The sequence below is a fragment of the Mongoliitalea sp. genome (assembly GCF_054166905.1).
Map to the genome: position 1 here is coordinate 1 of NZ_JBSZCK010000026.1, position 57671 is coordinate 57671.

The 57671-nt window shown below is 42.0% G+C and carries 50 protein-coding genes (1 of these 50 running past the window's edge); 23 read left to right on the forward strand and 27 right to left on the reverse strand.

The genetic code is table 11. From position 1 onward, the window contains the following. Positions 1–395: 395 nt before the first annotated feature. Together ACXIUD_RS08920 and ACXIUD_RS08925 are read right to left on the reverse strand one after the other, a co-directional pair. Positions 396–782: a GxxExxY protein gene (locus ACXIUD_RS08920; protein WP_458052280.1), complete on the reverse strand. Its 387-nt coding sequence runs from the start codon at positions 780–782 to the stop codon at positions 396–398. A 14-nt stretch (positions 783–796) separates the two neighbouring features. Next, positions 797–1810, reverse strand: a complete 1014-nt coding sequence (locus ACXIUD_RS08925; protein WP_458052281.1) for a dipeptide epimerase — start codon at positions 1808–1810, stop codon at positions 797–799. Positions 1811–1853: 43 nt separating this feature from the next. Between ACXIUD_RS08925 and ACXIUD_RS08930 the strand changes: the two genes are divergently transcribed. Then, a complete protein-coding gene (locus ACXIUD_RS08930; RefSeq protein WP_458052282.1) occupies positions 1854–3362 on the forward strand; it encodes a M14 family metallopeptidase in 1509 nt (502 codons plus the stop codon). Positions 3363–3411: 49 nt separating this feature from the next. Here the strand turns inward: ACXIUD_RS08930 and ACXIUD_RS08935 are convergent, their stop codons facing one another. Together ACXIUD_RS08935 and ACXIUD_RS08940 are read right to left on the reverse strand one after the other, a co-directional pair. Continuing rightward, entirely contained in the window at positions 3412–5586 is a 2175-nt protein-coding gene (locus ACXIUD_RS08935) for a TonB-dependent receptor (RefSeq protein ID WP_458052283.1), read from the reverse strand. A 482-nt stretch (positions 5587–6068) separates the two neighbouring features. Further along, positions 6069–7205, reverse strand: a complete 1137-nt coding sequence (locus ACXIUD_RS08940) for an amidohydrolase (RefSeq protein WP_458052284.1) — start codon at positions 7203–7205, stop codon at positions 6069–6071. Between the two features lie 102 nt (positions 7206–7307). On the opposite strand from ACXIUD_RS08940, the gene ACXIUD_RS08945 reads away from it, so the two are divergent. The 5 genes from ACXIUD_RS08945 (at position 7308) to ACXIUD_RS08965 (ending at position 11683) form a co-directional block, all read left to right on the forward strand. Further along, positions 7308–7484, forward strand: a complete 177-nt coding sequence (locus tag ACXIUD_RS08945; RefSeq protein WP_458052285.1) for a hypothetical protein — start codon at positions 7308–7310, stop codon at positions 7482–7484. A gap of 163 nt (positions 7485–7647) precedes the next feature. Continuing rightward, positions 7648–7953 carry a nucleotidyltransferase family protein gene (locus tag ACXIUD_RS08950; protein ID WP_458052286.1) on the forward strand — a complete coding sequence of 102 codons (306 nt, stop codon included), beginning with the start codon at positions 7648–7650 and terminating at the stop codon, positions 7951–7953. Next, the gene (locus ACXIUD_RS08955; protein WP_458052287.1) at positions 7931–8281 is read left to right on the forward strand and encodes a HepT-like ribonuclease domain-containing protein; all 351 of its coding nucleotides are present in this window, start codon (positions 7931–7933) and stop codon (positions 8279–8281) included. Before ACXIUD_RS08950 ends, ACXIUD_RS08955 begins: the two co-directional genes overlap by 23 nt. A gap of 112 nt (positions 8282–8393) precedes the next feature. Further along, positions 8394–10580, forward strand: coding sequence for a TonB-dependent receptor (locus tag ACXIUD_RS08960; RefSeq protein ID WP_458052288.1), 2187 nt, complete (start codon positions 8394–8396; stop codon positions 10578–10580). A gap of 29 nt (positions 10581–10609) precedes the next feature. Then, entirely contained in the window at positions 10610–11683 is a 1074-nt protein-coding gene (locus tag ACXIUD_RS08965) for a carboxypeptidase-like regulatory domain-containing protein (protein ID WP_458052289.1), read from the forward strand. 46 nt (positions 11684–11729) lie between these two features. Here ACXIUD_RS08965 and ACXIUD_RS08970 read toward each other — a convergent pair whose 3' ends face one another. Then, on the reverse strand, positions 11730–14063 hold the full coding sequence (locus ACXIUD_RS08970; RefSeq protein WP_458052290.1) for a M1 family metallopeptidase: 2334 nt from the start codon (positions 14061–14063) through the stop codon (positions 11730–11732). A gap of 93 nt (positions 14064–14156) precedes the next feature. After that, complete coding sequence (locus ACXIUD_RS08975) at positions 14157–14738, reverse strand: HupE/UreJ family protein (protein ID WP_458052291.1); 582 nt, start codon at positions 14736–14738, stop codon at positions 14157–14159. 78 nt (positions 14739–14816) lie between these two features. On the opposite strand from ACXIUD_RS08975, the gene ACXIUD_RS08980 reads away from it, so the two are divergent. After that, positions 14817–15305: a DUF6702 family protein gene (locus tag ACXIUD_RS08980; RefSeq protein WP_458052292.1), complete on the forward strand. Its 489-nt coding sequence runs from the start codon at positions 14817–14819 to the stop codon at positions 15303–15305. Positions 15306–15332: 27 nt separating this feature from the next. On the opposite strand, the gene ACXIUD_RS08985 is transcribed toward ACXIUD_RS08980, so the two are convergent. The 3 genes from ACXIUD_RS08985 to ACXIUD_RS08995 form a co-directional block, all read right to left on the reverse strand. Then, positions 15333–15524: a hypothetical protein gene (locus ACXIUD_RS08985; protein ID WP_458052293.1), complete on the reverse strand. Its 192-nt coding sequence runs from the start codon at positions 15522–15524 to the stop codon at positions 15333–15335. Between the two features lies 1 nt (position 15525). Then, entirely contained in the window at positions 15526–16089 is a 564-nt protein-coding gene (locus ACXIUD_RS08990) for a zeta toxin family protein (RefSeq protein WP_458052294.1), read from the reverse strand. Positions 16090–16434: 345 nt separating this feature from the next. Further along, positions 16435–16950, reverse strand: a complete 516-nt coding sequence (locus ACXIUD_RS08995; protein WP_458052295.1) for a 3-hydroxyanthranilate 3,4-dioxygenase — start codon at positions 16948–16950, stop codon at positions 16435–16437. Between the two features lie 107 nt (positions 16951–17057). Between ACXIUD_RS08995 and ACXIUD_RS09000 the strand changes: the two genes are divergently transcribed. Both ACXIUD_RS09000 and ACXIUD_RS09005 read left to right on the forward strand, forming a co-directional pair. Further along, a complete protein-coding gene (locus ACXIUD_RS09000) occupies positions 17058–18047 on the forward strand; it encodes a dipeptidase (protein WP_458052296.1) in 990 nt (329 codons plus the stop codon). 10 nt (positions 18048–18057) lie between these two features. Next, the gene (locus tag ACXIUD_RS09005) at positions 18058–18669 is read left to right on the forward strand and encodes a thiamine pyrophosphokinase (RefSeq protein WP_458052297.1); all 612 of its coding nucleotides are present in this window, start codon (positions 18058–18060) and stop codon (positions 18667–18669) included. Between the two features lie 76 nt (positions 18670–18745). On the opposite strand, the gene prmC is transcribed toward ACXIUD_RS09005, so the two are convergent. From prmC to ACXIUD_RS09020, 3 genes are read right to left on the reverse strand one after another with little or no spacing between them, the layout of a single operon-like run. After that, positions 18746–19591, reverse strand: coding sequence for a peptide chain release factor N(5)-glutamine methyltransferase (prmC, locus tag ACXIUD_RS09010; protein WP_458052298.1), 846 nt, complete (start codon positions 19589–19591; stop codon positions 18746–18748). Continuing rightward, a complete protein-coding gene (locus tag ACXIUD_RS09015) occupies positions 19588–19950 on the reverse strand; it encodes a magnesium citrate secondary transporter (RefSeq protein ID WP_458052299.1) in 363 nt (120 codons plus the stop codon). Before ACXIUD_RS09015 ends, prmC begins: the two co-directional genes overlap by 4 nt. After that, on the reverse strand, positions 19950–20234 hold the full coding sequence (locus ACXIUD_RS09020) for a hypothetical protein (protein WP_458052300.1): 285 nt from the start codon (positions 20232–20234) through the stop codon (positions 19950–19952). Before ACXIUD_RS09020 ends, ACXIUD_RS09015 begins: the two co-directional genes overlap by 1 nt. Positions 20235–20309: 75 nt before the next feature. Between ACXIUD_RS09020 and ACXIUD_RS09025 the strand changes: the two genes are divergently transcribed. After that, positions 20310–21503 carry an RsmB/NOP family class I SAM-dependent RNA methyltransferase gene (locus ACXIUD_RS09025; protein WP_458052301.1) on the forward strand — a complete coding sequence of 398 codons (1194 nt, stop codon included), beginning with the start codon at positions 20310–20312 and terminating at the stop codon, positions 21501–21503. On the opposite strand, the gene ACXIUD_RS09030 is transcribed toward ACXIUD_RS09025, so the two are convergent. Further along, positions 21495–23270: a sodium:solute symporter family protein gene (locus ACXIUD_RS09030; protein ID WP_458052302.1), complete on the reverse strand. Its 1776-nt coding sequence runs from the start codon at positions 23268–23270 to the stop codon at positions 21495–21497. The two genes, ACXIUD_RS09025 and ACXIUD_RS09030, sit on opposite strands and share 9 nt — an antisense overlap. A gap of 198 nt (positions 23271–23468) precedes the next feature. Here ACXIUD_RS09030 and ACXIUD_RS09035 point away from each other — a divergent pair, with 198 nt between their 5' ends. Then, on the forward strand, positions 23469–24500 hold the full coding sequence (locus ACXIUD_RS09035) for a phosphotransferase enzyme family protein (protein ID WP_458052303.1): 1032 nt from the start codon (positions 23469–23471) through the stop codon (positions 24498–24500). On the opposite strand, the gene ACXIUD_RS09040 is transcribed toward ACXIUD_RS09035, so the two are convergent. Further along, on the reverse strand, positions 24484–24867 hold the full coding sequence (locus tag ACXIUD_RS09040) for a nuclear transport factor 2 family protein (protein WP_458052304.1): 384 nt from the start codon (positions 24865–24867) through the stop codon (positions 24484–24486). The genes ACXIUD_RS09035 and ACXIUD_RS09040 overlap by 17 nt on opposite strands. 575 nt (positions 24868–25442) lie before the next feature. On the opposite strand from ACXIUD_RS09040, the gene hflK reads away from it, so the two are divergent. Continuing rightward, the gene (hflK, locus tag ACXIUD_RS09045) at positions 25443–26423 is read left to right on the forward strand and encodes an FtsH protease activity modulator HflK (RefSeq protein ID WP_458052305.1); all 981 of its coding nucleotides are present in this window, start codon (positions 25443–25445) and stop codon (positions 26421–26423) included. Next, the gene (hflC, locus tag ACXIUD_RS09050; RefSeq protein WP_458052306.1) at positions 26420–27358 is read left to right on the forward strand and encodes a protease modulator HflC; all 939 of its coding nucleotides are present in this window, start codon (positions 26420–26422) and stop codon (positions 27356–27358) included. Before hflK ends, hflC begins: the two co-directional genes overlap by 4 nt. 55 nt (positions 27359–27413) lie before the next feature. Here hflC and guaB read toward each other — a convergent pair whose 3' ends face one another. The 3 genes from guaB to gldD all read right to left on the reverse strand — a co-directional run bounded on the left by guaB (position 27414) and on the right by gldD (position 30191). Beyond that, positions 27414–28892 carry an IMP dehydrogenase gene (gene guaB, locus ACXIUD_RS09055; protein WP_458052307.1) on the reverse strand — a complete coding sequence of 493 codons (1479 nt, stop codon included), beginning with the start codon at positions 28890–28892 and terminating at the stop codon, positions 27414–27416. 141 nt (positions 28893–29033) lie between these two features. Next, positions 29034–29477 carry an ABA4-like family protein gene (locus ACXIUD_RS09060; RefSeq protein WP_458052308.1) on the reverse strand — a complete coding sequence of 148 codons (444 nt, stop codon included), beginning with the start codon at positions 29475–29477 and terminating at the stop codon, positions 29034–29036. Between the two features lie 132 nt (positions 29478–29609). Then, positions 29610–30191 (reverse strand): gliding motility lipoprotein GldD, encoded by a 582-nt coding sequence (gene gldD / locus ACXIUD_RS09065; RefSeq protein WP_458052309.1) that lies wholly within the window; start codon positions 30189–30191, stop codon positions 29610–29612. Positions 30192–30253: 62 nt separating this feature from the next. Here gldD and ACXIUD_RS09070 point away from each other — a divergent pair, with 62 nt between their 5' ends. Continuing rightward, the gene (locus ACXIUD_RS09070) at positions 30254–30781 is read left to right on the forward strand and encodes a DinB family protein (protein WP_458052310.1); all 528 of its coding nucleotides are present in this window, start codon (positions 30254–30256) and stop codon (positions 30779–30781) included. Between the two features lie 492 nt (positions 30782–31273). Here the strand turns inward: ACXIUD_RS09070 and ACXIUD_RS09075 are convergent, their stop codons facing one another. Beyond that, positions 31274–31879, reverse strand: coding sequence for a nitroreductase family protein (locus ACXIUD_RS09075; protein WP_458052311.1), 606 nt, complete (start codon positions 31877–31879; stop codon positions 31274–31276). Positions 31880–32031: 152 nt separating this feature from the next. Then, positions 32032–33822, reverse strand: a complete 1791-nt coding sequence (locus ACXIUD_RS09080; RefSeq protein WP_458052312.1) for an ABC transporter ATP-binding protein — start codon at positions 33820–33822, stop codon at positions 32032–32034. Positions 33823–33928: 106 nt separating this feature from the next. Between ACXIUD_RS09080 and ACXIUD_RS09085 the strand changes: the two genes are divergently transcribed. Together ACXIUD_RS09085 and ACXIUD_RS09090 are read left to right on the forward strand one after the other, a co-directional pair. Continuing rightward, positions 33929–36055 (forward strand): prolyl oligopeptidase family serine peptidase, encoded by a 2127-nt coding sequence (locus tag ACXIUD_RS09085; RefSeq protein WP_458052313.1) that lies wholly within the window; start codon positions 33929–33931, stop codon positions 36053–36055. Positions 36056–36918: 863 nt separating this feature from the next. After that, on the forward strand, positions 36919–37347 hold the full coding sequence (locus ACXIUD_RS09090) for a nuclear transport factor 2 family protein (RefSeq protein ID WP_458052314.1): 429 nt from the start codon (positions 36919–36921) through the stop codon (positions 37345–37347). 88 nt (positions 37348–37435) lie between these two features. Here the strand turns inward: ACXIUD_RS09090 and ACXIUD_RS09095 are convergent, their stop codons facing one another. From ACXIUD_RS09095 to ACXIUD_RS09125, 7 genes are all read right to left on the reverse strand, one after another. Beyond that, positions 37436–38911: a glycine-rich domain-containing protein gene (locus tag ACXIUD_RS09095; RefSeq protein ID WP_458052315.1), complete on the reverse strand. Its 1476-nt coding sequence runs from the start codon at positions 38909–38911 to the stop codon at positions 37436–37438. A gap of 168 nt (positions 38912–39079) precedes the next feature. Then, positions 39080–41473: a glycine-rich domain-containing protein gene (locus ACXIUD_RS09100; RefSeq protein WP_458052316.1), complete on the reverse strand. Its 2394-nt coding sequence runs from the start codon at positions 41471–41473 to the stop codon at positions 39080–39082. Between the two features lie 508 nt (positions 41474–41981). After that, positions 41982–44867 (reverse strand): T9SS type A sorting domain-containing protein, encoded by a 2886-nt coding sequence (locus ACXIUD_RS09105; protein WP_458052317.1) that lies wholly within the window; start codon positions 44865–44867, stop codon positions 41982–41984. A gap of 161 nt (positions 44868–45028) precedes the next feature. Further along, positions 45029–46822 carry a transcription termination factor Rho gene (gene rho / locus ACXIUD_RS09110; protein WP_458052318.1) on the reverse strand — a complete coding sequence of 598 codons (1794 nt, stop codon included), beginning with the start codon at positions 46820–46822 and terminating at the stop codon, positions 45029–45031. A gap of 205 nt (positions 46823–47027) precedes the next feature. Next, on the reverse strand, positions 47028–47720 hold the full coding sequence (gene recO / locus ACXIUD_RS09115; protein ID WP_458052319.1) for a DNA repair protein RecO: 693 nt from the start codon (positions 47718–47720) through the stop codon (positions 47028–47030). Further along, positions 47720–48304 carry a thymidine kinase gene (locus tag ACXIUD_RS09120; RefSeq protein WP_458052320.1) on the reverse strand — a complete coding sequence of 195 codons (585 nt, stop codon included), beginning with the start codon at positions 48302–48304 and terminating at the stop codon, positions 47720–47722. Before ACXIUD_RS09120 ends, recO begins: the two co-directional genes overlap by 1 nt. A gap of 3 nt (positions 48305–48307) precedes the next feature. Then, complete coding sequence (locus ACXIUD_RS09125; protein WP_458052321.1) at positions 48308–48634, reverse strand: 2Fe-2S iron-sulfur cluster-binding protein; 327 nt, start codon at positions 48632–48634, stop codon at positions 48308–48310. 29 nt (positions 48635–48663) lie between these two features. Between ACXIUD_RS09125 and ACXIUD_RS09130 the strand changes: the two genes are divergently transcribed. Both ACXIUD_RS09130 and ACXIUD_RS09135 read left to right on the forward strand, forming a co-directional pair. Continuing rightward, positions 48664–49818, forward strand: a complete 1155-nt coding sequence (locus ACXIUD_RS09130) for a hypothetical protein (RefSeq protein WP_458052322.1) — start codon at positions 48664–48666, stop codon at positions 49816–49818. Between the two features lie 100 nt (positions 49819–49918). After that, positions 49919–52645, forward strand: coding sequence for a M14 family zinc carboxypeptidase (locus ACXIUD_RS09135; RefSeq protein ID WP_458052323.1), 2727 nt, complete (start codon positions 49919–49921; stop codon positions 52643–52645). A gap of 155 nt (positions 52646–52800) precedes the next feature. On the opposite strand, the gene ACXIUD_RS09140 is transcribed toward ACXIUD_RS09135, so the two are convergent. Continuing rightward, entirely contained in the window at positions 52801–53505 is a 705-nt protein-coding gene (locus ACXIUD_RS09140; RefSeq protein WP_458052324.1) for an RDD family protein, read from the reverse strand. A 33-nt stretch (positions 53506–53538) separates the two neighbouring features. Here ACXIUD_RS09140 and ACXIUD_RS09145 point away from each other — a divergent pair, with 33 nt between their 5' ends. The 5 genes in view from ACXIUD_RS09145 to ACXIUD_RS09165 are tightly spaced (at most 31 nt apart) and all read left to right on the forward strand, a layout consistent with a single transcriptional unit that may run on beyond the window. Continuing rightward, positions 53539–54519, forward strand: coding sequence for a stage II sporulation protein M (locus ACXIUD_RS09145; RefSeq protein ID WP_458052325.1), 981 nt, complete (start codon positions 53539–53541; stop codon positions 54517–54519). After that, on the forward strand, positions 54494–55333 hold the full coding sequence (locus ACXIUD_RS09150; RefSeq protein WP_458052326.1) for a hypothetical protein: 840 nt from the start codon (positions 54494–54496) through the stop codon (positions 55331–55333). The genes ACXIUD_RS09145 and ACXIUD_RS09150 overlap by 26 nt, the downstream gene beginning before the upstream one ends. A 31-nt stretch (positions 55334–55364) precedes the next feature. Continuing rightward, entirely contained in the window at positions 55365–56054 is a 690-nt protein-coding gene (locus ACXIUD_RS09155) for a DUF4129 domain-containing protein (RefSeq protein ID WP_458052327.1), read from the forward strand. Next, positions 56051–57265, forward strand: a complete 1215-nt coding sequence (locus ACXIUD_RS09160; RefSeq protein ID WP_458052328.1) for a DUF4350 domain-containing protein — start codon at positions 56051–56053, stop codon at positions 57263–57265. The genes ACXIUD_RS09155 and ACXIUD_RS09160 overlap by 4 nt, the downstream gene beginning before the upstream one ends. Next, positions 57252–57671, forward strand: the 5' portion of a protein-coding gene (locus tag ACXIUD_RS09165; protein WP_458052329.1) for an AAA family ATPase. 582 nt of this gene lie beyond the right edge of the window; 420 of the gene's 1002 nt are visible here — the first part of the coding sequence; its start codon is at positions 57252–57254; its stop codon lies off the right edge, out of view. Before ACXIUD_RS09160 ends, ACXIUD_RS09165 begins: the two co-directional genes overlap by 14 nt.

The following is a 57671-nucleotide window of genomic DNA, read 5'->3' on the forward strand; positions in this document are numbered from 1 at the left end:
AGATAAACCTCAGAGTACGCTAAGTTTTTTCGGAGAGTTCGCAGAGGTGGAATTGTGTCTTTCTTAGAGTTCTTTGCGCAACCTTTGCATCTTTGCGGTGAAGATTAACCGCAGAGGTCGCTAAGTTTTTTCGCAGAGTTCGCAAAGGGGAATTATTGTCTTTCTTTGAGTTCTTTTGGTAACCCTTTGCATTTTTGCAGTGAAGATTAACATCAGAGTTCACTAAGTTTTTTCGCAGAGCTCGCAAAGGCTAAATTATGTCTTTTTTAGAGTTCTTTCGGTAACCTTTGGATCTTGGCTGTGAAGGTTAACTGCAGCGTTCGTAGAGGTGGAATTGTGTTTTTCTTTGAGTTCTTTGCGCAACCTTTGCATCTTTGCGGTTAAATAGGATGAGGCTATTTTTCATCAAGCCCATTTACAACTCTTCGGATCCCATTTTTCAAAAGAGTTACATTGAAATTTATCAATAAACCAAGTTTAAAGTCTCCCAATTTCATATAGGTAAGTGTTTGAGCTAAGTGAACATCTGTTAGTGCTTCTACACTTTTTAACTCAATTACTAATTTGTTCTCCACTAACAAATCTATTCTGTAACCACAATCAAGTTTTACCTCTTCAAAAATAAGAGGCATTGCTTTTTCTTTTTCTACTTTAAATCCAGATTTGGCTATTTTGTAATAAAGACATTGTTGATAAGCACTTTCCAATAATCCCGGCCCTAAAGCTGAATGAACTTCAATTGCTATTCCAATAATCTTTTTTGCAAGTTCGTTTTCATTCATATTTACTCAAACATTTAAGTTAATAACTCCGCCCCGATTCCAGGTCCATCAGGGAAGGTGATGGAGGTAGGGGTGATCTGAACTCCTTTGGCAATATCCTTTGCCAGCAACATCGCTCCATCCATATCCACATAATCTAGTAAAGGTGCTATGTGCGCGATAGCTGTGATGCCCACAGAAGACTCGGTCATGCATCCTACCATCGTTTTCATTCCCAAACTTTTTGCCTCATGAATCATTCGCAGTCCGGGCGTGATACCGCCTGCCTTCACTAATTTTACATTGATCCCGTGAAAAAGGCCGTGGCATTTTTTTACATCCGACTCTACAATGCAGCTTTCATCGGCAATCACCGGCAACTTGGAATACTTGTACACCTCTTTCATTCCCTCCAAGTCATCCTTACCCAAGGGTTGCTCCATAAATTCCACACCCAAAGCAGCCAATTCCTCCGAATAGCGAATAGCTTGTTCTGCCGTCCATGCACAATTGGCATCGATTCGGAAAGTTGATGCGGTATGCTTGCGGAGTTCGCGGATGATTTCCAAATCTTGATCAGTCCCTAGCTTAATTTTATACAATGGCCAATCCACTTCCTTCATCTTGGAAACCATTTTTTCGATGGTATCGATGCCAATCGTGAAGTTGGTCAAGGGGATGTGCTGAGGGTGCAAACCTAAATATTCATAGAGCTTCTTTCCCTGCTTTTTGGTGAAGATATCCCATGCCGCCAAATCCAAGGCGCATTGCGCAAAAGGGTTATCCACAAAAATCTTCTGACCCAATTCCCATAAATGTTCCGGACTTGTCCACACAGCACTTTCCACAAGTCCGCGTGCTGCCTCCAATCGCTCGCAGATATTTTCAGCAGTCATCCCATAAAAAGGATTGGTAGTGGTCTCTCCTAATCCATAAAACTCACCATCTGAAATTCTGACAATGATGGTGTCCTGCACATCTCTACTCTGATGGGCAATGGTAAAGGTGTGTTTTAAAGGAAGGTCGCGTACAAAGAATTCGAGTTTCATGGAGAATTTTTTGGGTTTTAGACAAAAGTAAATTTATTTTTTTATGAAAGTTTCTACCTTGGTGGAAAATCTTATGGCTGCTATGAAAATTTACTATCAATCGAACCTTCTACTCTTGTTCGTTTCCTTGGCTATTTTTGCCTGTGAACCTAAGCTGAGCTCCCCTTCCATTGATGCTGCTGTTTATGAGCAAGCGTATGAACAGTATCAAGAGCCCTCTGTGGATTATCGTCGATTCAAATATGCGGATGTTATTCATTTGGTAACAGGAAGAAGCGGTGCATTTGAAGTGGAAGAAGTTGGAAAGTCCATTCTTGGAAAGTCCATTTATCAAATGAGTATGGGTACTGGCCCTACTAAGGTTCTTTTGTGGTCTCAGATGCACGGCAATGAAGCGACAGCAACCATGGCTTTGTTTGATTTATTCAATTTTTTGGAAGGTTCCAATGATGATTTCGAAGAACTTCGGGCAAAATTAAAATCGAAGCTCACCCTCCGATTTATCCCCATGCTCAACCCAGATGGGATGGATTTGTGGATTCGGAGAAATGCCTTTGACATAGACTTAAACAGAGATGCATTGGCTCTGACATCGCCCGAGGCCGCGATTTTGAAAAATGCACGTGACAGCTTCGAACCGATGTTTGGGTTTAATCTTCATGATCAGCAAACCTACTACACGGTAGGGGAAACAGGTAAGCCTGCAACCATATCTGTCCTAGCACCTGCTTATAATTATGCTACGGAAGTCAATGACGTGCGAAAAAGAGCCATGCAGGTAATCGTGGGAATGAATGCCTTGATGGAACAAATTGAACCAGGACATGTGGGTAAATACGATGATGCCTTTGAGCCACGCGCATTTGGGGATAATATTCAAAAATGGGGAACGAGTACGATTTTGATCGAATCTGGTGGCTATCCTAACGATCCCGAAAAGCAGGTGATCCGAAAATATAATTTTATGCTCATGCTCCACGCATTGGAACAAATTGCGGACAACTCCTATGAGGCTTATAGCTTGGATGAGTATTATGCGATTCCTGACAATACCTTGCGCTTGATGGACTTGGTCATTCGAAATCTTTCATTAGAACTTGATGAACAAACCTATACCGTAGATCTGGGTATTCGAAGAAGAGAGGCTGATGCCCACGGAGATTACTTCGTCAATGCCGTGGTGGATGATTTAGGAGATTTGTCCATTTTCTATGGATACGATGAATTGGATGCGACTGGCTTGAAAGTAGTGGAAGGCAAAACCTATGAGACCCCGTTCAAGGATCTCTCTGAAATTACAACAGAAAAAGCCTTCGAACTCTTAAAAGAAGGGTACTTAGCCGTAAGGGTTCAAAATGCACTAGACAAAGAATTGCATCAATTACCCATTCAGGTTTTGAAAAATGGAAGTATCAGCAATGCTTTTAAAACAGGTGCGAATTCCAATTTCTTTCTTAAGGAGTCTGGAAAACTCCGTTATGCCATTGTCAATGGCTATCTCATAGACTTGGAAAATCCCGCAAATGCCTTGTATAAAATGAGGGTATTGTAAAAAAGAGACTTGCAGATGTTTGGGATGAGCATCTGCAAGTCTTTTTTGGTTAAAGCCTGATTTTTACCCCTCCGTTGATGACGAATCCGTCCAAAGGAGCATAAATTTCTCGGAAAACGGGATTGTTGATAGTGCCAGTGAAGATGCTATCAAACCTGGTTTGTCTTGCGTCTAGGAAGTTTTCAAAGTTGATGTACACAGAAAAGCGTTCCCACATTTTTTCTGCCATGAAACCCATAATCCAATAGGATTGCCCGACAGTTCCGTCGGACAATTGCTGAGGGCTGAAGTAATAAGACTCCCATCCTATCCTGATTTCATCATGAACTTCATAAAACAGAACCGAGTTAATTCTGTGCTTTGGGGTTAATGGATACGTGTTGCTGGTACCTTGACGGATGATTCGAGCATCGGTGTAGGAATAGCCCATCATCCATTTGAAATCTCTCCATTCCCATTTGACATTGGTTTCCATGCCTCGGGTATCTACATGCCCATCAATATTTAGCAGTTGAAAGGAATTGATGCTGCTTCCAACCGGCTCCAAAAACAAAGGCCTGTCTAGGTAGGTGTAGAAAAACAAGTGGTTGATACTTAAAAATAAAGCATCATCGAATAGACCGGTTTTGTAATTCACATCCCAATTGAGTCCATAGGAGCGCTCCAAGACGTTTGTATTGGGTTCGACCGGAAGCACGTTTTGGTATTGCAAGCGCTCTGTTTCCTCGGTAAAGATCGTAGGTGCTTTGTATCCCAAGCCTCCCCCAAACCGGCTGCTAAAGTTTGCATTGGCCTTCCAAAGCATGGCAACTCTTGGTAGTACAGCCCAACCATATTCTGGTACGTAATCTGTTCGTAAGCCACTTTCCAATATCCACTGTGGCTGAATAGTCCAGGTGTTTTGCGCAAAGACCCCATAGGTTTGGATATGATAGCTTCTGTCGAGTACCTGATCCATATCGATGAATTGCTCCGTGTACACATTGGCACCGATCACCCAATCACTCTGTTTGTTATTCACTTGGTAGTTGACCTCGCTGAAACTGGACCATTGCTGTCCCTGAAAAAGGTAATTGTTGGTGGTCAAACTTCGATCAAAGAAATTCACGGCATTTTTTACTTGCAAACGCCTGTTTTCGCTGAGCTCATGATTCAATTGAAACTGAGAGTTGATCCGAAAGCTCCTATTCTCCTCAAAGAATGCATTCGCAGGAGCATCCTGATTACGTAACAGCGCCATATTTCCACCCTTTCGGTCTTCTTGGTTCATGTTGATCCCAAATTCAACGCTCGTTTGTTTGCTTGGGTAGTAAAATAGGCGGGGGTTGAAGGTGTAGCGTTGAAACTTTGGGATAGCTGAAAGCCCAATATCCGCTGGGTCAAAAGGACTATTGGCATTATAAGCAGCGAAGATGGTGCTGCCCCATTTTCCATTTCGCTTTCCATGAAATCCCGAAATATCCAATCCTCCTGCATTGGTGCCATTGAGGAGAAAGGAAGTTTCCCCTTCCTCCGTAGGACGTTTGGAAATTAAATTGACCAAACCAGCGATGGCTCCGCCTCCATAGAGGGTAGAAGCAGACCCTTTTAATACTTCCACTTGCTGTAAATCCAATGGAGGAATTTGAAGTAGGGAAAGACCGGATGCAGCTCCTGAATACAGCGGAAATCCATCTTTGAGCAATTGGGTGTAGCGGCCATCCAAGCCTTGGATTCGAATGGAGGCGTTGGCAGATGTGGGTGAGGTGACCTGAACCATAATGCCAGTACTTTCACTGAGCAAGAGGCGGATATCTCCGGGTTTCATATTGGCCTTTTCCTCCAATTCTTCCCCCGCTATCAGTTCAATTCTCGTTGGAATGTCGGCAATTGTTCGAGAAGAGCGGGTAGATTGCACCACTACCTCATCCATATCTCCATGTTCTTCATGTAAATGGATGACGGTGATAGCCGTTTCAGTAGGCAGTGTTACCGACATCCGTTTTCGTTCATAACCGATCAAGGAAATCTGAAGTTGGTAGGTGCCTGCTGCCAAGTTTTGGAAGGAAACCATTCCCTCACTATCGGTTACACCCCCGATGTTGGTGCCTGTAATTTTAACAAGTACCCCAGGAATGGGAGTATCCGTATGTTCATCAATAATTTGAAGCTGTAAGTTTGCCGTTTGCGCCCATGTAAGTGAGCAAAGCATTACTAACAACAAGCTTAAGAATAAATTTTTCATGCTTGGAAAAAGGATTATGCTGGAAAATTGTTGAGTTTATCCAACGACATGCATTCCCATCCATCGACCGTTAGATCAGTAGCGGAAGAGGCAGGCGTGTAGTTGGAAGGGGGCTAAAAAATCAAGCAAACTTGGGCGGATGCCAAAAGTTGTGAATTCTTTCTTTTAAGGTAATCGATGGGATGGTAGGATGATTTTCTATCGTAAAAGTGCTGCTGACAATCGCCCAATTTGGGGAGATGGTAAGCGGTGCAAATAGGGAACAATGCTTGCAGAGCGAAAAAGGAGGACAGCAATTTCCTTCTGGATGCTCATGGGTATCGTGTTGATGTGTGTTTATTTCAGTGTGCGTTTCTTCATGCTCACAATGGTCCATGGCATGTGGAGGAAAGACCATCATGAGGAGTATATAAAGCAAAAAAAATTGGCTGAATAGTTTCACAGGTGAAATGTAAGAAAATATTTACAAACAAACTCAGGTATTATTCATGAATCAACTCGATGATTTTTTTGAATATGCCTACACCCGTGGGGATGATTTCATCTGGAAAATCAAAATTAGGTTCATGCAATTGAGGTTGACTGGTCCCGGACCCTAGACCGAATAGCAGGGTTTTGGTATGGGTAGAAAAAAGGCCAAAATCCTCTGACCATCGGAAGGGTTGGCTGGCATGAAGGATAGAAAGGTTGAGCGCTTCTGCTGCCTGAACCCCTAAAGCGGTTGCCTCCGCATCGTTGTGTGTTGCAGCGAAACTTTCAGTGAATTCCATCTCACAACTCAATCCATGGGTAGATGCTAATGCCTGGGCAAGATCGGAAGCTTTTGCTACCAAGGCATCCCGAACCTCGTTTTCAAAACCCCTCAAGGTAGCCATGACCACGGCCTCTCCTGGAGTCGTACCAAAGGCTACTTCTCCCAACTTTGCGTGGATGACAGTCACGAGGCTGAATTTTTCAAATTCCTCGGGTAGTTTTTCCAGTCCAAGAATCAATTCTGAAAGTGCTTTAGCAGGAGATTTTCCCGCTTCTGGATGAGCTGAGTGGGAATTCCAACCGGTAAATTTGACAATCATTCCAACAGAAGCGGCAGCAAAAGCTCCCTCTTTGATGACCATCTGATGCAAATCATAGCCAGGTAAATTATGAAGTGCAAAGGCATAATCTGGGTGAATTTCTTTGAACCGAGGGTCTTCCAACACAGCTTGAGCACCTTCTCCTATTTCTTCTGCTGGCTGAAATAGCAAGACAACCCGTCCCTTGGTAGGCCTATTATCCTGGAGATAAGCCCCTAAACCTGTAAGGATAGCCATGTGTCCATCGTGTCCGCAGACATGGGACTTTCCGCTCACCTTGCTGCTATGCGAGATTTTCGAATTGTTTTCCAGAATGGGCAAGCCATCCAATTCGCATCGAAACAGCGAAGTAGGTCCTGCTTGTTCTCCTTCAAAAACATAGGCTAAGCCTGTGCTGCCAAGTTGTGTGTAGAACTTATCCACATCCATCTCCTGGAAAATCTCATGTATTTTTTGTGCTGTCTTTTCCTCTTCACCTGAGATTTCAGGGTATTGGTGTAGGTATTTTCGCAGCTGGATAAGTTCTTGCAGTTGTGGATCAGTCATGGATAGGGTGCTAAAATTTAATTTCTTCTGCCTCAAGGCAGTGGAAAATCGTGAGAACTTTTTAAATTAGAATCTCCTTGTAAGGTTAAAATTGCGAATAAAATGACAGAAGAACAAAAACTTAGCTTAGAACAAGAAATTGCACGTTTAAAGGATAGCTTGACAGGTGATATGTTTACCGATATGGATATCCGTGACAAGATTCATAATTTGGAAATGGTCGTCAAGGGAGTAAAACCTATGGACAGTTCCATAGATTGCATTGGATGTGGGAGTTGAGGCAGTTAGAGAGAAACTCACCTAATAGTGGTTTGCTCTAGAAAGAAAGAATTATTTTCTAAAACTAAATTTTCTAAACCAGAAAAAAATTTCAAGCTGGTAGAGAATACTTTAATATAGTTTTCTAAGGTTGAGTAATGGAGAAATTTTGATTTATTTGTATATGGAATTATCACTGAAAGCAATTGATTCTATCTCAGATGTGCTGAAAAATTTTTCTGCAGTCGAAGAAGCTTGGGTTTTTGGTTCATTTTCAAGAAATGAATTAAAGCCATCAAGTGATATAGATATTGCAATTGAGACTGATGATAAATTTTCTTATTTTGATTTAGCAGAGATTAAATACCTATTGGAGGAATCCCTCAAGCGAAAAGTGGATATAGGGTTTTATGATACAATAAAGCCTGAATTGCTTTCTGAAATCAAAAAAGACTTACAATTAATTTATGAAAGACCGAAAGCTAACTAGTCGCCTTCGGCTACTTCATATTCAACAAGCCATAGGAACTATTCGAAGATTTGTGGAAGGTGTGGATAAAGACAGTTTTGAAAAAAATGATTTAATCCACCACGCAGTCCTTATGCAATTTATAATAATTGGAGAAGCAATAAATCATATTGATGAAGCTATATTGACAAAGTATTCATACCCTTGGTATAAGATTAAGTCTTTTCGGAATTTCGTTGCTCATGAATATTTTAATATAAAGTTAAGCGCTGTTTGGGAAATTACGCAGCAAGAATTGGGGCCTTTATCTGAGCTGATAGATTACATAATTGGTCAGGAATTTGAATGAGGGTTGGTTAATGAAAGAATTCAAAATTGCAATAATCTTGCAAATGATATAAAATAGAACCTCTTACCCAATTTTTTCGTGAATGCAAGGTACATCTCTAATCCTCAGGTATATGAAGTATCTCTGTGTTTTTTTAGTTTTTTCTTGGTTTGTACAGGCTCAGGCTTGGGCACAAGATGAGCAATCGACCACTATACCCAATGCACCTGCTTTTGAAAAGGTGTATTTACACACCGACCGACCCCATTACTTTTTAAAAGATACTATTTGGATCAAGGCCTATGCTTGGTCTGCGGTGGCCAGGGAAGGGTTGAAGCCTTCCACTAGTCAAACATTAAATTTAGCGTTCAAGAATCAACAGACCGGAGAATCCGTTTTTCAAACTGCCGTATTGTTGGATGAAGGGATGGGTTCTGCGCAAATAGCCTTGGGAGAGATTCCTGAGGGGGATTATGTATTGCTGGCACAGAGTGAGTCTATGAGTGCATGGGAGTCTGATTATACCTTTCAGCGTCCCATCAGAGTGTCTGAAGTAGGTGCCGTTAGTTTGGTCAGAACACCGATTGCCAAAAATAAATCTTTTCCACTTCCCTATCAAAACGGACTAAGAATAGGTCTGAATACCTCCAATGGTGATTATCAATTGATCATCGATCGGGCAGCAGAGCAAGCAAATGCTGTCTTTCAGTTAATTGGTCTGCAACATGGGAAGCCTGTTTATGAGCAAATCTTATCTTTAGAGCAAGGGAAAAATGTCCATACCTTGGACCCTGAATCCTTTTTGCCTGGTTTGGCAGATTTTGCTCTCCTCAATGAGCAAGGGGATATTGTTGCAGAGAGACCGGTGTATTTTCACCCACAGGCGATTCCAACTTTGAAGATTTCCACAGATAAGGAAACCTATCGGCCACGAGAGCGTGTGCAGGTATTGCTAACTATTTTGGATGAATTCGGAGAAGGCTTGGAAGCTGATTTTTCTGTTTCTGTCGTAGATTCCAAGCAGGTCAGTTGGCCGGAGGATATGAGTACCATTGTGACAGAGATGGAAATTGGGTCAGTATTGAATACGCCATATTCCTTTTCTCAACAGCTATTGGAACAAGATTCTGATATCGCCCTCAAAGAATTGAATGATTTGATTGCTTCCAATCAGAGTTTAACGGCCTTATCAAGATTTTCCACCCAAACAGAGCCAATTCAGGATGAAAATCCGGGAATCAGATTGAGTGGTGTTGTCAAGAAAAAAGATGGGAGATATATGGAGAAAGGAACAGAATTGGAGTTCCTGATCTATCCAAAACAAGGAAGTTCATTAATGGCCTCTGCTGTTGTAGGAGAAAATGGAAGATTTTTCTTAGATGGGTTACTATTTCAAGGTGAGGCTGCTGTAGTAGCTAGCCGTATCGGTATGGATGGCAAAAAAGTCCCTGCAGAAATGTTACTGGCCTCTCAAGTAGATTTAGAGCAGATACCTTTACCTGGGCCTACACTTTCAGCAAATTTTGTGAGGGTTGAAGAATCCCAAAGTTTGGATGATGTACGAAGATTTGCATTGCTTCGAAATTCGAGGATGGATGAACGTGTGATTGATTTGGATACGATGACCATAGAAAGACAATCATGGACATTTGGCTTTACGGATCGTACATCTCTTTACTCCAATCAGCCGGATATTCGACTCGATATCCCCGAAAGAGGTTTTGAAAATCTTAATTTTTTCCAATATATCAGGGGTCGAGTGCCTGGAATGAGTATGGTAGGGGATCCAATGGATATCGGAAATCCGCCTTTAATTTTCTTAAGAGGTTCCCAGTTTACCATGAGAAATGAGTCTAATAACCCAGGAGTGCTATTTCTCATTGATGGAGTAGTAGCCAATAGATTTATGGTGGCTCCTATAATGATGAGAGATATTGAGCAGGTAGATATTTTAAATTCTGTCGCTAGCCAATCTGCTGTGGGTATTCAGACAAAGGGAGCTGGAGTAATCAATATCCTGACTAGAAGAGTTAATCCAACAGCTAATTTCACCAATGAAAATGTAGTTCTGGCTAGGGGCTATCAAGAATCTCTCAGATTTCCTATTGTCGGAGAAGGAAGACCCGAAAAAGATGTTTTCAAGGCGAATTGGAATGCTACAGTCTATTGGAATCCTTATTTGGGAACAGATTTTGAAGGTAGGGGTAATTTTGAATTCGTAGTAAACGATTTACAAACAGAGCTTAAAATTATGGTTGAGGGGATGAGCAAAACAGGGCAACCGATTTTTGGCATTCATACTATCCGTGTAGAAGAATGATTCGGGTTAGTTGCTGCATAGTTCTTTTCATGCTTACTTCAGTGCTGGTACAGGCACAAGGGCAGATCAAAGGTGTGCTGATAGATGCAGAAACGAAGGATCCGCTTCCTTTTGCAACCGTTTTTCTTTCCAATACTACTTTTGGCTCAGTAACTGATTTGCAAGGAGCCTTTAATCTTTCCAATATTCCTACAGGTGAGTATGAACTAATTGTGAGTTTTTTAGGATACAAGACCCTTCAACAGCAGGTACTGGTCGAGAAAGGAAAGCTTTTGCAGTTGGAACTTGTCATGATCCCTGAAGTGATTGATTTAAAGGAAAATCTGGTGGAAGATAAACGGGATAAATCTTGGTATGTTAATCTGAAGATTTTTGAAAACTATTTTTTGGGTTCTAGCATCAATGCGAAAAACAGCAGGATCCTCAATACAGAGGTCCTGATTATGGATGATCAGACTAAACCAGGTCATTTGTTGGTTTCTGCTAGAGAACCGATTATCATAGAAAATTCCAATCTCGGGTATCAGATTAGTTTTGTGTTACAATCCTTTGAGTGTAACCCCAAAGAGGAGCGGTGGAGTTACTTTGGATTCCCTTATTTTGAAGAAATAGAGGTTCCAGCACGTAGGATGAGCCGGGTATCCAAAAATCGGGATAGGGCATACTTTGGCAGCATGACGCATTTTTTGCAAGCGGTGTATCAGGAGAAACTAGAAGGAGAAGGCTTTGAAGTCTTTTTGGTCAATAGGGTAAAAGGAGAAGATCAGCTCTACAGAGAAGAGGTTTCAGATGTGCAGGTACATGCTGCTGACATATTGCTCCGTGATGAAAAGGGTAATGCGTACTTTCATTACAGAAAACCCATATTTGTTCGATATAATCGTGAAACAGAAGAAACTGCCTTTAGTATGCGCTACAGTCAAGCTCGTGCACCTTATCAGATCAGCAAATTTATCTTATTGGTACAAAGAATCCGATTGGAACAAGATGGGAGATATTTTCCTGCCTCAGGTATTTACACCGAAGGATATATGGCTTGGGAGCGAGTGGCTGATTTGATGCCATTTGGCTATGTTCCAATGGGTGAAACTTCTTTACAATAAAAAAGCCCTGAAAATTGAATTTCAGGGCTTTTGATTTTTTTAGATTTTATCTCCTGCTTCGAGCGCGTCTCATTGGATTGTCTCCAGTGGAAACGCCACGTGCACCGCCTCCTCCTCTAAACATTTCAAATCTGCTTGGCACAAATTGTCTCGGCCAGTAGTTATTACTTTCGTCAATATCTGCTGTCTCTCGCAAAGGATCCAATACGATATGGCTTACTTCTTTTTTCTTAGCAAAGACCTTGGTCACCTGAGTTTCATTCAATCTCCAAATTTGTGCTGGGATACGTTCAATTTCGGAAGTGCCATCTGTGTAGTTGAATTGAATAATCAAAGGCATTACCAAACCACCTTCATTTCGGAAGGTCATTTCGTAGAAATTCAATCCAGAGTTAAGTAGCTCTTTTTCTTTCGGACTTAGGCGATCCATAAAGTCCTTGTATGCCCTCTCATCATCAGGTGTGACAGTAAATGGATTATAGCTATTGTAGAAATCTCGAGTAGCAGGATCTCTTTCCACCACTGTTTGAGGAATATCTTTTACATTTCGCTCCACACCCACGTGATAGGCTTCACGTTCGGCTACTTTTTGTTCGTCTGCTTTCTTTTGGGCTGGAGTTCGGTTGTCCAATTTGAACCAACGAACTTGCTCTATAGAAATATCCACAGGCTCTGTTCCAAAGAACCAACCTCTCCAAAACCAATCTAAATCAATTCCAGAGGCATCTTCCATGGTGCGGAAGAAATCTTCTGGGGTTGGGTGCTTAAACATCCAACGCTGAGCGTACTCTTTGAACGCAAAATCGAATAGCTCTCTTCCCATAATGGTTTCTCGAAGAATATTTAGAGCAGTGGCAGGCTTTGCGTAAGCATTGGGTCCAAATTGGATAATGTTTTCAGAATTGGTCATGATAGGCTCCAATAATCTTTTTTCAGAAGCCATATAAGGGGCAATTTTATGTGCCGGCCCTCTTCTGGAAGGGTAATTTCTATCCCACTCCTGCTCTGCTAAATATTGCAAGAAGGTATTCAAGCCCTCATCCATCCAAGACCATTGTCTCTCATCCGAATTTACAATCATCGGGAAGTAATTGTGGCCTACCTCGTGGATTATTACGGAAATCATTCCATATTTAACAGCATCAGTGTATGTGCCGTCTTCGTCAGGTCTGCCGTAATTGAAGCAAATCATCGGATACTCCATACCATTGGAACCTTCCACAGAAATAGCTACCGGGTATGGATAATCAAAGGTGCGTGCAGAATAAGATTGAAGCGTATGGGCTACCACTCGTGTGGAATATTGTTCCCAAAGAGGATTCCCCTCTTTACCATAGTATGACATAGCCATCACGTCTTTTCCGCCTTGCTTCACGGCCATGGCATCCCAAATAAATTTTCTGGATGAAGTCCAAGCAAAGTCTCTTACGTTTTCAGCATGAAAAACCCATGTTTTTTTATCTCTCGCTTTCTGCTTTTCCAAGCGCTCGGCTTCCGCTTGGGTACGGATGACAATTGGTTTGTCATAGGTCTTTTTTGCTTGTTCCCACCGCTGAAGTTCCGTACTGCTCAGTACTTGCTCTGGATTTTGGAGTACACCTGTAGCACCTACCATGTGGTCAGCAGGTACAGTGATTTTTACTTTGTAATCTCCGAATACCAAAGCAAATTCACCTCTTCCCACAAACTCCTTGTGCTGCCAGCCTTCAAAATCGGAATAAACAGCCATTCTTGGGAACCACTCTGCCATGGTATAAAGGTAGTTACCGTCTTTCGGGAAAAACTCATAGCCTGGACGGCCACCAATGAAGCTCATTCTATCGTGGATATTAAAGCTCCAGTCCATGGTGAATTCTGTTGTTTCGCCTGGTTTCAATGGCTGAGGAAGATCTACTCGCATCATCGTTTTGACGATCGTAACAGGAATGTCCTCACCTGCAAGATTTTTGACGTTATTGATTTTAAGTCCCAAATCCATGTCATGCCACAAGATGCTTTCCAACTGACGCAAATTCATGCGTGGGTTGATTCGACTCTCGGCAATTTTAGGAGTATTGGAATCTTTATCCCGCTCATTTTGATCCAACTGAATCCAGAGGTACTTCAATTCATCTGGGGAATTGTTGATATAAGTAATTTTTTGCCAGCCTTTGATGGATTGATTGTCATCATTCAGTTCCACTTCAATCTCATGGTTGGCTTGCTGCTGCCAGTACATGTGACCGGGTGCACCTGAAGCAGTTCTGTATACATTAGGGGAGCGCAATTCGGTTCCTAACTGTTCAAACCGCTCTGCATGATTTTGCTCTGTTCGTTGGGCATGTGCAGGCAGGGAAAAAATAACAGCTGCCAAAGCTCCTAGGAGTACATGTTTTTTCATATAGGTTAGTAAATGCTTCGTTGATCGAAACAGCAAGTTACTACAAGATGTTGGAATCGAGTAGTTTTTTACAGAAAAGGCTGATTTTTTTGATTACCAGAATTTAGTGTCCAGTATCATCATAATGGCCATCCCCAATACAACGGAAGAAATCACCAAAGTCCAATCCTTGCGGTTAATACCGATAACTCCCACTAAAAGCATAGCCGCAACCAAAAATATCCCCACAATTACTAATTGTCCAACTTCCAACCCTAAGTTGAAGGCCAATAGCGGTTGAAAAATAGAAGCCTCTTTCCCTAGTAAGGATCGCAAGTAATTACTGAAACCTAAACCATGGACCAATCCAAAGAATAAGGCAAAGAAGTAGTTAACTTGAACACCTCTGCCATTGCTAGGTTTGGGTTTGAGGATATTGCTGACGGCCGTAATAGCAATCGTGACTGGTATTAGGAATTCAATTAAGTCAGAATTTACTTTGATCACATTCAAAGTAGCCAAAGCCAAGGTAATAGAGTGTCCCACGGTAAAGGCTGTCACCAAGATGATAATCTTTTTCCAATCCCGACCCAAGTAAATGGCGCATAATGCAATGACAAATAGGATGTGGTCAAAACCGTCCAAATCCAAAATATGCTGAATACCTAATTGAAAGTATAACTGAAACTGATTCATGTGCTGTTTTGTAAAATTAGAAAGCTGCGGCTTCCGAATATTAATTAACTTGCAAAGAAAATAAATAAAGCCAATCTAATGCCACTAAATTTCATTTTCGTTCTCTTATTTTCCTTTCAGCTGTTGTCGCATCCTTTTTACATCAGCTTGACGGAAATCCGCTACAATGAGCGACAGAAGACTTTGGAGATCGCGCAGAAAATTTTTTGGGATGACTTAGAAGTGGCGTTAGGTGAATTACACCAAACAAAAGTAAATTTCTTAAAGCCTGAGAGTCAAGAGCAATTGGAGCAAATGGTTGAGGGGTATTTGCTGAAGCACAATCAGATTATCGTCAATAATCAACAGGTAAAGTTGGTATACTTAGGTTATGAAGTGGAGGAAGATGCTGCTTGGTTTTACCTGGAAGCTCAACGGGTTTCAGCTCCAAAAAAGGTGATTATCCAATCCGACATTCTAATCGAACAATTCCCCGGACAGCAAAATATCATCAACTTCTTTGTCGGTAGCCGACCAAAAAGCTTGATCCTGCAAAAAGGGAAAGAACGTGGGACTTTATCGTTTTAGATAATAATAAAGAAGTTTTTAAATCGTCTATTCTGTTTTTCTTTTATAGGTGGTTGTTGCTGGGACATCAAATGGGTCGAGGGCTACAATTTTTCCTTCTCTGACGACTATAATAGGACTGTTTTTAGCTTTCTTAAACTCAATCATTCTTCTATAAGTCTCTTCAAGACCTTTAATAATTTTCTCCCTTTCTTCTTTTAATTCTTCATCTGTAAGCATATCATCGATTTTTTAGTTTATCCCATAATTTATTGTTATACACAGCAACTTTAATTCCAGAACCTTCGGCAATTATTTCATAGGAATCTCCTGAATTATTAACAAAAAGCCAGTTATCTACTTTGTTCATAAATAAGGAAAAGAAATTTTCTATTCCGCTTTTGTATCTTCTTTTTATTACATCTTCTGGTATGTTGTGGCCACCTTCATTAACACGTGTTTTTACTCTTGAAATAGCTAATTCAGGGGAATCAAGATAGAAAAATAAACAGGTTACATGATAATTGAAGCTTTTTGCCTTTTCAACAAAATTTACGTAACTCCTGGTGGATAGAGTGGTTTCAAAAGCAAAATTTTCACCAGCTTCTAATAATTTATTTATTCTTTTTAGCATCAATCTACCTGCCTCAATTCCTGCTTTTTCAGGTTGAAATGGAGAAATTCCTTTGGCGATTTCATCTGCATTTACAAACTCTTTACATGACAGTATTTCAGGTAGAATAGTGTAGGATGCTGTGGTTTTTCCTGCCCCATTACAGCCAGCTATTATGTAAAGTCTTTTCATGTATTACAAATATACAACTTAGCTTCTATGTAGGTTCAAAAATTTAAAATCAACTTTATGATACATATAGCTACACGGACTAAAATTAGAAAAGGTCCACAGATTTGCACGGATGAGGTTTTCTCGCAACGACCGCTAAGATTCTGCGCAAAGGTCGCTAGGGTTTCACGCAATGGCGCAAAGTCGCAGTGTTTTGCATTTTTTATCCAATCTAAAATCTACCTTCTTAAATCTAAAATCAAAATGTCTTGCTTCTTGCCTCTTGTTTCTTGTCTCTAAACTCTCGCTTCTCGCTTCTCGTCTCTCGCTTCTCGCCTCTCGCATCACTTCTTCATCCCTCCTCCTTCATCCTTTGTTCATCACCGTCCCACACTTTCCACAGGTCGTATGTGCCGGATTGGACCAAAAGCGCTCCATGATGGGTGGAAGCTGATTGACAATGTCGGTGATTTCTTGATATTCTTCGTACAACTTATTGCCGCAATTTTCGCAGTGCCAGATAAAACCATCTTTCTCTCCAGGCTTTCGATAGCGCTCCATGACCAAGCCAATGGTGTTGGCTGGTCTGCGCGGAGAGTGAGGAGTACGAGCCGGTAATAAGAACATTTCTCCAGCTTTGATTTCAATATCCCGAACCTGTTCATCTTCCACTATTTTCAGGACGATATCACCTTCCACTTGGTAAAAAAACTCCTCTCCTTCGTTGTAGTGAAAATCCTTTCTTGAATTTGGACCGCCTACGACCATCACAATGAAATCATCGTTGCCCTGGTACATGACCTGATTGCCGATAGGCGGCTTCAGTAAGTGTCTGTTGTCTTCAATCCATTGATGAAAGTTGATGGGTTTAGCTATTGGCATTGGCTTCTTATTTTTTCCGTTAAACAAAGAAAAGCCCCGTATTTGTTTAAACCAATTTTTTATCTCTTAAAAATCATGGACCTTTGTGGGTAAATAATCACCCTTATATGAATCTTCCCATTATTGATCTGCATTGTGATATGTTGTCCTACCTGGCCAATGTGCCACATGCAAACCCTGCCAATGCATCAGATATTGCCTGTGCCATCCCTTTGTTAAAGGAAGGGAATGTACGGATGCAAGTCTGTGCCATTTACACGGATGTCCGAAAAGGTAGTATGGAATTGGGGATTAAGCAGGCATTCAAATATCGGGAGATGCAGATGTTTTTTGCTAAGGACTTGCAGCGGGCTGATGTAGATTTTTTGAATAACTTTTCCTGCCAACAAAAAATCGGTACCGTAGTAGCAATCGAAAATGCAGCAGGACTGGCAGAAGAACTTGTGCCCATTTCCAAAGCTTTTGAGACCCTGGATTATATTTTGAAACTAACGGGCAGAATTGCTTATATCAGTTTGACGCATCATACAGAAAACCGTTTTGGTGGAGGAAATTATACGGAGGGTGTTGGCTTGAAGGATGATGGAAAGCGATTGCTTGATTATATTGTGGGCAAAACAATTGCCATTGATTTATCCCATACCTCAGACCTATTGGCAGAGGGTATTTTGAAGCATATTGATGCCCATGGCTTAGATATTCCTGTGATTGCCTCCCACTCCAACTTCCGTTCGTTGTGGAATCATAAGCGGAATCTAACGGACGAATTTGTCAAAGAAATTATCCACAGAAAAGGCTTGATTGGAATCAACTTTCTACGAGCTTTTTTGGATGATGAAAATCCTGATCGAGTATATGAACATCTAATCTATGGTTTTCAAAATGGGGCTGAAGAGCAGATGGCTTTTGGAGCAGATTTTTTTTATACCAAAGATTGGCCCGACCAAATGAGGCTGCCATTTTATTTTCCCAATGTGGAAAACGCTAGTAAGTATCCATCCATTTTGGAGCGATTAAAAACGGATTTATCCACAAAACAATTGGAGAAGCTTGCTTATGGGAATGCTCGTCAATTTTTTAGTAATTTGTGGCAATAATCAAGCAGCTATGTCCTCTCATCATTTTGTCAAAGAACAGCAAGAACCTGCCCTGCTCATCCTTTCCACGAAAGGTTTGAGTTTTGATCAAGTTGCTCCCTTATTGGAGTGGGTACCTACGGTATTGGTAGCTCAAACAGAAGTGGATCAGGTCATTTCTTGGGGAATCAAAATAGACTTAATTTTGGCTGAAATGGGTTATCAACAGGCCAACTATCACCTGTTGGAGGAGCAATATCCGGTAAAATTTATTGGAGTCAACAATCAGGAGTTCCTCCAAGAAGGTCTCCAATACTTGATGGCTACCAAACATGGTGCTGTCAACATTATCGGTTATCCACATCAGCAAGCGGAGGATTTGGTCCCGTTTATGGAGTTTTTAGATATAGTGATTTGGGATGCGCCACTGCGTTATTTTCCCATCAAGTCTGGATATTTCAAAAAGTGGTTTGCTGAAGGCACTCAAATCCAAATACATGCACCCGAAGGTACATTTGTTGAAGTAAAGGGTCCGGAGGGAGTGGATTTGATTGTTATCAAGCATGCGACCATGCTGGAGTTGGAAGAAGGCAGTACAGAATTTAAATCTAATCAGTTATTTTGGTTGGGAGAGTTTGTTTAAAAAAACTTATTTCTTTAGAAAACTGTGGATAAGCTTGTTAAAAGATGCAGCTCTTTTGAATTTGGAAGCAAGCGTTCTACCTTGCTTCGGTAAAAACCGCAGAAATCATTCGCTCCTTTCCATTCAAGTCTTGATGGATTTGTATTTGTTGATAACCTTCTTTGGAAAGTAACTCGGCGGTCTCTTTGCCCAAAGCTTCATTGATTTCAAAATACAGTTTGCCACCTGATTTTAAAGAATTCTTTGCCTTTTGTGCAATCACCCGATAAAACAGTAAGGGATCTTCGTCGTACACAAAGAGTGCTAAATGAGGCTCATGAGCTAGGACATTGGGCTGCATCAGCTCTTTTTCAGAATGCTTGACATAAGGTGGATTGCTGACGATGATACCCAGGTTATCCACAGGAATTGCTTCATTCAAAATATCAATCCGATAGAAAGCCACAGAGGCGTTTAAATGCTTTGCATTGTTCTTGGCTACCGCCAAAGCTTCTTCTGAGATATCCAATGCATGTACATTTGCTCCTTGAATTTCCAAGGCTAAAGAAATGGGAATGCAGCCCGAACCCGTGCCGATGTCCAAAATAGATGGGTTCGGGATTGTGTTTTCTTTACTAATTAAATGCACCAATTCTTCCGTTTCATTGCGGGGAATTAGGACAGCAGGGGATACTTGAAATTCCCTTCCGTAAAAGGGTGCCTTACCTAAAATATATTGAATGGGCTTTTGCTGCATCAATTCCTCTAAGGCTTTTTCCATAGCTTGAGGAATTTCTTCTAGCAAGGAGTTTTGCAGCACATCTATTCTTTTGAACCCCAGAAAGTGCTCGAACAGCCAAATGGTTAATTCACCTGCTTCTTGTTCAGAGTAAATTGTAGACAATTGATTTGTGTACTGTTGATAAAGCGACCGAATACTCATGTGTTTGCTGCTTTGTTGATGAAATGATAAAATACAAGCGTTCCAATACCATAGCAGGCCACATCCCAAGGGTCGGCTGTATAGGTAGCGGAAAATCGGGGAAGAAACCACTCAAAAATAAATGAAATGTAAGCAAAACCTACAAAAGTTTGAGCCTTAGTGAATATAAAAGCATTTTTTAAAGGATGAATCCAGCGGTAAACTTGCAAAGTAATACCTAGTATCACAGGCATAGCTAACAAATCGTCCAAATAAGCATGTATATAGGGTATATGGATGTTCAGGATACGCTCAATGTACTGGTTAAGCGCAAAGACTAGTCCTGCAATCCAAAAAAAAGGATTTTTCAGTACGCTCATTAGCCCGGAAGTACTGCAACCAACCAAGCCAAAAAGGTGATGATGGCCATATAAATGGTGTAAAAGAAATTTCCTACTTTTTTGAGAAGGACCACGGCATCATTGTCCGTTTCTTTGATATGGAAAATCCATTGTTCTTGATTGGCTTTGGTATCCGCCTCTCTTTTTTGATGGTATTCCAAATCCCTTCCTCCCAATGCTTGTCCACAGTGTTCACAAGCATCATTGATGTTAACAGTCCAGCTAGACCATTCTCCGCAATGCGGGCATTTTTTCTGTCCCATACCCAAAAGTACGGAAGATTTAACAAATGGATGGCATAATTCTCATTGACGTGTACAATTACCTATCTTTGCACTATGAAGTTATTCCCTAATTTAGTGAGAGCAGTAGTTGCTGCTTTGGATGAGATTTTTTACCAAGAACGATATGCTGATAAAGTCATTGAGCGTATTCTAAAGTCTAACCCCAAATGGGGTGCGCGCGATCGTGGTTTTATCGCAGAGACCGTTTATGAAATGGTCCGTTGGAAGCGTTTGATAGAAACCTTGTCTCCTTCCAAAGACTTGAATCATATGTTTGGAACCTACTGGCTTCTTCAAGGGAATCAATTACCTGCTTGGGAGGAATTCAAAGGCATAGATCCCAACAAAATTAAAGAAGCTTATGCAAAAGTTGATAGCAGAGCTGTCAAACAATCCATTCCCGACTGGTTGGATGAGTTGGGCGCTTCTTTGCTGGGAGATAAATGGGATGAGGAAATCGATACCCTCAACCAACAAGCTGAAGTGGTCCTTCGTGTCAACACTTTGAAAATTTCTCGAGAGCAACTGATGAAGCGCTTGCGTGAAGATGGTATTGAAACCTATGCTCCTAAAGGTTATAAAGACGCCTTGGTATTGGCCAAGAGGCAAAATGTATTCAGAAACCCTGCATTTAAAGAAGGCTTATTTGAAGTTCAGGATGCTTCCTCCCAATTGGTAGCAGCAGCTTTGGAAGTCGAGCCCGGGATGCGGGTAATCGATGCTTGCGCGGGTGCAGGAGGAAAATCCCTTCATTTAGCAGCCTTGATGGAAAACAAGGGTAGAATTTTATCCATGGATATCCATGGTTGGAAATTACAAAACACAAAACTAAGGGCCCGAAGAAATGGGATTTCCATCATTGAACCCCGAGTGATTGAGGGAAATAAAACCATCAAGCGACTGAAAGAATCAGCCGATAGGGTGCTATTGGATGTTCCGTGTACGGGATTGGGAGTGCTTAAACGTAATCCGGACACCAAATGGAAACTGACTCCTACCTCTGTAGAAGAAGTTCAGAAAATCCAGCAGGACATTCTTCAAAGTTATGCCCAAATGCTCAAGCCAGGTGGATTAATGGTGTATGCTACTTGTAGTATCCTACCGGTAGAAAATCAGTTGCAGGTGGAGAAGTTTCTCGCGTCCGACAAGGGAAAAGATTTTGAATTGGTTGAAGACCAAAAGGTATTGGCGCAAGAGTCAGGATTTGACGGGTTTTATATCGCTAAGCTGCGAAGAAAATTAGCGTAAGCTCTTCCAGCTTTTGATAATGATAAAACCTCCGGTCATAGCAAGCATGCTTGCTATGATTGCAAAGTTGGTCATTCCATAAATCCAAAAACCTACACCAAAGAGCGCTGCATAGACCATGATGGAACCCACGAGCATCAAGCCAATTTCTGTTGGCAATCTACCGGTTTCCTGTTTTTCTTGTGGATATTTATCCAGCAGCTTTTTCCAACCAAAAGCTGCTGGTTTTACTTTTCTGTAGAAAGCGAGTAAAATGGTATCGTCTTCGGGTTGGGTCAATAGCGTAACAGCTACCCAAACTATCGTGGTTATACCAACTCCGAATAAAATTTTAAGGTATTCTTGATCAGCAGGAATGTCTATCCAACCTACCTTGGGATTGACAAATTCAAAGTATAAGGCAATGGCAAAAGATATCACCATAGCAGAGATTTCGGTGTAGGCATTGATTCTCCACCAAAACCATCGGAGGATAAATATCAAGCCTGTACCTGCTCCAATTTGAAGCAACACCTGAAATGCCTGCAGAGCATTGGAAAGTGCAAGTGCAAAAATAGCGGCAAGCACCATCAACAAAACGGTGGATACCCGACCCACCAACACCAATTCTTTGTCTGTGGCCTCAGGTTTCCAGAAACGCAGATAGAAGTCATTCACGATGTAAGAGGAACCCCAATTGAGATGGGTGGAAAGGGTGGACATAACTGCGGCAATCAAAGAGGCTAACACAATTCCAATCAATCCTGTTGGCAGAAAGGTCAGCATGGCCGAATAGGCCAAATCATCTCCTAATTTATCATCAGCAATGGCAGGAAATGCTTCCTTTAAGTCTGAGATTTGTGGAAAAACAATTAAAGATGCCAAGGCAATGATGATCCAAGGCCAAGGTCTTAAAGCATAGTGAGCAATGTTGAAAAAGAGAGTAGCTCCGATGGCATTTTTCTCATCTTTGGCTGACAACATCCGCTGGGCGATGTAGCCTCCTCCTCCAGGTTCTGCTCCTGGATACCATGTAGCCCACCATTGGATGGCCAACGGCATGATGAGTAAAGGAATGACCAAGTTCATATCACTGAAATCTGGTAGGATATTCAGTTTGTCTGATACATTGGGGTGTGTAAGCAATGCATCGAGGCTTCCGATTTGCGGGAGATCAATGATGTAATATGCAGCTCCAATGGCGCCTGCCATTGCAATGAAAAACTGAAAGAAATCTGTGAGCAATACTCCTTTCAATCCCCCCAAGGAACTGTAAATAACGGTTACAATAGATGCTAATAATAAAGTTTCCCATGCCTCTAAACCAAGCATCACCCCACCGATTTTGATAGCGGCCAAGGAAACCGTTGCCATAATAGCCACATTGAAGAATACTCCAAGGTAAATGGCCCTAAATGCCCGTAAAAAGGCAGCGGGTTTACCTCCATAGCGCATTTCATAAAACTCCAAGTCGGTAGTAACCTCCGATCGTCTCCATAATTTGGCATAAACAAATACTGTCAACATCCCTGTCAGCAAAAACGCCCACCATACCCAGTTGCCAGAAACTCCATTTTTTCGGACAATGTCTGTAACTAGATTCGGAGTGTCAGCCGAAAATGTAGTAGCTACCATGGAAACACCTAACAACCACCAAGGCATGTTCCTCCCGGATAAGAAAAAATCTTTGGCGGATTTTCCTGCTTGCTTGGAGGTGTAGATTCCGATGAGCATGGAAATCACAAAAAAGGCAGCAATGATGGCCCAATCAATGATGGAAATATTCATAGTGTAACAGGTATGGGGTTAAAGTTTGTTTAAAATTTTATAATTCAAACCCAAACTTTTATAATAAATTTCACTAATGTAAGAATTTTACCAGTACCTGCAAATGGAACAACTCTTTTGCAGGCTAAAAATTTTCAGGAAATCAAAAATGCGGTTATTTCTTCAACAATCTATACTTTTGGATTCAATTTAATTCTCATGCAGGCATATTCTTGGCTCAAACCTATTCAGGATGCTTATAAGTGTAGTATTGATTCTGTACAACCTTTGGGTTTTGGTCATATTCATCAGACTTATAAGATTACTTCAAACGAAGGCAGGTATGTTTTGCAGCAATTGAATGTGCAGGTTTTCACCAATCCGCAGAAAATTTCCCATAATCACGCCTTGGTGAAGGAGGGCTTGAAAGGAAAAGATTTACCCTTTGAATTGCCCTTGCCTATACCTAACCAAAATGGGGAACTTTTTACTAACGTGGAGGGATCGCTCTTTCGGCTTAGTCCTTTTGTAGATGGGGTCTGTTTGGAAGAAATAAACCATACAACTGAGGCTTTTTTGGCAGCAGAAGCTTTTGCAGGCCTTATAGCGGCATGTGCTTCCATGGAGACAGTCATTTTTGAAGCAATCATTCCCGGATTCAATGATTTAGAATTACGTTTTCAACAATTACTAGATGCAGTTGGAACCACCCGGCGAGCAATTGATGACGAACTTCAGGAATTGATAGATTTTTATTTGGGGCAAACGGCTTTGGTTCAGGAATATAAGTCATGGATTCAACGTGTACCTCAGCGTGTGACGCACAACGATACGAAAATCAATAATCTGATCTATTCCAAGGATAGACAACAAGTGATAGCTGTGATTGACTTGGATACCATCATGGCAGGGTATGCTTTTTATGATTTCGGAGACTTGGTGCGTACGGTTGCCTGTACCCAACCGGAGTCCTCTACCGATTGGCAGGCCATTGGTGTGGATCCTATAAAGTATCGGGCACTTTGGGAGGGTTTCCTAGCTGGTGGAAATCAAGTCTTGACAGACGATGAGAAGGCTTCGTTGGTATTTGGAGGACAAATGATGACCTGTATCATGGGCTTCCGTTTTTTGGCGGATTATCTCAATGGTAATATTTATTATTCGATCCAATACGAAGAACAAAACCGGCACAGGGCTAAAAACCACATGTGTTTGCTACAAGCCTTACTGGCTTTTAACTTTCATCCTTGATAGAGCTGATCAATCCATCTTTGAAGTGGAAGGTAGAAGTTCCTGTGAGTTTCAATTCATCCCCAGCTTTCATCCTACTGGAAAAATCCATGGCTAACTGTGCATGGTAATCAATGGTAATAACGATTTCATTCTCGGAGATCTGCCAATTCAAGATGGTCTGTTTTCTCCAATTGAAAAAGGTACAGGCTTTTTCTGCTTGTATTTCAAAAGCCTGAATTCCCTCTAAACGAAGCATCAATACACCCTTCGAATAATTTTCAAATACAATATCATCGTGTAAGCAACTGAGCATGCCCCATACATTCATCTCATTGTAGTATTCGATATAGGACTCGACAAGTTTTGCAGGTGATAATGGTTCCATTTCAAAAGGTTCTAGGCAAGAACAGTATGCTTCAAGTGCACATCCATCGCTATTTCCTGTACAAAAATCAATTTACAAAAATCTTCGTTGATTTGTAATATGCCGTCCATTATTTCAATCTTATTTCATTCAAAATAAGTTCACGCTACGACCGCAACGATATTCGCAACGCTCGCCACGGTATTTTTTGTTACCTCTCAACTAATGGTCTGATTGTCTTGGTGCAATTAACCGCCAAGATGCCAAGGTCGCGCAAAGATCCCAAAGTTTCTCTCAACTCTGCGTCCTCAGCGCCAACCTCAGCAACCTCTGCGGTTTCTTTAGCCACAAACTAATTTTAGGATTCTCCTTTCCTGTCTCCAATTCTCGCTTAAAACCTACCCTACAATCTGGCCCCTCGCTAAAAAGCTATAAAAATAGCTTTTCATAACGCTCGGTCCTCCTTCATCCCTCATCCTTTATACCCACCATATTTCAGTCATCGTTATAACCAACATCCAATATCCATAAATATCCATTTTTCCCAACTTTCTAAACTTTAACCCGTAAATTAGAAGCTGAAACCAAAGAAACTAATGGAAGATAAAAATTACGAAGTGAATATTGATCCGGATTGGATCAAGAAATTTGCTCCCAGAATCATCGGTGGGTTCATTTTGTTAGCTGCTGTGGTTACGGGAGTCAAGACGGTGGGTCCTGAGGAAGAGGGTGTTGTGATTCAACTGGGCAAATATAATCGTACGGTGGATCCGGGATTAAATTTCATTGTTCCATTTGGCGTGGAGCGTATGTTTAAAATTCCTGTGCAACGTCAATTGAAACAAGAATTTGGGTTTAGATCAACCGATAGTTCAGGTGCTCCAACCCAATATACCAAAAGCTCTTATGGAGATGAGAGTATGATGTTGACAGGTGACCTGAATCTGTCTGATGTGGAATGGGTCGTGCAGTACAGAATCGTAGATTCTTACCGCTATTTGTTCCGCGTACGAAATGCGGAGAAAACCCTGCGAGATATGTCTGAGGCAGCCATGCGTAAAATTGTAGGTGACCGTACAGTGAATGAAGTATTGACGGTTGGAAGACAGGAAGTGGCGAGTTCTGTGGAGGTGCTTTTACAGAAAATGTGTGATGAGTATGAAAACGGTATTCGCATTGACCAAGTAGTATTGCAGGATGTGAATCCACCTGAGCCGGTAAAACCTTCCTTTAATGCTGTAAACCAAGCACAGCAGGAGCGTGAAACCTTGATCAACCAAGCTGAAGCAGAATATAACCGAGTTATCCCTCGTGCAAGAGGTGAAGCAGAAGAAACCATCCAATTGGCAGAAGCCTATGCCTTGAACCGTGTCAATAGAGCGAAGGGGGAAGCGGAGCGTTTTACATCGTTGTTTGATGCTTATGTCAAAGCACCAGAGGTTACCAAGCAACGGATTTACTTGGAGACCATGGAGCGTGTGCTACCCAAAATCGGTAATAAGATTATCGTGGATGAAAAAGGTAATAATGTATTGCCTTTGTTGAATATTGATAAAGTAAAGACAAATACACCATGAATACGAAAGGAACAGTATTGATCATCGTTGGAGCTATTGCTGCAATACTTTTGTGGAATAGTGTATATATCTTGGATGAAACCAAACAGGCGATTGTAACCCAATTTGGTAAGCCTGTTGGGGACCCTCGAACAGAGCCAGGAATTAACCTGAAGGTTCCTTTCTTACATAAGGTACAGTTTTTTGACAAACGTTACCTAGAATGGGATGGAGATAGAAATCAGGTTCCTACCAAAGACAAGAAATTTATCTTCGTGGATTCTTATGCCCGTTGGGAGATCACCAATCCCTTGCAGTTCTTTATTCGTCTTCGGGATGAGCGCTCAGCCCAGTCACGATTGGATGATATTTTGGATGGGGAGACCAGAAATGCCGTCGCTAGTCATGACCTATTGGATTTGGTACGCTCTACCAATAGAGATCCGGAGGTAACGGAGGATTTTATGGAGGAAATTGAAATTTTGGAAGATATCTCTGTGGGTCGTGCTCAAATTGAAAAAATCATTTTGGAGAAAGCGAATGAGCGGACAACTGACTTGGGTGTTCGAATCTTGGACTTTAGGTTCAAGCGGATGAATTATGTAGACGAGGTTAGGGATCGTGTGTATGACCGAATGATTTCCGAGCGTGTACGAATAGCTGACCAATTTAAATCTGAAGGTCAGGGTGAAGCCAGAAAAATTGAAGGTAACAAAGAAAGAGACTTGGCTCAGATACAATCAGAGGCTTTTAAATTAGCTGAAGAAATCAAGGGTAGAGCAGATGCTGAGGCAACCAATATTTATGCAACAGCCTACAACCGCAACCGTCAGGCAGTGGACTTATATAAGTTTCTACGAACTATGGAAAGCTTTGAAAAATCTCTGGATGAAAATACCAGTTTGGTCTTGTCGACAGATAGTGAATTTTTTCGCTATTTGAGAAAACTAAATTAGAAATAGCAAAAAAAAGGGTCGAATTCGACCCTTTTTTTATTTGTTCATTTGACGATTACATCTTCGCCGAATAATTCGGAGCTTCTCTCGTAATACTCACGTCGTGTGGGTGAGATTCTTTTACACCGGCAGCAGTGATTTTGACAAATTTGCCGTCGCGCTGCAAGTCTTCTATGCTAGCTGTTCCGCAGTAGCCCATACCAGCTTGCAGTCCACCTACTAGTTGGTACAATACTTCGGCAACCTGACCTTTGTAAGCAACTCTTCCGACGATGCCTTCAGGTACCAGTTTTTTGATATTATCTTCGGCATCCTGGAAGTAACGGTCTTTGGACCCTGACTCCATGGCTTCCAGCGAACCCATACCTCTATAGGTTTTAAATTTTCTTCCTTCGTAGATGATCATTTCCCCAGGGGCTTCCTCGGTGCCTGCCAATAATGAACCGATCATAATCGATGCAGCACCTGCAGCAATTGCTTTCACCAAATCTCCTGAATACCGGATACCACCATCTGCGATTACAGGTACATTTCTACCTTTCAATGCCTCGGCACACTCAAACACAGCGGATAATTGCGGTACACCCACACCTGCAATCACACGGGTAGTACAGATAGATCCTGGGCCAACCCCTACTTTGACTGCATCAGCACCTGCGTCAGCCAGGGCAATGGCCGCTTCAGGAGTTGCAATATTCCCCACGATAACATCTAAATCAGGGAATGCTTCTTTGATTTTTCTACAGGTATCGATCACACCTTTGGAGTGTCCGTGTGCAGTATCGATGGAAACAACATCTACACCTGCATTTTTTAAAGCCTCTACACGCTCCACGATATCAGCCGTCACACCGACAGCCGCGCCAACTCTTAGACGGCCATATTCATCTTTACAGGCATGTGGCTTGTCTTTTCTTTTCAGGATATCCTTATAAGTGATCAATCCGGTCAATCGATTTTCTTCATCTACTATCGGAAGTTTTTCGATTTTGTATTCTTGAAGGATTTCTTCTGCTTGTTCAAGGGAGACTCCTGCTTTAGCTGTAATCAAGCCTTCCACCGTCATGATATCTTTGATGTTGACATTGGGATCTTTGATAAAGCGGAGGTCACGGTTGGTAATAATTCCTTTCAATGTACGATTTTCATCTACTACGGGGATACCACCAATAGAATACTCTCGCATGATGGCCTCTGCATGTTTTACTTTCGCATCAATGTCTAAAGTAATCGGATCCAAAATCATCCCCGCCTGAGAACGCTTCACTTTGCGAACTTGCGCCGCTTGCTTCTCAATGGACATATTCTTATGGATGAAACCAAGACCACCTTCTAAGGCAATTGCAATCGCCAAATCCGATTCCGTAACGGTATCCATTGCAGCGGATACAAGCGGAATGTTCAATCGGATGTTTTTCGTAAGTTGAGTGGAGGTGTTGGTATCTCTCGGCAATACTTCTGAGTATCCGGGAACCAAAAGCACATCGTCGTAGGTGAGTGCTTCGTAGAGGAATTTATCTGAATTTCTGTTCATGGCAAATGTGGTTAGGTAACCCTATTTGCCCGTCAAAGATACAAACATTTTCCATTGTGGCTCAAGGCTATTTCAAAATTATTTAAAGTTTAACCAAAAATATCTGTCCGAATTAAAATAAAATTTGGTCTCTAGCCCTTGCTAGTCAATCGTAGATTGGACCAACTTCCCAGTTTTACCCGCTCGGATGATAAAGTAAAGCATTAAACCGAAAGGCCCTGCCATAAATGTGCCCACTAGGGCCAGTAATAAAAGCCACCTATTGATGTCTTTTTTCCAAGCATCATGGGCAATCCACATGCCCACGAATAAATCAAATGCCAAATAATGAATCCAACCAGCTAATAAAGCTTCGTCCGAGCCCATCAAAGCCTTTACTTCAGCTAAGCTTCCAAACCCTGCGCCTTCCATATCTCCCGAACTGATACCGTAGATGAGGTAAAAAACATAGGTACCTCCCAACAGAATCAGGACACCCGAAAACAAAGTACTGTAAATCCAAGATTGTGCATAAAAGATAAACAAGCCTATCCAGGCAAAGAATGCCAAGGTGCTTGCCATGGCAAATACAGCTTCTAAGGTCATAGCGGGAAGGGGTTAGGTTGGTTTACTAAGATAGCAAATTCCTTTTTCTTTCCCCAGTATGGAAGGTAATTCCTTTTGTGAAGTCCGTTGAATGGACGTTTAAAAGTGTTTAGAGGTTTGTATTGCTGAATGTCACAGCTTCTTAAACTCCAGGGTATTGATCAAGTGGATTAAATCTACCTTGATATATTCAATCACAGGGGAGAGAGAGTCATTTTTCATCGCTGTATTGAAGTATAGAGCCCCCCGAAGGAAGTTTTCGGTAGAATCCGTGACAAAAAACTGGAATTGGGTGGGTACTTCACCCGTCAACTCAGCTACTACGCCTGTGTAGCCTTTGGGTGTCAGTAAAATAGATTCCTCAATTCCATAGGCTTTAATTTGGTGTTTGGCTGTCAGGTTGATAGCATCGTTTAAGACCATTTTGATGTCTTTGCCTTTGGATTCTAGGGGAAGGTAGGTGAGGTGTACTTTGGCACCAAGATCCTGATAATTCAGATTAATCCAAGTTTTTTCTGCCAAATTGAAGGAATCAGGCTCGACTTGCGCATGTGCTGAATGTTGAAAAACATATGGCTGGGGCATGCTAAGCACATCAAATGCCCGCTCAGGTAGATCGATGCGATTGTAACCATTGGGTTTGGGTAAATAATCCTGTCCACAAGAGAAAAGGAAGCAAATGGAAACAAGCGTGCAAAGTATTCTGTTATGCATAGGTCAAAGGTAGTACTTTGAACAAAAGGATTTATCATTCAAACGTATAAAACAATAAAACGATGAAAAAGAGCCATGTAATTTTCGGTTCAGTACTGAGTATGTTGATGCTATTTTCAGCATTTACTGTATCCGCGCAGACAACGATCGAAGAGTTCGTTGCCAAGTGGGACAATGGCAAGCAGTTTACCCTTGATGTGGTAGATAAGATGCCGGATAACCTACTCGATTACAAGCCTCATGCATCCGCGATGAGTTTCAATGAGCAGGTGACCCACCTGTCCGGTGCAATGGTGATGATTGCCAAAAATTTTATGATGGGAGCAGATCCATCCTTCGATCCGAGTGTAAAGCCTACGACAAAAGAAGAGCTGAAAGCATTGGTAGCGGCGAGTTATGATTATGTGAAGGTCACTGCCAGTGGACTGACTGCTGCACAGTTTGCGGAAAATGTGGAAATCTTCGGAAGTACAGCTAGTCGTAGACAAGTACTAGCCTTGATCGATGACCATACTACCCACCACAGAGGTGCTGCCATTTCCTATATCAGAGCGAATGGTATCGAGCCTCCAAGATTCAGCGGAATGTAGGAGAGGTCGACAATTTAACGGTCGACGGACCACGGTTTGGTTCAAGTCTTCAGATGTTTTGGTTCAAGTCTTCAGACTTGGACCATCCTCTTTCAAGTCTTCAGACTTGCAGAGATCTATCGTAGAAACTTTTTTTTCACGCCACGCTCGCAAAGATTTCACACCACGTTCGCAACATGGGACTGAATTGGTTCAAGTCTATAGACTTGGACCATTTACTTTCAAGTCTTCAGACTTGCGGAAAAATCTATCATAGGAACTTTTTTCACGCCACGCTCGCTACGGGTTGATGAAATGCTTGAGGGATTTTTGCTAAGGAAACTTTACTGCTAAAACCATCATCTAGACCTGGCAGGTTTTAAAAACCTGCCAGGTCTTTCACTAAAAAACGCAGGCGTTAGATTCTAAGCGTATCCTCCCTATTACCTTTCCCCTCAATTTTCTCACTGCTCACTGTTCACTTCCCACTGCACATTCCACATTCCAAATTCATCACCCCCTTACCCAATTCACCTTCTCCTCCACTGGCTTTCTCCTTCCCGCAGGCCATCTGTCGGTAGCGGGTTTGGCTACGTAGAAAAAGCCCATTAACATATCTTCTTCACCTAACCCAAACCATTCTTTGGCTTCTGGCCAAAAGGTAGGTCCACCTGTTCCCCAGTATGCAGCTAAGCCATGGGCTGAGGCCGTCAGGTACATATTCTGAACAGCCATGGCAACGGCAGCGATCTCTTCCATTACAGGTAGGTTGGCACGCAAGTCACGCTTCATCTGAATGGCAATAATATGGGAAGCCTTCAACGGGTTTTCTTTCAGCTTTTGGTAAGTGGCCTCGATGAAATTACCTGCCTTTTCAGCGCGCTCCTTATATAGTCCGGATTGGAATTCCGAAAAGCGCTTCAAGCCTTCACCAGAAAACACGGTAAATTCCCAAGGCTCGGTCAGTTTATGGGTAGGTGCCCATGTGGCATTGGTGAGGATCTCCTCAATGATGGCATCGTCCACCGGGTCATTTTCCTTAAACTGTGCCACAAACATCGAGCGCCTGCCGCGAATGATTTTGTTTACTTCTGCTATGTTGAAATCAGGTCTTTCCATGATCGTTATTGCGAGTTTGATTCGATTTAAGAATGCAAATTCAATCAAAAAAGTTTGATCACAGGGAGTTTTCTTGACTTATTTTAGACAAGTTTTGCTAAGATTTAAACCGTGTCAATCAGCGAAATCTGTTTGTAATCTGTGTCAAAAAATCACTCTGCAAATTGCAATCGCACCAAATTGGCATAAAACCCTTCTTCTTGTGAAGCCAATGATTCATGAGAACCTTCTTCCACAATTTTACCCTCGGAAAGCACGTAAATTTTATCCACTTTTCGGATAGTAGCGAGTCGGTGGGCAATGATGATGGTGGTTCTGTTTTTCATCAACTCATCCAAAGCCTCCTGCACCAGAGACTCAGACTCTGCATCCAAGGAAGAGGTAGCTTCATCCAAAACCAAAATAGCCGGATCTTTCAAGATTGCCCGTGCAATTGCTACTCGTTGACGTTGACCTCCAGAGAGCTTGATGCCACGCTCACCCACTAAGGTGTCTAAGCCTTCCGGTAGCTTGGTGATAAACTGCCATGCATTGGCCTTCCTAGCTGCTTCGATGATTTCTTCTTCCGTAGCATCTGGCTTGGCATAGGCAATATTTTCCCGGATACTTCCTCCAAACAATAAAACTTCTTGCGGAACAATCCCAATATTGGATCGCAATTGCTTGAGATTCCAGTCTTGAAGAGGCTTGTTATCAACCAATATTTCACCTTGGCTGACATCGTAAAATTTCAATAACAATTGGATGATGGTAGATTTACCCGCACCACTATGCCCTGCTAGGGCAACTTTTTGGCCAGCCGCTACTTCAAAATTCAGATTCTGGAGCACATCCACCTCTACACGGGTTGGATAAGCGAAGGTGACATGGTTGAATTGAATCGCACCATACACTGGTACATTTTGGTAGTCTGCGGTAGAAACCTCTGCCTCTTCATCCAATATCTCTAAAACGCGTTCGGATGAGCCAATCGCCTTTTGGATTTGTCCATAAATATCACCCAAACCGGCAATCGAACCTCCAATAAACGTCGTGTACAATACAAACGAGACTAGATCACCTACACTCATTTCTCCAGACGCCACTAAGGTAGCTCCATACCACATGACGGCTACAATGCCTCCAAATAAGGCAAAGATGATAAAGGAAATAAAGGCACCTCTAAAACCCGCTGCCTTCAAGGCTACCTTGACTACTTTGTTGAGGCCATTTTCGTATCGTTTGGACTCAAAATCCTCCCCAACAAAAGACTTGACAGTCATAATGGATTGCATGGTTTCTTCCACGATGACATTGGCTGCCGCCAATTCATCTTGGGTTTGCTTGGAGAGCTTGCGGATAAACCTTCCAAAAACCATCGCAAAGATCACCAAGATCGGAAAGGTAGCGACCATAAATACGGTCAACTTGGGCGTGGTGAAAAACAAAAACGCCACACCGGCTAAAAGGGTGATGAGTTGGCGGAAGAGCTCGGCTAGGGTAGTAGAGAAAGCCTCCTGCAACATACTCACATCGGATGTGATGCGACTGATGAGTTCCCCGGTTCTTCGCTTGTCGAAAAAGGTCATCGGTAGCTGTACTAACTTAGAGTACAATGCCTTGCGGATATCTCGCATGCTGCGCTCATTGACCTTGGCAAATAGCCAAACCCGAAAGAAAGAAAATATACTCTGGATCAAAAGAATACCCACCAACATTAAGGCAATCAGATTGATATCATCCACCAACCAAGATTCTCCCGAAGCAGTATCAATTAATTTTCCTGCGACAAATGGGAATGTCAGGAGTGTCAAACTTGAAAACAGTAAGAAGACCATTCCCAAGAAAAAAGAGAACCGATACGGCCATACAAACTTAAATATCCCCCCCAGTTGACTCAGACTCTGTTTGTTGAGCTTTCGTTTTTCGTGTTCTTCAAGGGCTATGCCTCTCTTTTTTGCCATTGTTTAGCTACCTACCTTATAATCAATCTTGCAAATTTAAGGAATACATCGCTAAACATTCTTAAATTAACGACGCTTTTGCATATAAACCCATAAACTTACATCTATGAACACCAAAAGTATCCTGTATGTTGCAGCGGCGGGGCTAGTTACGATAGCCTGTCAATCGCAAGAAAAATTTCCTACTATAGACGTGAACTATCCAGAATCCAAAAAATCCGACCATGTTGATACCTATTGGGGAGAATCCGTAGCGGATCCCTACCGATGGATGGAAGATGATTATGCTGAAGAAACGAAGGCATGGGTGCAAGCCCAAAATGAAGTAACCTTTGGCTATCTCGCGCAAATTCCATTTAGAGAAGCCATTCGCCAACGCTTGGAAGAAGTTTGGAATTACGAACGTATATCTGCCCCTTCCAAAAATGGGGAATTTGAATATTTCTATAAAAATAATGGCTTGCAAAATCAGTCTATCCTATACCGTAGACCATACGAAGGAGGGGCAGAGGAACTCTTTTTAGACCCAAACAAACTATCAGAAGATGGTACAAGCTCTTTAGGAGGTGCTGCTTTTACTTCGGATGGTTCCTTATTTGCCTATGCGGTCTCTGTTGCTGGTTCGGATTGGAGAGATATTTATGTGATGAATGCGGCGACAAAAGAGAAGTTGGAGGATCAAGTGTTGGATGCTAAGTTTACAGGAATAGCTTGGAAGGGGAATGAGGGATTTTTCTATTCTACCTATGACAAGCCGGGAGGTTCGAAGTTATCTGCTTTTACCAATAACCATAAACTCTATTACCACCAACTGGGGACCGATCAGAGCCAAGATGTATTGGTTTTTGGAGATGATAAGAATCCTAGAAGATATGTAGGGGCAAGTGTGACCGAAGATGGGAAATATCTGATCATTACCGCTGCCAACAGTACTACCGGGAATGAATTGTATATGCAGGATTTGACAAGTGCCTATTCTCCGATTATTCCCATCGTGAGCAATATGGACAATACTCACTATGTGGTGGATCATGCGGATGGAGCGTTGTTTATTTTCACCAACCTTGGTGCGCCCAACAATAAATTGGTGAAGGCTTCTGTCAAAAACTTTGCTCCTACAGCATGGACTGATGTGATTCCTGAAACAGAGGATGTGATGAGCATTTCCAAAGCAGGAGGAAAGTTTTTTGCTTCCTATCTAAAAGATGCCATCTCAGAAGTTCGCCAGTTTGATTATAGTGGAACGGAAGAACGCGTGATCGAATTGCCAGGAGTAGGGACAGCTGGCGGATTTTCAGGGAAAAATGACGCGGAGTATGTGTACTACACCTTCACTTCTTACATCACACCGGGTTCATCGTATCGATATGATATTGCTTCAGGAGCGTCGATCTTGTACAATGCTCCGAAGATTCAGTTTGATCCCTCCCAATACGAAAGCAATCAGGTATTCTATACCTCCAAAGATGGTACCCGTGTTCCCATGATCATCACCCACAAAAAGGGATTGGAGTTGAATGGGAAAAATCCAACCATTTTATATGGATATGGAGGTTTTGGCGTGAGCTTGACTCCATCATTCAGCATTGCCAATACCGTTTGGTTGGAAAATGGCGGGGTGTATGCGGTACCAAACTTGAGAGGAGGAGGAGAGTATGGAGAAACCTGGCATTTGGCCGGTACCAAAATGAAGAAGCAAAATGTGTTTGATGATTTCATTGCGGCTGCGGAGTACTTGATTGCTGAAGGATATACTTCCTCTGACTATCTGGCCTTACGTGGAGGCAGCAATGGTGGCTTATTGGTGGGGGCTGTGATGACGCAGCGACCGGACTTGGCTAAAGTTGCGTTCCCTGCTGTGGGGGTCTTGGATATGTTGCGTTACCATCAGTTCACCGCAGGTGCGGGTTGGGCGTATGATTATGGTACGGCGGATGACAGCGAAGAAATGTACCGATATCTGAAAGGCTATTCTCCCTTGCACAACTTGAGACCAGCTGCCTATCCTGCTACCTTGGTAACCACTGCTGATCACGATGATCGGGTAGTCCCTGCCCATTCTTTCAAATTTGCAGCAACCTTACAAGATGCCCATCAAGGCAAAAATCCAGTTCTTATTCGTATAGAAACCAATGCAGGTCACGGTGCCGGTAAACCAACGGCTATGCAGATAGCGGAAGTGGCGGATATTTTTGCGTTTGGGTTGTATAATATGGGGATTGGATATCGATAGATATTTGTTGAAATTAGATATTGGTGAGCTCGCTGTTTGAAATAAGGTGGAAATAAGGTAGAAATAAATTGAAATAAGGGGTAGGGATATTGATTGATATAAGTGAATATCGGTTCCATCGTGGCTAAAGAAACCGCAGAGGTTGCAAAGGTTGGCGCAAAGAGCCCGGAGAGACTTTGGGAACTTTGCGTGACCTTGGCATCTTTGCGGTTAATTGTACCAAGTACCAAGTACAATGTACCACAAGACAGTCAGACTACTAGTTGAGAGGAAATAAAATAATATATAAGGGGAAAAAAGGAGGAAGTATGAGGGATGAAGGATGAATTTGGATTTCCTTACTGCAAGCAAGGGGCGAGACAAAAAATACCGTGGCGAGCGTTGCGAATATCGTTGCGTTCGCTGCGTGAACTTGTCCTGACTGTAAAATAGATTGAAGGAGGACCGAGCGTTATGAAAAGCTATCTTAATAGCTTTTAGCGAGGGGCCAGGTTGTAGGGTAGGTTTTAAGCACGAATTGGAAGTAGAAAGGAGAATTCTAAAATTAGCTTGTAGCAAAAGAAACCGCAGAGGTCGCAGAGGTTGACGCAAAGAGCTCGGAGAGACTTTGGGAACTTTGCGTGATCTTGGCATCTTGGCGGTTAATTGTACCAAGTACGATGTACCAAGACAGTTAGACTTCTAGAAGAGAGTTAATAAACAAAATTTAAGTTGGGAAAAAGGATGAAGGTGGAGGGAGGAAGGATGAATTGGGAATCACCTACTGCAAGTAGTTTCCTGGCAAAAGTAATCGTGGCGAGCGTGGCGGAGTACTTTGCGGTCGCTGCGTGATCCCCTTTTCGGAGAACTATAAATGGTATTATATGAAAAAAATTGGAGTTTGGACTTTGTTCCTGTTGATGATTGCCCCTTCTGTTTTTTCGCAGACGGAAGCGGAAGAGCGGGAGGCGATAGTGGCGACCGTGCAATTGTATTTTGACGGCATGGTGGAGCGGGATCGGAGCAAGTTGGATCAGGCTTTTGATGCGAATGCCCGACTAATTGGTTTTCGGGGAGAGAATTTTACCGTAACCCCGTATGAACAGTGGGCCTCGGGCACTGCTCAAGGAGCACCTCGCAATCCAGCTGACTTTGACAATCGCCTAATCAACATTGAGTTCAGAGGCTATATGGCCCTTGCCACCACAGAATTATTCTGGCCGGGGGTATATTATTATGATTACTTGACCTTATTGAAGATGGATGGACAATGGAAGATTGTGCATAAATCTTGGTACGAGGAGAAACGGTAGGAATGGAACAAATATTCAAAGGATAGGCATAAAAAAAAGCAGCCATCCAATGGCTGCTCAACGTTAGTCCCTAGTAATGTCTTAGTGATTATTGCTTCATTATTTTCATCTGCTCTTTTTGAGATCCCCACGCTACTTCCACGATGTATAGTCCATTGGTGGATTTTTGGAAAGCTTGACTGATGCTATCCGATAGCTGTCTGACGTCTTTTCCTGAGAACACTTCTTGTTTGCCTACAGGAGATACTAATTTCACAATTACCATTTCATCGGCATAAGCGCTACGGTTTACTAATTCCAAGTTGAAGCGCTCTCCGCCCTTGTTAGGATTTGGGAAGGCTTTCCATGCATTGCTTCCCTTTTGGGTTGAAGCTGGGATTTTTACCCCTACCACATCGCTATAAACGTGAGTTCCATCAAAATCCACCTGCTTTAGTCTGTAATAAGCCATTCCTCCAGCCAATGGTAAGTGCTTATCTTCGAAAGAATAATTTACTACTTCATCTGAAAATCCAACACCTGCTGTCTCGCCGATAGTTTCAAAGGATTTTACTTGATCGATGGCACGCTCGATTTCGAAATGAGAGTTTTCCCATTCTTTAGCTGTGGCCCAATTTAAAATTGACAATCTGTTTTGAGCATCGAAACTTGCTTCAAAATTTTGGAATTCTACCGGAAGGCCTATTCCAATTCTATATGTTACAATAATGACTACTTCACCATTTCCACCATTTCCACCGCTGTTCTGTCCGCCGCCTCCACCACCGCCACGAACGCCATTTTCTCCATTTGAAAGTGATCCATTTCCTGCACTTTTACTATTTCCTGAGCGGTTAATACTTCCATTCCCTACTGTTGAGTTGCCACTGTTTTCTAAATTTCCATTTCCTCTTGCCGTTGCACCTCCACCTCCAGCATATTCAAAACCTGCAATTATAATTCCAGCACCACCATTTCCCCCTATTCCTAGTGTATTAGTAATTTGCCCGTTTTGTCCATTCCCTTCGATATTTCCTTCCGTGCTTTTGCTAGCACCAGCTCCACCTCCCCCAGCCCTTCTGATATTTCCGCCATTTCCTTGGGGAGCAGGAGAATTCCCACCAACATTACCATTACCAGAATTCCCACCTCTCCCACTATTCCCGCCTTGTCCTCCTTCACCACCTGCAGTTGTAATCAAGGTTCCAGGTAGGTTTTCAATTTGAAAAGTTGTATTTCCACCTTTCCCACCATTTGGAGTGCCAGGCGCTCCACCAGTTCCAGGATTAATTATAAATCTATCTCCAACCTTAATAGTTGGATTAGTATATGTTATTGAATCAACAGCTCCACCACCGCCACCACCAGCACCTTCACCTCTACCACCACCGCCACCTGCGCCAATTATATAAACCTTTACTTCGACATCAATTTGTTCATCATCTGCCAGCAAAGGTGGATTGGGGTGAGGAGGTAATATAAAAGTCGTTGGTTCTGTTATTCTAAAAATCGTAACTACTTGGTTGCTAGTTTGAGCATATCCATTTACACTTACGATGCTCAATACCCAAATTAGAAAGCTCATTGCATAAACAACTTTTTTCATTGTCGAGAAATCAAGTGGGTGATTTTCTGTATTTATCATACCACAAATATCCGATACAAGTCATTACCAAACAAGTAAAAAGTAAAAAAATGTATTTCATACCATAAAAAAAGTATTACAAACCTGTTTGTGGGTGATTTTACGCACTTAGTTTTTCAGGATTTTATGGTATTCCACTTGTTGTCCCCAAATGATTTCTAGCACAAAAATGCCCTTTGTAGCCTCCTGAAGGGCTTTTTGAACTTGACGCGTGAGTTGCTCCTTGGTATTTCCGGTAAAAATCATTTGTTTACCTGCAGTAGAGGTCAATTTGAGCGTCAATGGTTCATCTTGATAATTATTGCGATTGAGTAGATCTAAGGTGAAATCTGAACCATTGGTAGGATTGGGATAAGCCTTCCAGGTTTGGCCTGTGGATTCACGAGAGGTGACACGTATTCCCACCACATCACTGTAAGCGAATGTTCCATCAAAATCCACTTGCTTCAATCGATAATATGCCATGCCTCCTGCCATTGGCAGCCGCTCATCTACAAAGCTGTAGGACACGGGACTATCCGAAAAGCCTGCACCGGACACTTCTCCTATATTGCTGAAGTTTTGAACCTGATTGATGGCACGCTCAATTTCGAAATGGGAGTTTTCCCATTCCTTGGCAGTGGACCATTGTAGGTTTACAGAATGCTTTGCGGTATTGAATGATCCATTAAAGAATAGGAATTCTACGGGTGTGATGACAAATCGTTTTCTAATAATTACGATGCCATCTGCCCCATTTCCACCATTACCACTTGATGTGGCGCCTCCACCAGAACCAGTATTTGGATTTCCGTTTCTTGAGGTTCCACTTCCATTAGCTGTGCCACCAACTCCTGATGAACCTCCTTGTCCTTGGCTATTATTTCCAACACCGCCACCTCCAGCTGCATAAACAACATTTAGTCCTGATATAGTGCTTAAAAACCCATTACCTCCATTAGCTCCTTGATTTCCACCACCATTTCCTCCAGCAGTATTTGCACCACCACCACCACCTCCAGCTCTATTGTTACTATTTCCTTGTCGATTTCCTGTCCCTCCATTTCTTCCTAACCCAGGTGTAAGGTTTAAATTTGTACCTCCCAATGCTGATCCTCCAGCATTAGAGTCATTTTGTATATTGTTTGATGCTGCTCCACCACCACCAGAACCTCCAGGATTACCGGTTCTTACATTCGAATTAGTTGATCCACCACCACCACCTCCGTTGGCAACAAAGTTTAAAAAACTTGAATTGGCTCCATTTTCTCCGCGGAATTCAGTTGAAGTCGAGCCTGCTCCTCCTGTTCCCACTATGATAGGAATTACTTGTCCCGGTGTTAAGGTTACGGAAGGGTTATAGATTAATCCCCCTGCACCACCGCCACCGGCACTTGTTCCTCTACCTCCACCGCCACCGCCTGCTACCACAAGGATTTCGGCCTCATCAAAAGGTTCTTCATCTTCGGTAAGTGTCGGCACTGTCCAGCCGGTGCTGCATCTGAAAATATATATTCTTTCAAAAACCTGTTCCGTGCTGGAGGAAATGGTAGGTAATTCGATTATTTCCAAACAGCCTATCCGTTCACCAATAAAAACTTCACCATTTCTACAAGATCCTCCGGAAGACTGAAACTTATTAGAAAACAGAATTCCATTATTTCCATTTAAGCACCCTGCTCCTGTGATATTGCCACCCACGTTTAAATAATTGGGTTGATTATTGTCTCCGGCAGAAATATTAGAACCTCCGTTCATAGTAAGATTGCCACTAATATCTAAAAATCCATGAATGTTGATGTTTCCGTCGTTTTGCACATTTCCACCGATAGTACCAGATCCAATACTGAAACTTCCACCACCATTGTTGGTAAGGCTTCCGCCTATGTTGATCGTACCAGCGGAAGAGTTGGTCTGTCCATTGCTTTGGTAGTTTCCTCCCACACTAAAACTTCCTGAGTTAGTTAACTGTGCCCCTTCGTTGACTGTAAAGTTTCCCGTGACCGAGGAGGTACCCGAAAGATTAAGCGATCCATTGATGGTAAAATCTCCATTGCGAATAAAAGTTCCTGTACTGTTGATTGTGCGACCTGAGTTGAGGTTGTCAAAATTGACAGTTAATGTTCCTGTATTATTGATGGTCCAGTTTCCATTATAATTGTTTCTAGCGGTAAAATTTCCAAAATTATTGATAGTTGATAAACTTGAAATGTTATTGAAAGCGGCATCCACTGTGACTCCCTGTTCGATGCAGATGATTACATTTTGAGCATTATTAAAAATAATGGCAGCCGTTCTATTGGCTGCTATACATACCCGAATTCCATTGGCATTATTGGGAATGGTAGGTCCTCCTGTTGAATTAAATGTAAAATCGCAAGTATTGCAAGATTGTGCATGTACTAGCGCAGAATTACCAAGTAAAAGCATAGCCATGAGAAGGGAAATTACCCAAATAATTTCAGCTGGTTTTTGACTACAATTGTACTTTTTTAATAACAGCTTTTCGATAGGTGACGGCATCTTTGGTGTTATTTGTATTTATTAATGATTATTAAATTTGGATCTAAAAAAAACACAAAACAAAAATTTAGGTAATTAAATCACTATTCCGATGCAATCAGTTTTTTCGACTTTACAAAATGCAATTTGCGATGTTTGAAAAAACGTCTTAACTAAAAAAATTTTAGAAATTTTTCGAGATCATAGTAATGATTGACCGATTAAATGCTATAAAAAGCCAATAATGGAAGTGATGAGGGCCTGCATTTTTATTTTTCAGCACAAAGCAAAATTTGCATATTTTTAAGTGTAATTTGACTTTTATGAAGTTTTAAAATGTAGCCAGTTACCTGAATAGCACTCAAGTTTTTAATGAGTTTAAATGCCTTTGGGGTATCAATAAAAGCTCGGATATTAGGATACGATAATCAATAAAACAGAAAAGCCCCCTAGAACTCATGTGGTCTAGGGGGCTACATACGATTTGATTGTTTCTGTTGTGGTAAGTATATGTTGGTTTGTGTATTTGCTAATTTCCTTTTACGAGCTTTCGAACTTTCAAGAACCCGGCACTGCTGATGCGAAGGAAGTATATGCCTTTAGGTAAGTGTTCGGTGCTGATTTTGGCAGCATGCTGCTGACGGTCGATTAACTGTATGAAGACGGGTTTACCCATAGCATCTAGAAGGCTAATGTCGTATTGCGCTAAATCAGCAAACTCCACAGTAAAGCTATGCGCATGGGGATTAGGATAAATAGATAAGTTGTCTTCTCCTACAAAGTCGATTCGGATGACTTGCGTATAACTTGCCTGACCATCTTCATCCTGCTGTCGGATACGGTAGAAGTTCATTCCTCTTATGGGGTTATCGTCCCATGTTTGGTAAAAGGAAATGTCTTGGGTAGTTCCAACCGCTTTGATTCGGGAAATTTCCTGCCAGTCCCTGCCATTAGAAGAGCGCATAACGCCAAAGAAATCATTGTTCTTCTCCTGTACCGTAGCCCATTCCAAGGCAACTCGTTTTTCATGTGCCCTTCCATGAAAGTGAAGCCAAGTGACCGGTAATTGGATAATGGTTTCTTCTGTTGCTTCGTTGTTGTTAGGGTTACTATCTGGAATTCCTGTAGTACTGTAGACATTGACGGTGTTGGTAAACTCTCCGTCAGCGAGTACTTCTACGATAATACTTAGCTCAATTATGTCATTACTTGCCATCATCCCTATATCCCAACGCATGGGATCAGATAAAGGATCGAAGATTCCTCTGTCGGCTGTATGGCTGATATATTTGTAGCCAGTAGGCATGAGTTCATCTAAAAACACCTGAGTTATATCACTTCTTCCTCGATTTTCCACAATGATCAAAAATTCAATCAGATCGCCTACCTCAGGACGATTATTATCAACTGATTTCAAGGCTATCAAATCATAGTCTATCGGACGAATCCCGAAGTTAGCATCGGTTATAGAAACATTGTTTACCTCGATATTGGTCAGGATGCTGTTAGGAATGCCATCCGTTCCGGAACCTGTTCCCAAGAATTCTTCTGTGCTTTCATAAAAATTGGGAAGGATTACAGGAGGTGCTAACATTCCATTTACCGGAACTTCCGTGGTCAATAAAATACTAAATTCTCCGTTTGGAACATCTATTATGGTAAATGAACCATCACTCTGTACAGTGGCAAAACTGACTACATTCCCAAATTCATCAACCAATACAGCATACAAATTTGCAAGATCAACACCTTCTCCCTCCACAATTCCATTTCTATCCAAATCTTCCAACACATTTCCTGAAATGGTTAGGAAGGTAAATCCGCTGATGCGTCGTACAATGGAGAACGAGGAAGCTGTCCAGGTGTTGATGGTTTTGTTATTACTAAATCCATTATCTCCAGTAGCCCACCAAATATGGTCTGGGCTCAACACCCCTGTAACATTTACTGGAATCGATTGAGGACTGTCAGAAGGAGTAATTCCTGTTCTTGGAATCAATGAATCGTCCCAAAATATAAAGTCTCTTTCGGGGTCACCTGGTCTGACATTATCCACCAAAATACCTAAACATTGTTCTAAGTCGTAAATAGGAAAATGTACAGGAAAAAAGGCCACTGTGGCAATAAACTTCAGTTCGCCTCCGCTTGGGAGTTCTACACCACTTGCATCTTGGCCATTCCAGTAAATCGTGTAATCACCAGGACTTTCATAAATTTGTGAAATGAGAATATCTGTTGCTGGATCATATTCCTCATTCCCATTGACATCAATCAATATATCTACAATAGCAGGTAAGTCAATGGAGATATTCACATTGGCTTCTCCTCCGGTAGCAGGAGGTGTCTTTTCTCTGTAAACTATATCCAAGGTTGCTGAGGGAGGTGTGGTTGTTCTCCAAATGCTGGGGTCAGGATCATTGAGAAATAAAGGATATTGGAAGGCATTGGTTGAAGTGGTTTCTATAGATCTTCTATTTTCTTCAAAACTTAAGGTATTTCTGGGGCCATCTTGGTTAGCAAAGAAGTTAGTCCAACCTCCGGATGAGCCCGGGAAACGAATTCTTTTGACAAAGTAATCGTCTGTATCCGAAGTGAAGGTATTATCTATTGGTACAAAGAATCCAAAATCCTCGTGGAAGGAGTAGGCATCTGGCTGACCTTTTTCTACAATTGTCAAATTGTTTACCGTAATATTTGCTCTGGAATTAGCAACACTCCAAAATCTACAGTAAACTCTTCCTGTTTGTTCCACATAACTTCCCGGTGAACCTGAGGCTACTGTTATGTCCCAAAAGTTGATGTTAAATCCACCCCCAATAATAGTATTGCTAGTATTACTTATTTCTACCCAAAATGCTCGATCGGCCCCAGTGTTATTGGTAAATGATCTCCCTAAATATCCTTGTCCTGTGATTTGGGAAGGACCTAAATGGGCTGCCATGGCATCAGCTGGTCTTGCCTCCGCTCCACCAGCCGCATTTGAAACGTAATCAAACGATGAATGCTGGGTCCTACTGGCTCCTGCTGTTCCTTGTGGATAAAAGCCTGATGAATTGGCATCGTAAAACCATCGAACCCTAATTGTAGTGTTGTTGGTAAATACACCTCTGAATCCCCAAAAAACTGTTTCTCCATTTCTGACATAGACATATAATCTATGGCCAGGGTTATATCCAGTTGTTCCAGTAGGAACCATCATCGAACCTCTGACTGCCAAGCTGGACACGCCTGTTCCAGACCCCGGCACCCACAACATACTCTGCCTATTGGGATCCGTCCCCCAAGTACCAGAACCTTCTCCATGGACATAGTGCGGATGTGATGCCATCATTAGCATCACAAAAAATAAAAAACCCAAGCCCCGCAACATTGCTGTTGAATACCCTAAGAGCTGGGTTTTTAGGTGATTTTTCATGACGGTTTACTCGCTTAAATGGAAGTGAATTTATAAAAAATCTGCCATTTAACCAAATAAAATTTTGTAAAACAGATAAATACATACAATATGCAATTTTCTGATTACAAAAAAACTCCAGCTGTTTCCAACTGGAGTTTGTCTATTTTTAGGCTTTTTTCTTAGCTGTTCATACTGATCAAAAACTCGATGTTATCCCGCGTGCCGCGCATACGCTGCAAGAGGAATTCCATCGCTTCTTGAGAAGTCATATCGGACATGAGCTTGCGGAGAATCCATACACGTTGCATCTCTTCTTTGTCCATCAATAAGTCTTCTCTTCTGGTACCGGAACTTGGTACATCGATGGCAGGATAGATTCGTCTGTTGGATAGTTTTCTATCCAAAGCCAACTCCATGTTACCCGTACCTTTGAATTCTTCGAAGATGACTTCATCCATCTTGGAACCTGTCTCCACCAAAGCAGTAGCGATGATGGTCAAAGACCCACCGTTTTCCACATTTCTTGCCGCTCCAAAGAATCTTTTTGGTTTATGCAGAGCGTTTGCATCTACACCACCGGAAAGGATTTTTCCTGAGGAAGGTACCACCGTGTTATAAGCTCTTGCTAATCGGGTAATGGAATCCAATAGGATTACTACATCGTGACCGCATTCTACCATACGCTTGGCTTTTTCCAATACGATGGTGGCAACCTTCACGTGTCTTTCTGCTTGTTCGTCAAAAGTGGAGGAAATTACTTCACCTTTCACGGAACGTGCCATGTCAGTTACTTCTTCCGGACGCTCATCGATCAACAAGACCATTAAGTGTACCTCCGGATGGTTTTCAGCAATGGCGTTGGCAATCTGTTGTAATAATACAGTTTTACCAGTCTTGGGCTGCGCTACAATCATCCCACGCTGACCTTTACCGATTGGAGCAAATAGATCCAAGATTCGGGTAGAGTAGTTGTCATGCTTGGTAGAAAGGTTCAAGCGCTCCTCTGGGAAAAGTGGAGTCAGATATTCAAAAGGAATACGGTCTCTGATTTCTTCGGTAGTCTTACCATTGACAGTAATCACTTTTAATAGAGCAAAGTATTTTTCGCCTTCTTTGGGTGGACGGATGGTACCTTTGATGTGGTCACCGGTTTTTAGACCAAAAAGTTTGATCTGAGAAGGTGATACATAAATATCATCCGGAGATGCTAAGTAGTTATAATCCAATGAGCGTAGAAACCCATAGCCTTCAGACATGATTTCCAATACCCCTTCATTTTCGATGATTCCCTCAAATTCTCGTGGGCTTACATAAGGTTTTTTCTTGGAAGGAATTACCTCAGCAGTTGGTATATGTGCTTCTTCTATGTCACGGAAATTCTTTCTTCTTGGGAGTTCCACCTCTGCTTCTGGCTTTGGTTCGAACTGTTCCACAGCTTTCTTTTTAACTTCCGGAGCAGCTTTTTCCTCTACGGTATCGGAGGAGGCCACAGGATCCAAAGAAGGCTCTATCTCAACTACTTTTCTGCGAGGTCTGATAAATTTTGGTTTTTCTTCCTCAGGAGTTGCAACCGTATTCGCTGGCTTAGGCGCAGGTGCTTCTGCTTTTTCTTCTTTTTTAGGAGCTCTTTCGCGCTCTTTTTGTGGAGTTTTGGCTTCTGCCTTTGGCTCTTCTTGAGGGATAACACCTACATTTTCTCGTTTGAATTTTGGCTTTGCAGGAGCCTCGGCAGGTTTGTCTTCTTTTTTGGGTGCTTTTTCAGCGGCTGGTTCGGGTGATTTTTTCTCTTCTACTTCTACGACGGAAGGTTTCTTTTTGGGGAGGGCTGATTCGGGGGTGATCGCTTGTTGGTCCAAAATGGCATAAATCAAGTCATCTTTTTTGAGTGTCTTAAAGTTTTTGACACCCAACTCCTCAGCAATCTCCTTCAATTCAGAGAGAAGTCTGATCCTTAGTTCTTCTATGTTATACATAAAAAGCTTATGAAATTAGATAATGTTGTAATTGATAATTTGAATGTGTATTGAGTATTACTGAACTGAATGAAAAAGGTATTCAGGCTAGTATAAAATCCACGGGGAGAGGATTTTGGGATACTGTAACGGCACAATAATAAGCCAAGACTTTGGATTACACAAGTTTTTACGTTTTTTCTCTACTCAAAAAGCAGAAATTTTATCATTCCTGCATGATTTGCCGCAGTATTTTGATGGATTTCCATTCTTTTTCCTGCTCCAAGTGCCTCGTGTAAAAGCTTAATAACATATCCAAAAGGTTTCTCCGCGCCATCCCCGGAACCAGTCCTTCAAAGTCAAATGCATGCGCAAGCATGTCCTCCAGATAAGCGGCTTCTGTTTGAAAATCCCGGATAGAAGCCCAGTCCAAATTCATTTCTTCAAAAAAGGATTCGGACGTTTCGGGAGCAAAGCCCAGGTACTTGGAGTTTTCCAGCAAAAATGCGATAGGAAAGTGTGCCAGTTTCACATCATTGCTATCCAGTAAGCGAAGTGACTCATGTAGAAAGTCAAATAGACTGTCATTTTGGTAGTCTTCGTAAATGCTTTTGCTTAGCACCTCGGCCATAAACATGACGATACCCGAACGTTTGAAATCAAAGGGAATCCGCTGATAAGCATGCAGGAGTTTTACTTCGTTGATACGGTTGATGGCACTGCTTTCTTTGAAGTAGACGACCAAGTCTAACAAGGTCATGGGCTGGTATACTGCCATTTTGCTTTTTGCAGTGCTCGAGCGAACACCATTGACAATATAGCTTTTTAGCCCTAGTTCCCTGGTAAAAATTTTTACAATAATAGAAGTATCCTTAAACCGGATGTATGAGATTACCAAGCCTTGAGTTTTGACCAGCATTAGGAGTTGCCTTCATTGAAACATTTACGGCAACGCGCTTCGTAGCTTTCCTTTTCTCCCAAGACCACCTTGTCTTTTTGTTCGATGAGTCTAAAGGAATAAGCAGCCAAGTCTCCACATTTCATGCAGATGGCATGCACCTTGGTTACATATTCTGCGATGGCCATCAGATGGGGCATAGGCTCAAAAGGTTTCCCCTCAAAATCCATATCCAAACCGGCCATGATGACCCGCTTGCCGGAATTGGCTAGTACTGTGGCTACGTGAACGATTCGATTATCAAAAAACTGTACTTCATCGATTCCCACCACATCGCAATCTCCAGCTAGCAACAAGATGTCCTCGGCAAAATTCACAGGAGTGGATCGGATGGCTGTTTCATTATGAGATACCACGTCCTCATCATGGTAGCGCTTATCAATGGAGGGCTTGAAAATCTCCACCTTCTGTTTGGCAATCAGTGCACGGTTGAGTCTTCGGATCAGTTCTTCCGTTTTGCCGGAAAACATGGATCCGCAAATGACTTCCAGCTGTCCTTTTCGTTCTTTGGAGTGAAATTTACCTATAACAGGCTCGATAAACATATATTAATCTGAGTATGAGATGTGTGGAAACTTGTTTTCTTCTGCTACACGAATAATCAAATCCCCCTGCTTGATTTTGGTTTGGCAAGTTAAGCGTTCATTGGCTTTTAATCGACCTTTGGATTTGAAAAATTCTTCCCTGTCGGTAAGTTCTTCTAGATTTTCCAGTCCTTTCATCACAATCATTTTACAGGTGGTGCATCTGCCCTTTTTTCCGCAGGCATGCATCCAATCAATGTAGTTTTCATGAATTAATTCAATAACTTTACGACCAGAGTCTTCAAAAATAATTTCATGATTGTCTAAATTTTCAATGATTATTTTCATCATAAAGATTCTAAGCTCTCGTTAATACTAGCATGACATTGACTATGACTGCCAAATTAAATCAAACATATCTAGAAAATTACGTAAATGCCTTCACATCTCAGGTTTGTGACGCCTACTTTCAGCAGTATAAATACATAACCGGCCCTCAGATTGTTCAATTGACACCTTCGGACCAGGTGAATTTGTTTGTGATCAAGGCCCTGTTTGAGGCTTGGCAACAAGAACTCGAAAAGCTCAAATCCAATCCGTACTTCGACTACAGAGATAAGGCGGTGCATGATGCTTTGAAGGATTTTATGAACGTTTTGTCCCGAACAATCAAGATAGATCGGGAAAATTTTGAGCCTTTATTGAAGACTGCAACCCGTGATGCGATTTTGCTGGCTATCGATCCTCAGGCTTATTTTATTGCCGAAATTGAAAAGACAGCAGAGGAGCAATTGAATACCTATTTCAAGGAAAACCTGCGGTATTTCAAATGGCATCGGTCCTTGATTGAAAATTTGATTGACCGCGCTGCCTTGGGATTCTCCCATAAGGCCTTTAGTGCAGCCTTGAGAAACAATTATGAGCAACAAGCAAAGACCTTAGCCAGTGCGGAGGAGTTATTGAAAATTCTAGCTGAAACACGGGAGATTGATTTTTCAGACTTGTTGTTGGGTGAGGAAACAGAAAAAATAGCAGAGGAAGCTTCCCCTGATGTAGAAGAAAAGGTAGCAGAACCGGAAGTTAAGCGCAGTTCCTTGTTTACACCGATCGTAGAGACCAAGCAAGAAGTGGCTTCGTACAGTGTGGAGGTGGAAGTAAAAGAAGTTGCTGTAGCGGTTGAAAACCCGAAAACACCGAACTCTGCCCCAGCAGCTTTGAAAGAAGGGAAGTTGGATCCTAACGGGATTTGGTCCCGATTTGAGTCAGAGGAATACAGCATTATGAAAATGAGTATTCAGGAATTATCGGAAAGCATTGGCATCAATCAGCGATTTATGTTTACCAAAGAGTTATTTGATGGAAATCCAGATTTATTGAGGCATGCGCTGAAATCCATAGATCAGTGCGGAAATTTTACAGAAGCCATCAACCTGCTCAACTTGCGCTATGTGGATGAATTGAAATGGGACATCCACTCGGAAGCCTTGGATGAGTTTTTACAATTGATATTTCGAAAGTTTGATAAGAGGGGGTAATTCCCCTTTTTTTTGTCAATTCGACCGCTTCTGTAAATCCATCTTTAGGTGTAATTTTTTTTTAGTAGCATAGTAGATTGAATCAAAACATTCGAATACTATGAAGCGAATCAAACTCATGGCTTTGCTGGCCATGTTCTGTTGGACATTCCTATCCTTTGCCCAAACCATCCCCTCGCCTCAAGACCACTTTGGCTTTGGCATGGGAGATAACTACATGTTGAGCAACTATACCCAGACAGAGGCTTATTTTAAGAAATTGGCTGAGGCTAGTGATAAAGCTAAATTGGTCTCTATCGGTAAAACCGAGGAGGGAAGAGAGCAATACATGATGATCGTAACTTCCCCCGAAAATCATGCTCGTTTAAACCGATTGAGGGAAATCTCCACTAAAATGGCCCGAGCAGAGGGCATTACTGATGCAGAAGCCAAAGCCTTGGCAAAAGAAGGTAAGGCGGTCGTTTGGATCGATGGGGGATTGCACTCCACAGAAACGGTGGGAATCCACCAACTGACTGAAACGATCTATCAAGTCCTGACAAGAGAAGACGATGAGACCAAGCGAATCTTGGAAAATGTGGTGATCCTTTTCGTACATGCTAACCCAGATGGACATGAAAAAATCGGGGATTGGTACATGCGTGAAGCTACCCCTGAAAAAAGGAGTTTGTCCGGTCTGCCTGTCTTGTACCAAAAGTACATCGGTCATGATAATAACCGGGATTTCTACATTCAAAATATGAAGGAATCTACCAATCTAGGCTACCAATTGTTTGTAGAGTGGATTCCTCAGGTCATGTACAATCACCACCAAAGAGGACCGGCTGGTTCAGTATTGGCAGGCCCCCCTTACCGTGATCCGTTCAACCATGTATTTGACCCCATGATGGTGACTGGGATTGATGCAGTGGGTGCGGCTATGTACAACCGCCTGAATGCAGAGAACAAGCCTGGCTTCACACGGATGAATGGCTCGGTATTCTCCACTTGGTATAATGGAGGTTTGCGTACGACTACGCACTTTCACAACATCATCGGAATCTTGACAGAAATCATCGGTGGTCCAAATCCAGAGGAAGTACCGTTGGTTCCAGATCGCTTATTACCGAACAGCAATACTCCTTTTCCGGTCACTCCTCAAAAAACCTGGTATTTTCAGCAGTCCATTGACTATTCTGTTTCCATGAACTTTGCGGTCTTGGATTATGCGGCGAGAAACAGTGATCATTTGCTGTACAATATGTACAATATGGGTCAGCGATCAATAGACAGAGGTTCGGCAGATTTTTGGACCCCGTATCCACGAAAAATTGAGGCCATCAAAACTGCCTACGAAGCCAATAAGGACAAATATCAACTTTCATCCAATCCTTTTAGTAGAAGAGGCGGGGCGATTCCTTCTGAGTTTTATGAGGAGGTATACGAAGCAGCGGATCAGCGGGACCCAAGAGGATTTATCATTCCAGCCAATCAAGATGACCCGGCTACAGTAGTGAAATTTATCAATGCATTGGTTAAAACAGGTATCCGTATTGAGCGTACCACGGCTCCTTACAGCCTCCAAGGGAAAACATATCCTGCGGGGTCATTTGTAGTCAAAACCAATCAGGCATTTAGACCTCATGTCTTGGATATGTTTGAGCCGCAAGATTATCCAAATGATTTCCAATATCCTGGAGGACCTCCGATACGTCCGTACGACGCAGCAGGCTGGACCTTAGCGTATCAGATGGGTATTCAGTTTGACAGAGTGTTAGATTCATTTGAAGGGCCTTTTGAAACTTTACCATATGGAGAATTGGTTGCACCACCGACAAGAACTTTGGCTTCTTCGGGGAATGGTTACTTGATCAGCGCTGTGCAAAATGATGCTTTTCCAGTGGTCAATCAACTGCTTAAGCAAGGTGTAAAAGTCTCTCGTACCCAAAATGCGGAAGGAGAAATTCCTGCTGGATCTTTCTACATCCCTTCCAGTGCAGAGCGCAGATTGGCTCCTTTAGTCCAGCAATATGGTATTTCGGTGGCTTCTGCCCGCAGACAGCCTACCCAAGTGACACCTATTCAGCCGACACGGATTGCTTTGTTTGACCAATATGGAGGTTCTATGCCAAGCGGATGGGTGAGATGGATTTTGGAGCAATACAATTTTGATTTTCAGCTCATCTTCCCTAAGGAGGTTGATGCGGGAGATTTGAACAAAAAATATGATGTCATCCTCTTTATCTCTGGCGGTATTCCACCGATGGGTAGTAGAGGTGGAGGCTTTGGGATGGATGCAGCATCGATTCCTGCGGAGTATCAGCATATGATTGGTAGTATTTCCGTGGATAAATCCATTCCTCAATTGAAGAAGTTTATGGAGCAGGGCGGTAAGGTGGTGACGGTAGGTTCTGCTACTGCATTAGCCTATCATTTGGACCTTCCAGTGAGAAATGCCTTGGTGGAAATACAGCCTGATGGGACAGAACGTACACTTCCGGGAGAAAAATACTTTGTTCCAGGATCTGTACTCATGACACGGGTGGATACTTCCCTTCCTTTAAACTGGGGCTTGAAAGGATATTCTGATGTGCTATTCAATAATAGCCCTGTGTTCAAACTCAAGCCTGAGGCTAAATTACAAGGCTTCCAGATTTTATCTTGGTTTGATACCAAAACACCTTTGAAGTCTGGCTGGGCTTGGGGTCAATCCTACTTGGAAGATGGCATTACTGCTTTCTCTGCTCCAGTCGGAAAAGGTAGCTTGGTAGCTTATGGTCCTGAAATTACCTATAGAGCGCAATCCCATGGCACATTTAAGATGTTGTTCAATAATTTGTATAAGTAGTTTATGAGTTGCTCTTTATGATAAGCGATTCATACCTTGCACACATTGAATAGAAATAGCCTGCTGAACTTGTAACAGCAGGCTATTTTTGTGTTTGATGCTAGGCTCTTTCGGATTCTAATAACAGCTTTAGTATTTCAATTACTCAGCCTTATTTATCCCCTTTGCGCATAGTAATTGTAATCTTGGATGATATGCTCCAAAAACGCCAGGCTCTTTTCCTCAGGGTTTAGCTGTAAGAGAGCGGCGGTTTTTTCAGCTAATTGTTTGATAAGGGTAAAATCTCCGGATTTCAGGGCTTCACTTTTGATCTGCTTGATTTGTTGGATTTGTTGATCACTGAGATTCATCACTTGTGGGTATTTGGGGACATAATCTTCGGGAATTTCTTGCAGTAACGTTTCATGCAGACCTATGCTGAATTTTTCAGACACTACAGTAGTTCCTGCGGCTACATCACCTACTCGCTGTCCCTTTCCGGTAATCAAAATGGTGATAATAGCCACTCCACCACTTGTTAAGGAAATATCTACAAAGCGCAAGAGCCATCGGATCAAATAATTGCTCAAGGTAGGTTTGGAGCCATCTAGACGCACCACCCGGATATTCATTACCTTTTTTCCCGGAGACTGTCCATCCATGAAGGACTCAAAGAGTAAATGATAGAGTAACACAGGTAAAAACAATAAGGAATACACTGACCAAGTAAATAAGGCTTCCCTTCCTATGTAGAATATGAAAATCACATAAAAAACCATGATAGCCCCATCCAAGAGATAAGCCAAAATCCGAGTGCCTACATTGGCAGTATTTTGATTAATACTAATATTTTGGGCAGTCTTAATTTGAAATTCTTTCATTTATTAGTTTCTTTGATAAAGTCGAATTAATAGATGAGGGAAGCCACTTTCATTAAGCGTAATAAGGATAAATGGACAAGGTTTGAAAATGTCCTGATGACCGATATGGCCATCTCCCCTGCTGAATTAGGAGACTTGTACATAGAGGTTACGGACCATCTGAGCTATGCACAGACATTTTACCCCAATAGCAATACGCATCTCTACCTCAACCAACTTGCAGCTAAAGCTCACCAAAAAATCTATAAAACCAAGAAGGAATCCAAGGGAAGGTTTATAAATTTTTATCTGCATGAGTTTCCGGCGATGTTTTACCAATATCTTCCCCAGTTAGGAGCCTCATTTCTGATATTTTTGATTTTTTCACTGATTGGAGCTTACTCGGCAGCTACGGATGGGGCTTTTGTCAGAAGCATCTTGGGCGATGGATATGTCAACATGACCTTGGAGAATATCGAGCGAGGGGACCCTATGGCTGTATACAAGGAAATGAATGAGGTGGATATGTTTTTGGGTATCACTATCAACAATATCCGGGTGGCCCTTTTAGCTTTTTCCGCAGGGATTTTATTGGGAATAGGGACGTTTTTCATCTTGATGCAAAATGCCATTATGCTTGGTTCATTCCAATATTTCTTTTATGATCAGGGGCTATTATGGGACTCTGCCCGTACCATTTGGATTCATGGAACCATTGAAATTGCCGTGATCATCGTCGCAGGAGCAGCCGGAATTGTTTTGGGCAACAGTATTTTGTTCCCCAAAACATATACACGCTTGGCTTCCTTTCAGAGAGGAGCAAAAGATGGTCTAAAAATTCTCATCAGTACCATTCCTTTCTTTATTCTTGCAGGATTTTTAGAAGGATTTATTACCCGAATCACACATTTTCCCGACGTATTCAATCTCAGCATTATACTGGGTTCATTGGCATTGATTTGCTATTATTATATTCTTTATCCTATTCGTATCCACAACCAATCTACACATGACACAACCGTACATTCAATTTAAGAAACGCCGAGAGTTGGGAGAGATCCTGTCTGACACCTTTGCTTTTGTAAGGAGTACTTACAAGCAGTTGTTTCAGGCATTGGTCCGTACATCCTTGATTCCATTGATTTTGTTAGTCTTGGCATCGGTCTATTATCAATACCTTTCTATCGACCTGTTGGCAAATAGCGGTACAGATATTGCCTTAGGACTTGGTGGGCTGTTATTGGCTAGTTTACTGTTTTATGCGACCGCTGGATCTACCGTTTTTAGCTTTATCCGGCATTACGACTTAGGACAATCTACAGAGGTAAATTTGGATCAAGTGGTGCTTGAAGCAAAAAGTAAAATTGCCTCCATGATTGGTTTGTATTTGGTGACCTACGTGATGTTAGTTGTTGGGTTTATGTTCTTTTTGATTCCAGGTTTTTATTTTTTGGTTCCTTTGGCAGTTGTATTTCCTTTGATGGTCTTGAGAAACACCACTGTTTTTGCTGCGGTCAAACAAAGCTTTCAATTAATCTCTGGCTATTGGTGGGTTACTTTTGGTACCATCATCGTGTTGATTATTGTGATTGCCGTGATGTCTTTTGCTTTTTCAGTACCTGCCCTCCTGTACAACATGGTGAAGTTTATCCTTAATTCATCTGAAATGACATTTGCGGAAGCAGGAAGAGGAGATTTTATTTTTTTAGTGCTGAATGCACTGGGTACGGCTGCCAGCAATCTTTTATCTATTGTATTATTAGTGGCCTTGGCATTCATCTATTATGATTTGGATGAAGAAAAGAACCGAACAGGGCTCAGACAAAAAATTGAAGAGCTGGATCGTTGATATGTTGAGAAAGGTAGTTTTTTTGATGTACATGATATCCATACTTATTTGTGTGGGTGGCTTTGCTGCACCTGTTAGTGAATCCGCGATCAGCAAGCCTTTGAGCCTTGGGGACACGTACATCGATGAATACCTTGCCAATCCCGACTACAATTACCAAGAATTGAATGATGGGGAAAACTGGTTTGAGAAGTTGAAACGAAAGGTCAGGCAGGTGATCAGTAGGTTTTTTGGCTGGCTTTTAGGAGATGGAAGGTTTGAACATGTGGCAGAATTTATTTTTCAGGCCTTACCCTATATCGCAATTCTTGTGCTTTCAGGGCTTTTAATTTGGTTGGTCAGCAAATACGAAATGTATCCTGGTGGAGACAAAAAACTTTCCCCTGTCCAAGTTGGCATATCCGACGATCAAGCGATTATGGAACGGTCGGATATTCAGCAGTTGATAGAAGCGGCAGTAGCAAAAGGGGATTATCGCTCGGCCGTTCGGTATTCGTATTTGCAAATTTTGAAGAAAATGAAGGAGCAAACCCTCATTGATTGGAAAATTCAAAAGACCAATCATGAGTATGTAGCAGAACTTCCTGATGGCGGATTAAAAGCAGGTTTTGCTCAAGTCACAAGGGTGTACGATTACATTTGGTACGGGGGCTTTGAATTGGATCGTTCGGGCTTTGATGCAGTGTTGAGGAGCTTCCACCAAGTAGAAAAGGAACTATGAAGGTAACGCAGCAACAGGTGTTGGTAGGAGTTTTATTGGCTCTTGTCCTCCTTATTTTAATCCTACAGGCAACTGCCAAGCCTCCCCTCAATTGGATGGAAAGTTATGATCGCATGGACAAGTCCCCTTATGGAGGAAGGGTCTTTTATGAGCAATTTATGAAAGCAGTAAGCCCGACTCTTGTTAAAGAGATCCATGTTTCTACGTATGAGTGGCTTCGCTCAGAGCCAGGAAATGGGACTTTGTTGGTATTCAACAGCTCATTTTTTTCCGATAAGGAAACTTCCAAAAGGCTTTTGGAGTGGATAGAAGGAGGAAATACAGCCTTTATTTCTGCGCGATATATGGAGGAGCGATTTTTGGATTCCTTAGGAATAAAAATCCAATCAATCATTGAAATTGAAAATTTCCGAGAGCATTCAAGCATCTATTTAACAGGTGAGGATTTGTCAAAAAATAAGGAGTTTCGCTTTGAGCGAATCACTCCACTTACTTATTTTTCCTTTGCGGATTCCTTGCCGATTCAAGTCTTGGGAAGCAACAAGTTTACAGATTCTACCAAGGACGCTTTGCCAAATTTTATTCAATTACCATATGGAAAGGGCCTAGTGATTTTGCATTTGTTTCCATTGGCTTTTAGTAATTATTTCTTGCTGGACAAAGAAAATAAAGCGTACACGGAGGCTATTCTTGGATACTTGCCGCTGGATCAACCGATTTTTTATGATCATTACGTTAAAAATGGGAAGTCTATTTTTGCTTCACCCTTGTACTTGTTTCTTTCCAATCAGCACTTGAAATGGGCCTATTACTCCATCGTTGGAATGCTTCTTTGCTGGATTATATTTGAGGGTAGGCGGAAGCAGCGAAGTATTCCTGTAATCAAGCCCTTAGAGAATCAGACGGTAGGTTTTGCGGAGACAATAGCCTCCATGTATTTGGAGAAAAAGGCGTATCATGAGAATATCCTGCAACAAATCACACTCTTTTTGGAGTATTGCAGAACTACCTTCAGGGTTTCTACCGAGGAAATCGATGAGGAAGTCATTCAAAAAATCGCCGCGAGATCCGGCTATCCTTTGGAAAAAACGAGAGAGTTATTTGCCTATGTGGCTATCCTAGAACACAAAAAAGATAGCACACAAGCAGATGTGATTGCATTACATAAAAAAATCAACGAGTTTAAACTGGTTCAACATGGAAGAAAATAAAGAACAGGATTCAGGTGAAATAGCTTTTGAAAGCAGGTTGCCACTTCAGGAGTTGCGCAGTGCCGTAACTGCAATCAAGGCAGAAATCAGAAAGGTAATTATCGGACAGGATGAGTTGGTGGATCTGCTTTTGGTGGGTATGTTGGCCAAGGGACACGTACTGATAGAAGGGGTGCCTGGCATTGCCAAGACTATTACTTCCAAACTTTTTGCCAAAAGCTTGGAAGTTGGTTTTAGCAGAATTCAGTTTACACCTGACCTGATGCCCAGTGATGTATTAGGTACTTCAATTCTGAATATGCAAAAAGGAAGCTTTGAGTTTAAGAAGGGGCCAATTTTTTCCAATTTGGTTCTTATTGACGAGATCAATCGAGCCCCTGCAAAGACTCAATCGGCTTTGTTTGAG

Coding starts and splice junctions, on each gene's coding strand:
- ACXIUD_RS08920 (WP_458052280.1), bottom strand. CDS start 782: ATGAATGAAAACGAACTTGCAAAAAAGATTATTGGAATAGCAATTGAA.
- ACXIUD_RS08925 (WP_458052281.1), bottom strand. CDS start 1,810: ATGAAACTCGAATTCTTTGTACGCGACCTTCCTTTAAAACACACCTTT.
- ACXIUD_RS08930 (WP_458052282.1), top strand. CDS start 1,854: ATGAAAGTTTCTACCTTGGTGGAAAATCTTATGGCTGCTATGAAAATT.
- ACXIUD_RS08935 (WP_458052283.1), bottom strand. CDS start 5,586: ATGAAAAATTTATTCTTAAGCTTGTTGTTAGTAATGCTTTGCTCACTT.
- ACXIUD_RS08940 (WP_458052284.1), bottom strand. CDS start 7,205: ATGACTGATCCACAACTGCAAGAACTTATCCAGCTGCGAAAATACCTA.
- ACXIUD_RS08945 (WP_458052285.1), top strand. CDS start 7,308: ATGACAGAAGAACAAAAACTTAGCTTAGAACAAGAAATTGCACGTTTA.
- ACXIUD_RS08950 (WP_458052286.1), top strand. CDS start 7,648: ATGGAATTATCACTGAAAGCAATTGATTCTATCTCAGATGTGCTGAAA.
- ACXIUD_RS08955 (WP_458052287.1), top strand. CDS start 7,931: ATGAAAGACCGAAAGCTAACTAGTCGCCTTCGGCTACTTCATATTCAA.
- ACXIUD_RS08960 (WP_458052288.1), top strand. CDS start 8,394: ATGAAGTATCTCTGTGTTTTTTTAGTTTTTTCTTGGTTTGTACAGGCT.
- ACXIUD_RS08965 (WP_458052289.1), top strand. CDS start 10,610: ATGCTTACTTCAGTGCTGGTACAGGCACAAGGGCAGATCAAAGGTGTG.
- ACXIUD_RS08970 (WP_458052290.1), bottom strand. CDS start 14,063: ATGAAAAAACATGTACTCCTAGGAGCTTTGGCAGCTGTTATTTTTTCC.
- ACXIUD_RS08975 (WP_458052291.1), bottom strand. CDS start 14,738: ATGAATCAGTTTCAGTTATACTTTCAATTAGGTATTCAGCATATTTTG.
- ACXIUD_RS08980 (WP_458052292.1), top strand. CDS start 14,817: ATGCCACTAAATTTCATTTTCGTTCTCTTATTTTCCTTTCAGCTGTTG.
- ACXIUD_RS08985 (WP_458052293.1), bottom strand. CDS start 15,524: ATGCTTACAGATGAAGAATTAAAAGAAGAAAGGGAGAAAATTATTAAA.
- ACXIUD_RS08990 (WP_458052294.1), bottom strand. CDS start 16,089: ATGAAAAGACTTTACATAATAGCTGGCTGTAATGGGGCAGGAAAAACC.
- ACXIUD_RS08995 (WP_458052295.1), bottom strand. CDS start 16,950: ATGCCAATAGCTAAACCCATCAACTTTCATCAATGGATTGAAGACAAC.
- ACXIUD_RS09000 (WP_458052296.1), top strand. CDS start 17,058: ATGAATCTTCCCATTATTGATCTGCATTGTGATATGTTGTCCTACCTG.
- ACXIUD_RS09005 (WP_458052297.1), top strand. CDS start 18,058: ATGTCCTCTCATCATTTTGTCAAAGAACAGCAAGAACCTGCCCTGCTC.
- prmC (WP_458052298.1), bottom strand. CDS start 19,591: ATGAGTATTCGGTCGCTTTATCAACAGTACACAAATCAATTGTCTACA.
- ACXIUD_RS09015 (WP_458052299.1), bottom strand. CDS start 19,950: ATGAGCGTACTGAAAAATCCTTTTTTTTGGATTGCAGGACTAGTCTTT.
- ACXIUD_RS09020 (WP_458052300.1), bottom strand. CDS start 20,234: ATGGGACAGAAAAAATGCCCGCATTGCGGAGAATGGTCTAGCTGGACT.
- ACXIUD_RS09025 (WP_458052301.1), top strand. CDS start 20,310: ATGAAGTTATTCCCTAATTTAGTGAGAGCAGTAGTTGCTGCTTTGGAT.
- ACXIUD_RS09030 (WP_458052302.1), bottom strand. CDS start 23,270: ATGAATATTTCCATCATTGATTGGGCCATCATTGCTGCCTTTTTTGTG.
- ACXIUD_RS09035 (WP_458052303.1), top strand. CDS start 23,469: ATGCAGGCATATTCTTGGCTCAAACCTATTCAGGATGCTTATAAGTGT.
- ACXIUD_RS09040 (WP_458052304.1), bottom strand. CDS start 24,867: ATGGAACCATTATCACCTGCAAAACTTGTCGAGTCCTATATCGAATAC.
- hflK (WP_458052305.1), top strand. CDS start 25,443: ATGGAAGATAAAAATTACGAAGTGAATATTGATCCGGATTGGATCAAG.
- hflC (WP_458052306.1), top strand. CDS start 26,420: ATGAATACGAAAGGAACAGTATTGATCATCGTTGGAGCTATTGCTGCA.
- guaB (WP_458052307.1), bottom strand. CDS start 28,892: ATGAACAGAAATTCAGATAAATTCCTCTACGAAGCACTCACCTACGAC.
- ACXIUD_RS09060 (WP_458052308.1), bottom strand. CDS start 29,477: ATGACCTTAGAAGCTGTATTTGCCATGGCAAGCACCTTGGCATTCTTT.
- gldD (WP_458052309.1), bottom strand. CDS start 30,191: ATGCATAACAGAATACTTTGCACGCTTGTTTCCATTTGCTTCCTTTTC.
- ACXIUD_RS09070 (WP_458052310.1), top strand. CDS start 30,254: ATGAAAAAGAGCCATGTAATTTTCGGTTCAGTACTGAGTATGTTGATG.
- ACXIUD_RS09075 (WP_458052311.1), bottom strand. CDS start 31,879: ATGGAAAGACCTGATTTCAACATAGCAGAAGTAAACAAAATCATTCGC.
- ACXIUD_RS09080 (WP_458052312.1), bottom strand. CDS start 33,822: ATGGCAAAAAAGAGAGGCATAGCCCTTGAAGAACACGAAAAACGAAAG.
- ACXIUD_RS09085 (WP_458052313.1), top strand. CDS start 33,929: ATGAACACCAAAAGTATCCTGTATGTTGCAGCGGCGGGGCTAGTTACG.
- ACXIUD_RS09090 (WP_458052314.1), top strand. CDS start 36,919: ATGAAAAAAATTGGAGTTTGGACTTTGTTCCTGTTGATGATTGCCCCT.
- ACXIUD_RS09095 (WP_458052315.1), bottom strand. CDS start 38,911: ATGAGCTTTCTAATTTGGGTATTGAGCATCGTAAGTGTAAATGGATAT.
- ACXIUD_RS09100 (WP_458052316.1), bottom strand. CDS start 41,473: ATGCCGTCACCTATCGAAAAGCTGTTATTAAAAAAGTACAATTGTAGT.
- ACXIUD_RS09105 (WP_458052317.1), bottom strand. CDS start 44,867: ATGAAAAATCACCTAAAAACCCAGCTCTTAGGGTATTCAACAGCAATG.
- rho (WP_458052318.1), bottom strand. CDS start 46,822: ATGTATAACATAGAAGAACTAAGGATCAGACTTCTCTCTGAATTGAAG.
- recO (WP_458052319.1), bottom strand. CDS start 47,720: ATGCTGGTCAAAACTCAAGGCTTGGTAATCTCATACATCCGGTTTAAG.
- ACXIUD_RS09120 (WP_458052320.1), bottom strand. CDS start 48,304: ATGTTTATCGAGCCTGTTATAGGTAAATTTCACTCCAAAGAACGAAAA.
- ACXIUD_RS09125 (WP_458052321.1), bottom strand. CDS start 48,634: ATGATGAAAATAATCATTGAAAATTTAGACAATCATGAAATTATTTTT.
- ACXIUD_RS09130 (WP_458052322.1), top strand. CDS start 48,664: ATGACATTGACTATGACTGCCAAATTAAATCAAACATATCTAGAAAAT.
- ACXIUD_RS09135 (WP_458052323.1), top strand. CDS start 49,919: ATGAAGCGAATCAAACTCATGGCTTTGCTGGCCATGTTCTGTTGGACA.
- ACXIUD_RS09140 (WP_458052324.1), bottom strand. CDS start 53,505: ATGAAAGAATTTCAAATTAAGACTGCCCAAAATATTAGTATTAATCAA.
- ACXIUD_RS09145 (WP_458052325.1), top strand. CDS start 53,539: ATGAGGGAAGCCACTTTCATTAAGCGTAATAAGGATAAATGGACAAGG.
- ACXIUD_RS09150 (WP_458052326.1), top strand. CDS start 54,494: ATGACACAACCGTACATTCAATTTAAGAAACGCCGAGAGTTGGGAGAG.
- ACXIUD_RS09155 (WP_458052327.1), top strand. CDS start 55,365: ATGATATCCATACTTATTTGTGTGGGTGGCTTTGCTGCACCTGTTAGT.
- ACXIUD_RS09160 (WP_458052328.1), top strand. CDS start 56,051: ATGAAGGTAACGCAGCAACAGGTGTTGGTAGGAGTTTTATTGGCTCTT.